Origin of the sequence: Heyndrickxia camelliae (assembly GCF_002844575.1) — a bacterium.
Taxonomy (GTDB): Bacteria; Bacillota; Bacilli; order Bacillales; family Bacillaceae_C; genus Margalitia; species Margalitia camelliae.
The window spans coordinates 115,343-173,013 of the sequence record NZ_PIQO01000008.1 but is presented as its reverse complement, the minus strand read 5'-3'; the positions used below and the strand labels follow the sequence as shown (position 1 = coordinate 173,013).

48 protein-coding genes and 2 pseudogenes (1 of these 50 cut by a window edge) are annotated in these 57,671 nt (G+C 37.5%); 20 read left to right on the top strand and 30 right to left on the bottom strand.

All coding sequences use genetic code 11. The annotated features are described in order from the left end of the window. The 5 genes from CWO92_RS12535 to fni form a co-directional block, all read right to left on the bottom strand. Positions 1-1,136 carry the 5' portion of an ABC transporter permease gene (locus CWO92_RS12535; RefSeq protein WP_101354553.1) on the bottom strand. Its footprint begins 802 nt before the window's first position, so 1,136 of the gene's 1,938 nt are visible here — the first part of the coding sequence; it begins with the start codon at positions 1,134-1,136; its stop codon lies beyond the left edge, outside the window. After that, entirely contained in the window at positions 1,126-1,887 is a 762-nt protein-coding gene (locus tag CWO92_RS12530) for an ABC transporter ATP-binding protein (RefSeq protein WP_101354552.1), read from the bottom strand. The genes CWO92_RS12535 and CWO92_RS12530 overlap by 11 nt, the downstream gene beginning before the upstream one ends. Before the next feature lie 99 nt (positions 1,888-1,986). Beyond that, positions 1,987-2,991: a sensor histidine kinase gene (locus CWO92_RS12525; RefSeq protein WP_101354551.1), complete on the bottom strand. Its 1,005-nt coding sequence runs from the start codon at positions 2,989-2,991 to the stop codon at positions 1,987-1,989. A gap of 1 nt (position 2,992) precedes the next feature. Then, positions 2,993-3,679 carry a response regulator transcription factor gene (locus CWO92_RS12520; RefSeq protein WP_101354550.1) on the bottom strand — a complete coding sequence of 229 codons (687 nt, stop codon included), beginning with the start codon at positions 3,677-3,679 and terminating at the stop codon, positions 2,993-2,995. Positions 3,680-3,793: 114 nt separating this feature from the next. After that, on the bottom strand, positions 3,794-4,870 hold the full coding sequence (fni, locus tag CWO92_RS12515; RefSeq protein WP_101354549.1) for a type 2 isopentenyl-diphosphate Delta-isomerase: 1,077 nt from the start codon (positions 4,868-4,870) through the stop codon (positions 3,794-3,796). A gap of 159 nt (positions 4,871-5,029) precedes the next feature. Here fni and CWO92_RS12510 point away from each other — a divergent pair, with 159 nt between their 5' ends. Then, positions 5,030-6,724: an aryl-sulfate sulfotransferase gene (locus CWO92_RS12510; RefSeq protein ID WP_101354548.1), complete on the top strand. Its 1,695-nt coding sequence runs from the start codon at positions 5,030-5,032 to the stop codon at positions 6,722-6,724. A gap of 73 nt (positions 6,725-6,797) precedes the next feature. On the opposite strand, the gene CWO92_RS12505 is transcribed toward CWO92_RS12510, so the two are convergent. The 10 genes from CWO92_RS12505 to CWO92_RS12460 form a co-directional block, all read right to left on the bottom strand. Then, complete coding sequence (locus CWO92_RS12505; protein WP_101354547.1) at positions 6,798-8,117, bottom strand: MFS transporter; 1,320 nt, start codon at positions 8,115-8,117, stop codon at positions 6,798-6,800. 274 nt (positions 8,118-8,391) lie between these two features. After that, positions 8,392-9,366, bottom strand: coding sequence for a TAXI family TRAP transporter solute-binding subunit (locus CWO92_RS12500; RefSeq protein WP_101354546.1), 975 nt, complete (start codon positions 9,364-9,366; stop codon positions 8,392-8,394). Next, the gene (locus CWO92_RS12495) at positions 9,363-10,727 is read right to left on the bottom strand and encodes a sigma-54-dependent transcriptional regulator (RefSeq protein WP_101354545.1); all 1,365 of its coding nucleotides are present in this window, start codon (positions 10,725-10,727) and stop codon (positions 9,363-9,365) included. The genes CWO92_RS12500 and CWO92_RS12495 overlap by 4 nt, the downstream gene beginning before the upstream one ends. After that, complete coding sequence (locus CWO92_RS12490; protein WP_233270063.1) at positions 10,724-12,649, bottom strand: transporter substrate-binding domain-containing protein; 1,926 nt, start codon at positions 12,647-12,649, stop codon at positions 10,724-10,726. Before CWO92_RS12490 ends, CWO92_RS12495 begins: the two co-directional genes overlap by 4 nt. Before the next feature lie 216 nt (positions 12,650-12,865). Continuing rightward, positions 12,866-14,191: a GntT/GntP/DsdX family permease gene (locus CWO92_RS12485; RefSeq protein WP_101354543.1), complete on the bottom strand. Its 1,326-nt coding sequence runs from the start codon at positions 14,189-14,191 to the stop codon at positions 12,866-12,868. A gap of 51 nt (positions 14,192-14,242) precedes the next feature. Continuing rightward, a complete protein-coding gene (locus CWO92_RS12480; RefSeq protein WP_101354542.1) occupies positions 14,243-14,962 on the bottom strand; it encodes a GntR family transcriptional regulator in 720 nt (239 codons plus the stop codon). A 16-nt stretch (positions 14,963-14,978) separates the two neighbouring features. Beyond that, on the bottom strand, positions 14,979-15,992 hold the full coding sequence (locus tag CWO92_RS12475) for a sugar kinase (RefSeq protein ID WP_101354541.1): 1,014 nt from the start codon (positions 15,990-15,992) through the stop codon (positions 14,979-14,981). Beyond that, complete coding sequence (gene dagF / locus CWO92_RS12470; RefSeq protein ID WP_101354540.1) at positions 15,985-16,740, bottom strand: 2-dehydro-3-deoxy-phosphogluconate aldolase; 756 nt, start codon at positions 16,738-16,740, stop codon at positions 15,985-15,987. The genes CWO92_RS12475 and dagF overlap by 8 nt, the downstream gene beginning before the upstream one ends. Beyond that, positions 16,737-17,843: a DgaE family pyridoxal phosphate-dependent ammonia lyase gene (locus tag CWO92_RS12465; protein WP_101354539.1), complete on the bottom strand. Its 1,107-nt coding sequence runs from the start codon at positions 17,841-17,843 to the stop codon at positions 16,737-16,739. The genes dagF and CWO92_RS12465 overlap by 4 nt, the downstream gene beginning before the upstream one ends. Continuing rightward, positions 17,821-18,924 (bottom strand): amidohydrolase/deacetylase family metallohydrolase, encoded by a 1,104-nt coding sequence (locus CWO92_RS12460; protein WP_101354538.1) that lies wholly within the window; start codon positions 18,922-18,924, stop codon positions 17,821-17,823. The genes CWO92_RS12465 and CWO92_RS12460 overlap by 23 nt, the downstream gene beginning before the upstream one ends. Positions 18,925-19,135: 211 nt before the next feature. Between CWO92_RS12460 and CWO92_RS12455 the strand changes: the two genes are divergently transcribed. The 8 genes from CWO92_RS12455 to CWO92_RS12420 all read left to right on the top strand — a co-directional run bounded on the left by CWO92_RS12455 (position 19,136) and on the right by CWO92_RS12420 (position 29,946). Further along, positions 19,136-20,656, top strand: a complete 1,521-nt coding sequence (locus CWO92_RS12455) for a multicopper oxidase family protein (RefSeq protein WP_101354537.1) — start codon at positions 19,136-19,138, stop codon at positions 20,654-20,656. A 378-nt stretch (positions 20,657-21,034) separates the two neighbouring features. Continuing rightward, positions 21,035-22,030, top strand: coding sequence for a hypothetical protein (locus tag CWO92_RS12450; RefSeq protein WP_101354536.1), 996 nt, complete (start codon positions 21,035-21,037; stop codon positions 22,028-22,030). A gap of 15 nt (positions 22,031-22,045) precedes the next feature. Beyond that, complete coding sequence (locus CWO92_RS12445; protein ID WP_101354535.1) at positions 22,046-22,312, top strand: helix-turn-helix domain-containing protein; 267 nt, start codon at positions 22,046-22,048, stop codon at positions 22,310-22,312. 601 nt (positions 22,313-22,913) lie between these two features. Further along, on the top strand, positions 22,914-23,762 hold the full coding sequence (gene licT / locus CWO92_RS12440) for a BglG family transcription antiterminator LicT (protein WP_101354534.1): 849 nt from the start codon (positions 22,914-22,916) through the stop codon (positions 23,760-23,762). 333 nt (positions 23,763-24,095) lie between these two features. After that, positions 24,096-26,033 carry a beta-glucoside-specific PTS transporter subunit IIABC gene (locus CWO92_RS12435; RefSeq protein WP_101354533.1) on the top strand — a complete coding sequence of 646 codons (1,938 nt, stop codon included), beginning with the start codon at positions 24,096-24,098 and terminating at the stop codon, positions 26,031-26,033. A 71-nt stretch (positions 26,034-26,104) separates the two neighbouring features. Then, positions 26,105-27,541, top strand: coding sequence for a 6-phospho-beta-glucosidase (ascB, locus tag CWO92_RS12430; protein ID WP_101354532.1), 1,437 nt, complete (start codon positions 26,105-26,107; stop codon positions 27,539-27,541). 147 nt (positions 27,542-27,688) lie between these two features. Continuing rightward, complete coding sequence (locus tag CWO92_RS12425; protein ID WP_437177546.1) at positions 27,689-28,387, top strand: histidine phosphatase family protein; 699 nt, start codon at positions 27,689-27,691, stop codon at positions 28,385-28,387. A gap of 116 nt (positions 28,388-28,503) precedes the next feature. Beyond that, positions 28,504-29,946: a glycoside hydrolase family 1 protein gene (locus CWO92_RS12420; protein ID WP_101354530.1), complete on the top strand. Its 1,443-nt coding sequence runs from the start codon at positions 28,504-28,506 to the stop codon at positions 29,944-29,946. A 63-nt stretch (positions 29,947-30,009) separates the two neighbouring features. On the opposite strand, the gene guaC is transcribed toward CWO92_RS12420, so the two are convergent. Both guaC and CWO92_RS12410 read right to left on the bottom strand, forming a co-directional pair. Further along, positions 30,010-30,993, bottom strand: a complete 984-nt coding sequence (gene guaC, locus CWO92_RS12415; RefSeq protein WP_101354529.1) for a GMP reductase — start codon at positions 30,991-30,993, stop codon at positions 30,010-30,012. Between the two features lie 147 nt (positions 30,994-31,140). Beyond that, positions 31,141-31,767, bottom strand: coding sequence for a TetR/AcrR family transcriptional regulator (locus CWO92_RS12410; RefSeq protein ID WP_101354528.1), 627 nt, complete (start codon positions 31,765-31,767; stop codon positions 31,141-31,143). 135 nt (positions 31,768-31,902) lie between these two features. On the opposite strand from CWO92_RS12410, the gene CWO92_RS12405 reads away from it, so the two are divergent. After that, on the top strand, positions 31,903-34,128 hold the full coding sequence (locus tag CWO92_RS12405) for an MMPL family transporter (protein WP_101354527.1): 2,226 nt from the start codon (positions 31,903-31,905) through the stop codon (positions 34,126-34,128). 362 nt (positions 34,129-34,490) lie between these two features. Here CWO92_RS12405 and CWO92_RS12400 read toward each other — a convergent pair whose 3' ends face one another. Further along, entirely contained in the window at positions 34,491-35,561 is a 1,071-nt protein-coding gene (locus CWO92_RS12400; protein ID WP_101354526.1) for a sulfite oxidase, read from the bottom strand. Between the two features lie 152 nt (positions 35,562-35,713). Here CWO92_RS12400 and CWO92_RS12395 point away from each other — a divergent pair, with 152 nt between their 5' ends. The 4 genes from CWO92_RS12395 (at position 35,714) to CWO92_RS12380 (ending at position 39,293) form a co-directional block, all read left to right on the top strand. Then, complete coding sequence (locus CWO92_RS12395) at positions 35,714-36,880, top strand: M20 family metallopeptidase (protein WP_101354525.1); 1,167 nt, start codon at positions 35,714-35,716, stop codon at positions 36,878-36,880. Positions 36,881-37,106: 226 nt separating this feature from the next. Further along, entirely contained in the window at positions 37,107-37,880 is a 774-nt protein-coding gene (locus CWO92_RS12390; protein WP_101354524.1) for a transporter substrate-binding domain-containing protein, read from the top strand. Positions 37,881-37,918: 38 nt separating this feature from the next. Then, complete coding sequence (locus CWO92_RS12385; RefSeq protein ID WP_101354523.1) at positions 37,919-38,578, top strand: amino acid ABC transporter permease; 660 nt, start codon at positions 37,919-37,921, stop codon at positions 38,576-38,578. Beyond that, positions 38,571-39,293, top strand: a complete 723-nt coding sequence (locus CWO92_RS12380; RefSeq protein ID WP_101354522.1) for an amino acid ABC transporter ATP-binding protein — start codon at positions 38,571-38,573, stop codon at positions 39,291-39,293. Before CWO92_RS12385 ends, CWO92_RS12380 begins: the two co-directional genes overlap by 8 nt. A gap of 119 nt (positions 39,294-39,412) precedes the next feature. On the opposite strand, the gene CWO92_RS12375 is transcribed toward CWO92_RS12380, so the two are convergent. Continuing rightward, complete coding sequence (locus tag CWO92_RS12375; RefSeq protein ID WP_101354521.1) at positions 39,413-41,017, bottom strand: FMN-binding glutamate synthase family protein; 1,605 nt, start codon at positions 41,015-41,017, stop codon at positions 39,413-39,415. A gap of 305 nt (positions 41,018-41,322) precedes the next feature. Between CWO92_RS12375 and CWO92_RS12370 the strand changes: the two genes are divergently transcribed. The 6 genes from CWO92_RS12370 to CWO92_RS12345 all read left to right on the top strand — a co-directional run bounded on the left by CWO92_RS12370 (position 41,323) and on the right by CWO92_RS12345 (position 47,580). Continuing rightward, a complete protein-coding gene (locus tag CWO92_RS12370) occupies positions 41,323-41,751 on the top strand; it encodes a DUF4064 domain-containing protein (RefSeq protein WP_165786680.1) in 429 nt (142 codons plus the stop codon). A gap of 372 nt (positions 41,752-42,123) precedes the next feature. After that, the gene (locus CWO92_RS12365; protein WP_101354519.1) at positions 42,124-43,365 is read left to right on the top strand and encodes an MFS transporter; all 1,242 of its coding nucleotides are present in this window, start codon (positions 42,124-42,126) and stop codon (positions 43,363-43,365) included. A 436-nt stretch (positions 43,366-43,801) separates the two neighbouring features. Beyond that, complete coding sequence (locus CWO92_RS12360) at positions 43,802-44,287, top strand: PaaI family thioesterase (protein ID WP_101354518.1); 486 nt, start codon at positions 43,802-43,804, stop codon at positions 44,285-44,287. Positions 44,288-44,551: 264 nt separating this feature from the next. Further along, the gene (locus CWO92_RS12355; RefSeq protein WP_101354517.1) at positions 44,552-45,487 is read left to right on the top strand and encodes an aldo/keto reductase; all 936 of its coding nucleotides are present in this window, start codon (positions 44,552-44,554) and stop codon (positions 45,485-45,487) included. Positions 45,488-45,816: 329 nt separating this feature from the next. Beyond that, positions 45,817-46,998, top strand: coding sequence for a ParM/StbA family protein (locus CWO92_RS12350; protein ID WP_101354516.1), 1,182 nt, complete (start codon positions 45,817-45,819; stop codon positions 46,996-46,998). A 9-nt stretch (positions 46,999-47,007) separates the two neighbouring features. Then, on the top strand, positions 47,008-47,580 hold the full coding sequence (locus CWO92_RS12345; protein WP_101354515.1) for a hypothetical protein: 573 nt from the start codon (positions 47,008-47,010) through the stop codon (positions 47,578-47,580). Positions 47,581-47,625: 45 nt separating this feature from the next. On the opposite strand, the pseudogene CWO92_RS12340 reads toward CWO92_RS12345, so the two are convergent. From CWO92_RS12340 to CWO92_RS12285, 11 genes and pseudogenes are all read right to left on the bottom strand, one after another. After that, positions 47,626-47,997 (bottom strand): annotated as a pseudogene (locus tag CWO92_RS12340) (VOC family protein). A gap of 130 nt (positions 47,998-48,127) precedes the next feature. Continuing rightward, positions 48,128-48,250, bottom strand: a complete 123-nt coding sequence (locus tag CWO92_RS12335; protein ID WP_101354514.1) for a DUF4023 family protein — start codon at positions 48,248-48,250, stop codon at positions 48,128-48,130. Between the two features lie 90 nt (positions 48,251-48,340). Beyond that, positions 48,341-49,615 carry an MFS transporter gene (locus tag CWO92_RS12330; RefSeq protein ID WP_101354513.1) on the bottom strand — a complete coding sequence of 425 codons (1,275 nt, stop codon included), beginning with the start codon at positions 49,613-49,615 and terminating at the stop codon, positions 48,341-48,343. Positions 49,616-49,641: 26 nt separating this feature from the next. Further along, a pseudogene (locus tag CWO92_RS12325) lies at positions 49,642-50,948 on the bottom strand (alkaline phosphatase family protein). A 132-nt stretch (positions 50,949-51,080) separates the two neighbouring features. Beyond that, on the bottom strand, positions 51,081-52,100 hold the full coding sequence (gene desA / locus CWO92_RS12320) for a Delta(5) desaturase DesA (RefSeq protein ID WP_101354512.1): 1,020 nt from the start codon (positions 52,098-52,100) through the stop codon (positions 51,081-51,083). Between the two features lie 678 nt (positions 52,101-52,778). After that, on the bottom strand, positions 52,779-53,189 hold the full coding sequence (locus CWO92_RS12310) for a permease prefix domain 1-containing protein (RefSeq protein WP_101354510.1): 411 nt from the start codon (positions 53,187-53,189) through the stop codon (positions 52,779-52,781). Then, positions 53,186-53,515 (bottom strand): PadR family transcriptional regulator, encoded by a 330-nt coding sequence (locus tag CWO92_RS12305; protein WP_101354509.1) that lies wholly within the window; start codon positions 53,513-53,515, stop codon positions 53,186-53,188. Before CWO92_RS12305 ends, CWO92_RS12310 begins: the two co-directional genes overlap by 4 nt. 271 nt (positions 53,516-53,786) lie before the next feature. Next, positions 53,787-55,019 (bottom strand): peptidase T, encoded by a 1,233-nt coding sequence (gene pepT, locus CWO92_RS12300; protein ID WP_101354508.1) that lies wholly within the window; start codon positions 55,017-55,019, stop codon positions 53,787-53,789. Between the two features lie 186 nt (positions 55,020-55,205). Next, entirely contained in the window at positions 55,206-56,561 is a 1,356-nt protein-coding gene (locus tag CWO92_RS12295; RefSeq protein ID WP_101354507.1) for an MATE family efflux transporter, read from the bottom strand. A gap of 161 nt (positions 56,562-56,722) precedes the next feature. Next, a complete protein-coding gene (locus tag CWO92_RS12290) occupies positions 56,723-57,124 on the bottom strand; it encodes a DoxX family protein (RefSeq protein WP_101354506.1) in 402 nt (133 codons plus the stop codon). Positions 57,125-57,281: 157 nt separating this feature from the next. Next, entirely contained in the window at positions 57,282-57,644 is a 363-nt protein-coding gene (locus CWO92_RS12285; RefSeq protein WP_101354505.1) for a hypothetical protein, read from the bottom strand. Positions 57,645-57,671 lie beyond the last annotated feature (27 nt).

The window sequence follows — 57,671 nt, the reverse complement described above, 5'->3', positions numbered from 1 at the left end:
TCAGCGTTAATTTCTTTTAAACTTGTTTCCATGATATTTTTAACATTAACATCCGCATAAAGGACAGGGATCCTTTTTTCTGAAAAGGAAATGTTCTTGGCCATTAAAGCCTGCTCAAACTGTTTTGCTTCCTTAGTGGTTATTAAAGAGAAATTGGATGGAACGTTGTCTTTAGCGTTTTTATCTGCTGAATAGTAAGATATATAGCATAAAGATAATAAACCGATAGCAAGCGCAGATACGGTTGTAATAATCGTTAGTAGCAGTGCATTCGATTTCATTCGAAACATGATGGATGCTAACGATAGTACCTCATTAATACTCAAGTAACCGCCTTTGCTTTTCCTAATCATATTTGCGATAAATGTGACAGACCCTTTATAAAATAGATAGGTCCCAATAATAACGGTTCCGAGAATAAAAGTCATGGCAATAAATAACTCGTTTATTGTTGTAAAATCGCCGTCAAATAATTTCGATGAAACATAATAGCCTGAAACGATGAACAGAATGCCCACTACCCCGATTATCATCTGTAAAACACTTATCTTTTTCACTTTTCCCTCGGTGGAAGAGATTACCCTAAATAAGGATAAGATAGTTTGTCTTTTAATATATATATAATTTATAAATAAGATTACGAGGTAGATAACACTGAAGACCAAAAGGGTTTGAATCAGCGCCTCAATAGAAAATTGAAGAGTTGCGTTTGTCTTTACTCCTGTAATTTTAAATAATATCATCATTACTAATTTGGAACAGGAAAATCCGATAAAAGTTCCGATTAGTAAGGACCCATAATAGAGAAGAAAGTTTTCTGTACTTAAAAGGCGGAATATCGCAGTTTTTGTCATACCAATCAATTGAAATAGTCCAATTTCTTTACTGCGGCGCTTCATAAACAGCTTATTCGCATAAAGAAGGAAGATGGCGACGATCGCTATGAGAAGAATAGATGCTGCTTTTAATGCTGCAGCTCCTTTTATGGAACTTTTTACTTCATTCATAGATGGATCATACTGCAGTGTAACAAATGCGAAATAAAGAGCGACACTAAAAATTAATGCAAACACATAGAGGTAATAATTTTTCACATTCTTTTTTAGATTGCGAAACATGAGCTGGTTAATACTCATTTTGTACACCACCTAAAACAGCTTGCGTTTTCATGATGTCATTGAAGAATTCTTGTCTAGTTTCTTCTCCTTTATTTAACTGAGTAAAAATTTTCCCATCTTTGATGAAAATAACTCTGCTGCAATAGCTTGCTGCAACAGGGTCATGTGTAACCATGATAATTGTTGCTTTATGGTTTTCATTTAAGGTGCTAAGCTTATTTAATAAATCGGAAGCGGATTTTGAATCGAGTGCTCCTGTTGGTTCATCCGCAAAAATAATACTTGGTTGATGGATAACGGATCGCGCGGCAGAGGTGCGCTGTTTCTGGCCGCCGGAAATTTCATTCGGATATTTATCTTTTATTTCATATATACCTAGCTCCGTCGCTATTTCTTGAAATTTTTTCTCCGCTTCTTTTTTGGGTACTTTTGTAATGGAAAGAGGAAGTAATATATTTTCCTTGACCGTTAAAGTATCTAACAAATTATATTCCTGAAAGATAAAACCTAAGTGGTTTTTTCGAAATTCAGCTAATTGTTTTTCCTTCATCCTTGTCATATCTTTTCCATCAATCTTGATGGTTCCATTACTCACCCGATCGATAGAGGAAAGGACATTAAGCAAGGTGGTTTTTCCAGAGCCAGATGGCCCCATTATGCTGACAAATTCCCCACGGTAGACAGCAATATCAATACCTCTTAGCACTTCCTGTTTATTGAATTTATTTCCATAGATTTTATAAATATTAGTTGCATCTAATATTTTCATATGACTCGCTCCTTCAAATTGATAGTTTTATTATAACGAGCCTTTATTTTGTTATCCTTCGATTGAACGAACAAACGCTAAAAGCATGTGACATTTTTGTCACATGCTCATAACTTGGTGAAATGCATTTTGTCTTGGAAAACACAGCATAAATGTTGTACCCGCTCCAAGCTTCGAGTCCACATTGATAGAAATATGTAAGGAATTTGCTGCGTTTTTTGCTAAATAAAGCCCCATACCTGTGGCTGCATGATTTTGATGATCAGATGTCGAGGTAAATCCTTTATCAAATATGCGCGGTAAATCTTTCGGGTCGATGCCCCTTCCAAAATCTTGGATTTCTAAAAATGTTTGTTCGTTGTTTTCATAAGTTTTGATGATAATATCTGATGCATCACTGTATTTCACGGCATTTGTTAGTAGCTGTCTAATGATAAAAGCCAGCCATTTGCCATCACTAATGACTTCAGAGACTTTTAAATCCATTTCAAACCCGATACCCTTGTGCATACACCATGATTGTAAGGTTTTTATTTCGTTAACAATTAATGTGTGCAGATCAATTTTATCGATATATAAATCATTCTCCATAAAAGGGATCCTTTTTTGATGAAGGTGTGTGTCAAGCAGCAAATGGATTCGCAGCCACTCATGAAGTAATTGCGCCTTTAATTTTTCATTCTCTATTCTATCGATAATTAAATGCATTGCTGTTAATGGTGTTTTTACTTCGTGAATCCAAGATAATAATTCGTCTTTTTCCTTTTCCAGTGACAATAGATGGAGGGAGGCATCCTTTTTTAAATGTTGGGCTTGGTTTATAATACTGTCTTCCGCTATTTTTTCAAATGGACTTTCTGCAGTCACCACGGTCTTCATGTCGAAACCTGTCTCCCATTCTTCCAAACTTTTAAAGAATTTAGTTTCCTTCTGATAGCGGATGGAAACAAAAATGAAAAAGATGATACAAGATAAGAAGACGATATAAAGCGCGGACGTTAGCGGGATTGTTGAATCAATAAAAGCGATAAAGATAATCAATAATTGTAATATAAGAAAGAGTACAATCCAACTCCATCTTTCCATTAAATATTTTCGAATCATATTAAAATCCCTCTTCTATAGCCATATAACCTTGTCCAACCTTTGTTTCAATATAGCTGCCTAAGCCAATCTCATCTAACTTTTTCCGTAATCGATTTACATTCACTGTTAAAGTATTGTCGCTGACAAAACGCTCGTCCTCCCATAAGCTTTTTATAAGTGTCTCTCTGCTAACTATTTTATTTTTTTGTTCCATTAATTGCTTCAAAATGAAGATTTCATTTTTTGTTAGCTCTATAGCTCCAATTTCATTAGTAACTATACTCTTTTCATAATCAACCGTAGCCCCACACCAGGTTTTAAGTGAAACCTCTTCGGTATTGTAATTGTATACTCGACGGAGGATCGCCTGGATTTTCGCAATGAGTACATCAAAATGGAAAGGTTTTTGAATAAAATCATCGGCACCAAGCTGCATAGACATCACCATGTCAGCAGAATGGTCGCGTGAAGATAAAAACACGATGGGAACCTTCGAATGAGTACGGATCATTCGGCACCAATGAAAGCCATCAAATTTAGGTAGTTGAATGTCAATAATGACTAAATCCGGTCTTATGGCTGTAAATTCCCGCATAACATTACTAAAATCGGTAATCCCATATACTTCATAAGACCAACTAGTTAATCGTTCTTTTATTTCTTGAAAAAGGGTTGCATCATCTTCAATCAGCAGGAGTTTAAACACAATATCACCACACGATTTGTCATTCTATAAAAATATTGTATAGTAAATCCTAATTTGGTGCTATTAGGGAATTATGAATTTCCGATGAGGTTGAAATACTCAGTGCTTTAAACTTTACCATTCTCCTCTCCTTCCAATAGCTGCAACATCTATCCCCCTGACTTCACACCACTCCCGTACTTCTCCTGTAATAATAAGGGGACATGTACATAAATCCTCTATATTTCGGGCACCTAACATAGTGAAAATCGTTTTAAGCTGATCATGCCAATGATTTAATTCCTCAATTGCTTCCTCTAGTCCTTCCCTTTCCAGAACTCGTAAGATTGGACTTGCCAATCCAATTGCTTTTGCACCAAGGGATAGGCATTTGACCGCATCTAAAGGATTTCGGATTCCTCCCGAAGCGAAAATCTCCATATTGTTAATGTATGTTTGAGCTTCTAATAAAGAAATGGGAGTAGTTTGTCCCCAACCGCTTAAATAGTCGTATTCCTGTTTCTCTCTGCGACGATTTTCAATTCCTATAAAATTGGTTCCGCCCCGTCCGCTAACATCCACATATTGAACACCGATTTCCTTTAACATACGAAGGGTAGTTCTGCTCATTCCAAATCCAACTTCCTTTACAATAACGGGGATATTAACTTTTTTTATTATTTTTTCAAGTTGAGGCAGCCAATCTGTAAAGTCGCGTTCGCCTTCTGGCATAATCAATTCCTGTGGGGCATTTAGATGAATTTGTAGGGCATTTGCTTCCAGCATATCTATCGCTCTTAAGGCCAAATCGAGAGGAATATCTGCCCCAACATTAGCAAAAATGATTCCATCCGGATTATTTCTTCTTACAATTCGGTAAGTGTCTGCAAGTGATTGGTTTCGTAAGCCTGAATGTTGGGAACCCACAGCCATGGCCATTCCTGTTGCTTTCGCTATTTTCGCAAGATTCCCATTAATCTTTCCTGTTCTTTCACTTCCGCCTGTCATCGCATTAATATATAACGGGCTTTTCAACACTAAGTTTGGCATTATTACTTGAAGGTTAACATCCTTCCATCCTATATTGGGAAGGGATTGATGAACAAAGGTAAGATCATCAAAGTGAGAATGTAAGTTTGGTCCCTCTATTAGAGCAAGGCGAACATGCTCATCCTTTCTTTTTTCGCGAATTTTATTCTCGTCATTTTTCATTAATAGCGGCTCCTTCCCTTTTTTCTTAGTATGTAAAAAAAATATCCCTTTACCCACTTTCATAGAAGAGTTTTCACAGATACAAGCGGATACTTTTTAAGGGAAATTTAAGTAACGTAGTCAATAATAGTCACTGTTAAAAAACTAGAGGAGGCTGACATGAAAAAGGTAATTTTAAGTATGATAGGTGTAGTAGTAATAGTTCTAGCAGTCAACCAAATTTTTGTATCAAAGATAAGTATAGAGCAAGTAAAGTCCAAATTAAAAGCAACTGTATATACGTCATCAGATAATAATAAAAAAACAAATATTCAAACGGGTATTGATACCAGCATTTTAAATACCCAAAAGAAAGTAGAATCGGATATTTTGAGCGAAAGCAAAGGTAGTACATTAGAAAAACCTTATATAAAATTAGATCCTTTCGGTAATTCTCCACTGTCAGCAATAGTCATTTTTGATACACCAAGTGATTCGAAAGTGAGTTTTAAAGTAAAGGGAAAAGACAGTAGTGTGGATATAAAGGATACCATTGATAAATATGAAACACATCATGAAATTCCAATACTCGGTTTATACCCCGATTATAAAAATACAGTAGAAATCACCTCCACATCAAAATCTGGTGAAGTAACTTCTAACACCATTACTATCCAGACTGGAAAACTGCCAAAATATATTCCCGCTGTTACAATAAAGAAAGCAGATAAGGAAAATATGGAGATTGTGAAAAATGGTTTAACGTTTACAGTTCCGAGTACAAAGTATCCAATTGGCTTCGACGCCAACGGAGATATTCGTTGGTATAGTTCTAGATATAATAGCCATGTATTTAAATTATTGAAAAATGGCCATTTATTATTTTTAAGTAAAGATTCCAACAGTGGAAATGCCTATAATCGTTTATTCGAAATCGATTTTACGGGAAAGGCATATAATGTATATAAACTTAGCCAAACCAATTCTATGTCCGAGACTTCAGATATCGAAAAAACACTTGTACATCATGATGCCATTGAACTCCCATCAGGAAATCTATTGTTAACCGTAAGTGATGGTGGAGGGAGATATGTGGAGGATACGATGATAGAAATGGATAGAAGAACCGGAAGCATTGTTAAAACGATTGATTTGAAGGATATCCTACCCAAATCATTTTATGAAAACTATGATAATACAAAGCGAGATGATGGTCTAATTGATTGGTTCCATCAAAATGCGCTTGTATATGATGATAGAGATAATAGCATTATTATCTCAGGGCGAAACCAGGATATGGTTATGAAATTAGATTATAAGACGAATAAAATTGTATGGATCTTAGCTGATCCAACAGGTTGGCCAAAGGAATATCAAAAATATCTAATAAAAGGTGTAGGGGATAATTTCAAATATACAGGTGGACAGCATGCGCCAATTATTCTGCCTGAAACAGCTGCTGACAATAATAAAGATACAGTGGATTTATTGCTTTTCGATAATAATGTGGCAGTTTCCCGTGGAAACCAGTCCCTTTCTGAAAAATATAGTGCGGGCTCTCAATATCGAATTAATGAGAAAACAAAAACTGCTGAACTTGTTTGGACTTATGGTTCGGAACGTGGTACATCGTTGTTTTCTAATATTATTGGAAGTAACCGATTTATGCCAAATACCGGAAATCGTTTAATTGACTTTGGCTGGATTGATTCTGGAACGAAGAGTGACATTGTTGAAGTTACGGATGAAGCACAGCCAAGGGTAGTCTTTGAAGCAATTTTATCCGATTTCCCGACTGGCTCATGGGCATACCGTGCTGAAAGATTTTCCCTATACCCTGATAACTGGGTATTTAAAGTATCAGATGAGGAATAGGGGACAGGTCCCTCATCCCACAAAATGGGACAAGGGACCTGTCCCTCTTGTTCCTGTGGCAGCTTTATTCGATTCAAGCTGATTTATTTTTAGAAAGAAGCTCAGCTTCAATAAGAGAAGTCTTGGACGATTCACCCATACGCCAATATGCGATTAGGCTTATAAAGATACATGCAGCAACATAGTAGAAGAAGACAGATTCCACTCCAGCATTCTTTAACCACAATGCAACAAATTCGGCAGTTCCACCAAAGATTGCAACGGTTAGGGAATAAGGAAAACCTACACCAAGCGCACGTATTTCAGTAGGGAATAACTCCGCCTTTACAATGGCATTTATTGAAGTATATCCGGTTACAATAGCAAGACCAATCATCATTAGAATAAAAGCTAGTATTGGATCTTGTGTTTGTTTCATTAGTAAAAATAACGGAACGGTAAGTAGGGTACCCAGGATACCAAAGCCGAGTAATAGCGGTTTGCGGCCAATCTTGTCTGATAATTTTCCTGCTAGCGGCTGAAGTATAACAAATATAAGCAATGCAACAAAGTTAATCAAGCTGACTGATTCTTTATTGATTCCAACTGTATTAATCATGAATTTTTGCAAATAAGTTGTATAGGTATAAAATGCAACGGTTCCTCCAAGTGTTAAACCAACAACGGTAAGAACTGCTTTTGGATGCTTCATTAAGACTTTAATTGTTCCGGCATTTTTACGAGTTTCTTTACCCATATCTGAAAATTGCTCAGATTCATCCATTGTACGACGCAGCCATAATACGACTAAAGCTCCAACTGCTCCTATGACGAAAGGAATTCTCCAGCCCCAGGAAGTCATTTCATTTTCATTTAATATTTGTTGTAGAAAAATTTGAACTCCAAGAGCTAGTAATTGTCCGGCTACAAGCGTAACATATTGAAAACTAGAGTAAAATCCTCGTTTTCCGCTGCTTGCCATTTCAGATAGGTAAGTAGCGGAGGTTCCATACTCTCCACCTAACGAGATTCCTTGAATCAGTCGGGCGACAATTAGAATAATAGGTGAAATCGCGCCAATGCTATTGTACCCAGGAGTACAGGCAATCACTAATGAGCCTAAAGCCATAATAGTGACAGAAAGTGTTAATGCGGCGCGGCGGCCATATCTGTCTGCATAACGTCCCATAATAAGACTTCCTATTGGGCGCATAAGAAACCCGATGGCGAAAACGCCTGCGGTGTTTAACAATTGAATAGTAGGATTTCCTTTTGGAAAAAACTCTGCTGAGAAATAAACCGCAAAGGCAGAATAAACGTACCAATCATACCATTCGATAAGGTTTCCAAGCGATCCTTTAAAAATGTTGGTCGTAATGCGTTTTGTAGCAGCACGATCATTTGCTTGCTTCATTTTTAATTCCCCCTTTTGTTAATGTACTTTGTGGTTACCCGACCCCTTAAAGATTGTAAACGTATTCAATTGTAGCGATAGTAAGTGCTTTTCACTTACATAATTCTAATGCAAGTTTCATGCCAATTCGTATTTAAACATTAGATTTTTATTTTAATAAGGGTTTTGTAGGGTGTCTAAAATATCTCAGTATTTTTCTGAATAAATAATAACCGGCAAAAAAATCTGAATAGAACGGATTTTTTTGCCGGTTTACCTTAATTGTTTCTTCATATTATTTATCATTTATTTCTTTAAAGTATTTTTTTGCTCCAGAATGGAGAGGGATAACAAGTCCTTTTCCTGCATCTTCTCGATTAATGCTATTGGCAGCCTGATGAGCATTTTGTAAGACGTTTAAATTATCAAAGAAAGTTTTCGTCATTTTATAGACTTGGTCCTCTGATAAATCGGATCGAACTAACAGTATATTACGGATGGCAACTGTTGGAATGGGGTGTGTATTTTGATAAATGCCGGCAGGGATCTCTGATCTCTCAAAAAAAGGAAACTTTTTTGTTAGATGATTAATATCAGAAGTCTGCATAGGCACAATCATGACCTTTTCTGATTTTTGTAGCCTTAGCACAGCATTATTGGGAAGACCCGATGTAACAAAGGCTGCATCGATATGATTATCTTTTAATTGTTCCATTGCTTCTTCATAAGATAAATACTCAGGTTCTATATCATTATAGGTAATACCATATTCCTTTAAAATGATTCGTGCGTTTGCTTCTACTCCACTATTAGGGGCCCCCACTCCGATTCTCTTTCCCTTTAAATCAGATACGGATTTTATCTTGTTTTTGCCTAGTGTAACTATTTGCACATAGTTAGGATATAGTCCTGCTATAGCTTTAAAACCATGAGGGGCTCCATCCTGTTCCTTATTATTTTTAAGAAGAGCAAAAGAGGCTGCATCTGACATAACAAATGCCAAATCAACCTGGTGATTTTCCAATAGCTTCATATTCTCAACGGATCCATCTGTTGACTGAATAGCAGTTTTGTATTGAAGCTTCTTTTTATATACCTTCGCCAGTGCTTCTCCGATAGTGAAATATGGGCCAGAGGTATCACCCGTTGCAATAGTAATATATTCTTGTTGGTCATTTGAGGTTTTTGCACCCTTATTCACATTTTTTGAACAACTGATTGTTCCCAACAAAACGAGGAATATTATGACAAATGAAAGAATCTTTCTCATTTTGGATCCCTCAAATATTGTTTAAGTTTTTCACGTAATCCTCGTTCACTAATGGCCAATTGTTTAGCTGTATTTGTTCGATGCCCGTTGTTTTTTTCTAAAGTATAGAGGATATACTCCCTATTCACTTCAGCAAGGGTTTTCCCTTCCGATATGAAAAGGCCGTTCTCTTTAGTATTTGAAGAAGAAGCCTCTTTCTGAAATACATCTTTCGGAAGATCTGATGTTTCTATGACATCCCCATCTGAAAGGGCCATGGCATATTCTAATATGTTTGATAGTTCCCGAACATTCCCAGGGTAGGAGTATTGAAATAAAGCCTTTTTCGCCTCCATACTGCATTTTTTCTGAGGGATGTCCATACTGGCTGAATAAAGATCTAAAAAATGCTGGATTAACAGCGGAATATCTTCCTCCCGTTCCCGTAAAGGAGGGACGTGAATGGGAATTACATTCAAGCGATAATAAAGGTCTTCGCGGAAGTTTCCTCTTGCCACTTCTTCTAAAAGATTTCGATGGGTAGCGGAAATGATTCGAACATCCACTTCCTTTGATTGCTCGGAACCAAGCGGTGTAACTATTTTTTCTTGAATGACTCTTAATATCTTTGCTTGTAGGGTTAACGGCATTTCACCGATTTCATCGAGAAAGATTGTTCCCCCACTAGAACGTTCGAAAAGACCCTGCTTTCGCTCAAAGGCCCCTGTAAAGGCACCTTTTTCGTGCCCGAACAGCTCGCTTTCAAGTAATGTTTCAGGAATCGCAGCACAATTGATGACGGAAAAGGCACCTTTTTGGCGCTTTCCCTGAAAATGAATGGCACGGGCTACCAGTTCCTTTCCGGTTCCACTTTCTCCCGTAATCAGAATATTAGAGGGGATATCCTTCACCTTTTCAATCAACTGGAATACCTTCTGCATGCTCTCGCATTTACCAATTAAACCGGCATAGCTTTCTTGCTGACGAACTGCTTTACTTAACACTTGGACCTGATGGTGCAAGTGTTGATAAGTAAGAGCTTTCGATAAAAGCAGTTTCACCTCCTCCAGATTCAACGGTTTGGTTAAATAATGATAAGCACCTGCTTTGACTGCCTCAACAGTAGATTCAATCGTTCCATAAGCGGTCATAATAATCACAACTGTTTCTGGATTCTTCTCTTTTATGGTTTTGAGGATGTCTAATCCATTTGTCTTACCTAGATTAAGATCTAGCAAAATACCATCTATATTCTCTGTTTCTAGTAATTTTAATCCCTTTTCTGCATCCGTTTCAGTCCAAATCCTGTATTCATCCTCAAGAGCGAATGAAAGAGAGGAACAAATAGCAATTTCATCATCAATAATCAATATATTCTTCATGGTGCATCTCCTCCGTTAGTGAATAATAAGGTAACAGTGGTTCCTTTATATGCGGAACTTTTTACCTCTATATGTCCGCCATGCTCTTGCATAATTTTTTGACATATATACAAACCTAAACCAATTCCTTGATTCTTTGTCGTATAAAAAGGCTGAAACAGATGGGGCATGTCTTGTGCTTTTATTCCGATGCCAAAATCAGTTATATCTAGCCGGATGGTTTGCCCATCTATAGCTCCATGAAAGTACAATTGTTTTTTCTTTGAATCATTCATAGCTTGAATCGCATTGAGTATTAGATTAATGAGAACTTGTTTGATGCGATTCTGATCGATTAGCACGGTTAAGGCTGGAGGAATATCAATCTCTAATTCTATTCCTTCGTTTCGGAACTGTTTTTTTAAAAGCCCCGTTACAGATTGAACTAACTCGTTAAGATTTTTCATTTCCAGATGCATCGATTTTTCCCTGGAGTAATCCAATAAATCCTCAATTATTCGGTTCATCCTCTCTACTTCCTCCGGTACATGCCGGAGAAGCTCAGATTGGAATCGAGGGTCATGAATTTTTTTAGGAAGCATTTCTGTAAAAGTTTTAATAGCAGTAAGCGGATTACGGATTTCATGTGCGATTCCGGCGATAAGCTGGCCAAGGGCCCGCATTTTTTCCTGTGCAATTAAGCGTGCTTGCAGATGGTTCTGTTCAGTTCTGTCTTGAAGGCAAAGGATACCTCCTATTATTTCTCCCATCCCATTTTGCAATGATGCAATATAGTATTGAAGGATACGGTCTGTCCCATCATCAAGGCAAATTTCTCCGTGGATCATCCGTTGTCCCTTTATTTCCAGTACCTTTTGCAGGGGGAGTTGAGATAGAAAATCAAAAATATTTGTACCTAAAGGGTTTCCCTTCATTCCAAGCAAATTACGGGCAATATGATTAATGAGAGTGACATTACCTTCGAGATTAAAGGAAATAATTCCATTATCTACACTATCCAACACCTTTGACTGAAAAGCATAGCTATCTGCTAATGCAGCAGTTTGTCTATTAACTTCTTTTTTTAAACGGTTATTCCAAAAAAAGATACCTACAAGAATAGTAAAGATAATTCCAGTTAAGATAAGAAGAATGTAGACAAGCTTTCGCCACCAATCAATTGCCAATGCACCATATGGTTCAAGATATTGGGAATATAATCGTTCATAGGTACCGTTGTGATGAAGCGCTGTCAATCCAGTGTTTATATCCTTTAATAATTTATAGTTTCCCTCTCGCACGGCAAAGGCATAGTCAGAGGGAGGAATTAGTCCTGTGCGAATTCTATATTTCAATTGTTTTTTTGCGTGCTGAAGGATATATTCAGCTGTCGGACGATTTCCTATAAATACATCTGCTCTACCTAAAAAAAGCATGTCCATCGCGTCCAATTGGTTAAAGGATTCGAGTATTTCACTTCCTCTAATATTTTCGAGTTGAGAGATAATAGTATCTTCTCGTTGAACTGCCACAACTTTACCCTTTAAATCATTCAAACTTGAAATATCCTTAATAGAGGATGGGATGACCACCGTTTTAGGTAATGTTAGGAAGGAGTCGCTGAAATCTAAAAAAGTATCCCGTATGCTTGTATATTCCAACCCTGCAATAATATCAAGTTTCCCTTCCTTTAACATTTCCAATGCATCATCCAACTCAAGCGGAATCAATTTAAGCCGATATCCTTGCCTTGTGGCAATATTCTGAATAAGTTCTATATTGAATCCCAATGCTTCACCTTTTGGTCCTGTATAGGAAAGGGGAGGGGCGTTCTTGTCAAAACCGACTCGAATAACATGAACTTCCTTTGCTTTAGCAGCAAAAGATGAGCTTGGAAAAAGAAGCAATGCAATAAAAAGCAAAAATATGTTTAAGTAACGCAAAATGGGGACCTCCCATGGAAAAGGAACCTAATAAATAGTTTTTTGAAGTATATTTTATAAATGAGTTATTTCATATATTTTATCATTCTTCATAAGAAGCAAACAGAGTTTGAGGGAGCAATGATGAAAGACAATTAGAATTTAGATAGTTTGGTACTAAAAAATAGTGCCTCAAAATAAACACCTAGAGGCACTATTTTTATAGAATTATAGTTTTTAAATGAATGCATTTAAAATGAGGGTAAATGCGAATGCGACAAATGATAGGATGGTTTCCATCACTGTCCACGTTTTGAATGTTTCCTTTACAGTTAGCCCCATATATTCTTTTACTAACCAGAAACCAGCATCATTCACATGTGAAAACATAAGGGACCCAGCTCCAGTAGCAATAACAAGTAATTCTAAATTCACACCTGTCATATGTGCTACGACTGGCGATACAATACCGGCTGCTGTTGTTAACGCAACTGTTGCTGACCCGGTTGCAATTCGGATAAGCCCTGCAACTAAGAAAGCAAGGACAATTGGAGATAAGGACATTTGTTCAGACATATTGGCAATAGCATCCCCAACGCCGCTGTCAATAAGAATTTGCTTAAAGCCCCCACCTGCACCAATAATAAGAATAATAGATGCAAGCGGTAATAAACACTCATCTGTTAGCTTCTTCAATAAGTTTTTGTCCATTCCTTGGCGATAACCTAAGAAGAAATAGGCTGCAAAACAAGAGATTAATAGAGCAATGACAGGGCTTCCAATAAACAAGAAGAACTTTTGAAGGACGTCTGGCATTGATAAATATGGTGCAATTAAAGATATAAGCATTAATATAATAGGCAGCAATATGACGAAAAAGGATATCCCAGTACCCGGTAATTTATTAGACTTTGTTTCTACTCGAATTAATTCTGGTTCTCCAACTGGTACCACCCGCTTATGCACCCATTTTGCAAAAATTGGTCCTGCAATTAATGCAGTAGGAAAAGCAATGATTAGGGAATAGAGTAGAACATGTCCCATGTTAGCATGATAAATTCCAATCGCAGTCATCGCACCTGGATGCGGAGGAACTAATCCATGTACGATGGAAAGTCCGGCTAGAACAGGAATACCAATTAGTAAAATGTTTTGCTTGGTTGACTTTCGAATTGAAATGACTAAAGGTAGCAGAATAACTAAACCTACTTCGAAAAATACGGGTATTCCGATAATAAATCCTGATAGGAGCATGGCCCAAGGAAGATATTTCACACCAAATTTTTTAATAAAGAAATCAGCTACTTGCATTCCGGCTCCTGAATCGGACATCATCTTCCCTAAGATCGTACCAAGAGCTAATATACCAATTAGATGCCCAAGAACACCACCAACGCCCGTTTCATAAGCGCTTACAATTTTGTCCATCGGCATACCTGAGAAAATAGCTAAAAATAAGCTTGCTACCACTAAACTAATGAAGGCGTGCCATTTCCACCAAGATACACCTAATATAACAATTATGATTGCAACTACTGTTATGCCCAGCAAATATAGATTCATAATTTCCCTCCTATAGGAAATCGCTTTCATTTTCTGCGATAATATTAATTATTATATGGAATCATTATAAGTAACAATATAGTTTTGTTTTGCCGTATTATAGTATCCTTCACTATATTCCAATATTTTCCCATCTATATCACTAGAACGTCGTATCCTTTTTAATACGGCTGTGTTTTTCTCTAGATTTAATGTTTCACAAATATGGGCTGGTGCATTGGATACGGTAAACTCATCGCGAAATGCTTCAAGACGGATGTTATGATCCTCCAAAAAGCGATATAAAGAATTAATCTGAAGGTCCCTTAAATCCTCCTCCATTAAATCCAGTAGGACATAGTGGGTAAAGTAAATATAAGGTTCATCGTCCAATAAGTACACGCGCTCTATTTGAATACAATGATCCCCAAATATAGAATAAAGAAAGGACTCCGAAGACAATTCCACTCTCTTTATTTTCAATACTCTTTTAGTAATATGGTGACCTTCCTCTACCAATACTTCCGTAAAGCGCTTTCCCTTTGAAAGTCTTGCAGTAGTAACATTGGCAATTACCTTTGTTCCTTTACCGCTTTTCTTTTCAAGATACCCTTCCTGAACAAGTTCTTTAATAGCATTTCGAACTGTAATTTTGCTCACGTTAAATTCATCTTCTAATTGAGGCTCGGAGGGAATGTTTGTGTTTATTGCATATTCACCGTGTAAAATACGATCCTTTAATATTTCTTTAATTTGTAAATACAGTGGCCCTTTTTTTCTATTCACATTCATTCCCTAACTCCTGCCTTTATCTTTTTATATCTTCAATATTTCCTGCCATGGTTGACAGGATTTCCGTTTCTGTTGACATTGGGGTATCCCCGACTATGGTACATGCTAACATACCTGCAGCTGCAGCAAACTGCACCGTTTTCTCCGCAGGAAAACCTGACAATTCACCATGTAAAATTCCGCTAGTATAAGCATCGCCAGCACCAATTCTATCATATACAGAAAAAGAAATGTTCTTTGAAAATACAAATGCATCGTTTTTATACATATATCCTTTTAATGAATGGGTATTATCGCTGTTAATCGCCCGATGTGTCCCGGCAATTGTTTGAATATTAAACTTCTTTGCCACTCTCGGTATAAGTTCCTTCAGTTGGTCTTCTTTTGATGTTGCCTTTGTCTCCATGCCTAAAATGTATATGGCATCCTTTTCATTCATTAAGACAATATCCGCTAATTGAAGCATATCCTCGTAATGTGGCCTTGCTTTCGTATAACCCCCATCCCATAAGGATGGGCGGTAATTGCAATCAAAACAAATAAGTCCGCCTTTTTCCTTTACTTTTTTCGCTAGCATTTTCATATTCTCACGGACTTGTTCCGTCATTGCGAGTGTGATGCCACAAAAATGAATAATATCGGCATTTTCTGCAATCAGATCCATGTCAAAATCAGAAATCACAGCTGTATTAAAACTGCTTTCCAAGCGATTTGTATAGGTAACACGGCTTGCACGCTGTCCAAAGCCATTTTCCAAAAAGTACATTCCAACATATTTTCCGCCTTTGGAAATAAAATCTCTTGCAATTCCTAAACGCTGCAAGAAAGATATGGCTGCATCCCCTATAGGGTTATCCGGTAATTTTGTAACAAGGTATCCGTTATAACCAAGCTTTGTCATTGCAGAAGCAACATTTACACCTGTACCTGAAAAAGAGTATTGTAAAGTATTGGATTGTGTCAGCAGTTCATAGCCCGGCACCTGAAGACGCATCATTACTTCTCCGAAAGCCACAATTTTTTTAGGCATATTGATCAACTAGTTTCTTTGTCATCGCTAATAATTTTTTTACATCTTTCACGTTTGTTTTTCCCGTATCTTTATCAATGATGGATGAATACACATGCGGAATAATTTTTGGCACTTTTGCTTCTAATGTGATTTCTAAAATCTTCTCAAAGTTATCTAAATCAATACCCCCAGTTGGCTCTAAGGCAAAGCCTTCTTCGCCGCAGGCTTGTGCTACTGCACGAAATTCATCTTCATGTTTTAATCCCTTCATTGGGAAATACTTCAATGCGTTTCCTCCCATATCACGAACAAGCGCAATGGCAGCCTTGATTGGAACAATGGCAGTTTCTTTAACACCAGCACTGATTGGGCCAGTAGAAATATTGACATATCCTACTCTTCCAGTTGGTGAAACAAGGGAGTTAATCCAGCTATTTTTTTCTCCAAGATTGGCACGGGTTGCACCTACTGCAGGGAAGACTTGATTAATATGACTTCCAGCATAATGTTTAGCAATTTCTGCAACAACAGCCGCTTGCTTATTATCCCCTGCGCCAAGCCCGATGGAAACTGCATCATCTATAGCTGTTCCATATTCTTTCATAGCAGTAACTGCAGCCTCTACAGTTGGATAATCCTTAGAAAGCACCCCAACTAAAACATGACCCTCTGCCGCTTCAAAAACTTCCTTCGCATTTTCAATACTATTAGCTAATACATTTAAAGCTACTCGATTTTGATAAAACCGTTTTTCCATATTCATCATTCATTGCCTCCTAAAATTGCCTTTAGTCTTGCTTCAATAACATAGATGTCATCATCTTTTAGCGGTCGTGGATCAATATCGAAAAATCCTTGGCGAATTCCGTAATCTCGAGTGTAGATGGCAACCTCTCCGTTTCTCAACTTGTCATTTACTTCCTTCGCCGTAGTGTTGGAAATTGCAGAATCAATATGAATTCGCGCTCTAAAAATAGCTCTACCCGCTTCATCTTGTACAATCGTTACTTTTATACCTTCTATAGCATTTAACGATTTAAGAACTTCAAGGCTTGCTTTTTCCTTTTCGCTATTGTCTGTTTTGACGAAATATTCATCTAGTGCTTGTAAAAGGCCGAAGGTGGTTTCCTTTCCAACCTTCATGCTTCTTCCTATACAATGAAGCTGAACTTTTAACCACTCAATATATTTTCGCTTACCAGCTACAATACCGGATGTCGGGCCTTCAATGGCTTTCGAGCCGCTATAAATGGCTAGGTCTGAAATTTGTACGTATTTTTTTAAATCTTCTTCTGCTGCAGCATCTACTATAAGTGGAATATGGTTTGCTTGTGCTACTTCCCATGCCTCTTCAACAGAAATCATATTCTTTTGAACCGCGTGATGAGATTTTACGAATAATATCGCAGCGGTATTCTCATTTATTGCATCAGAGATATGCTCCACTTTCCCCTCATTTGCATAACCGACTTCCACAAGTTTTCCCCCACCGAGGAAAACCATCGTTTCAACGGGTGCACCGTATTGAACGTTATGGCCTTTTAGCATAATGATCTCATTTTTTTGAATTGGTTCTTGATGAAGACGTTCACTTTTACGACGGTTTCCTTGAGTGACGATTGCAGCCACAGAAAGAGCAATTCCACTTGAGGCAGAGTTTACAACAACAGCCGCTTCGGATTGCAACAGGCCGGCAATATGGTTCCCAGCCTTATCGACTAAATCCGAAATCTCTACATAATTTTGTCCGCCGATTTTCATTGCATCCATTACCGTATCGGATGGGGCGGAAACACCTAAAATACTCATCCTTCCGCTTGCATTAATTACACGTTTCAAACCATATTTAGCATTCAATGTATTCTCCATTTATTACCACTCCTTTTACAACAATCTTTTGATCCGCTCTGCGTTCCTCTCCTTCAGAATCCGATAATACAGTAGGTTCATTTTCAATCGAAAATAATGTAAGGTTTGCAATATCTCCTGTCGAAATTCGGCCAAGAGCAGGTTTTTTTAACCACTTCGCTGGATTTATTGTTACCGCATCAATAATCTCTTTAAGGGAATAACCCAAATGCAAAAACTTTGTTAAAACATTTGCCATACTATAGACCGGACCATTCAGGCGATTTTTTCGGTAGATATCTGTACTAATCGTATGAAAGTGGATATCATGCTCTTTCGCTTGCTCAGCTACTTGAAAGGAGAAACTTGCATTTCCATGGCCAACGTCTAATCGGACCCCTCTTTCTATTGCTTTTAGAAGCTTTGGAAGAGGTTTTCCGGAAGTATCAAATAAATTATTGGCTTTTCCATTTAAGAAATGGGTAATCACATCATTTTCTTCGAGTAGGTCAAGGACGTCATTTATATCCGGGGGCCCGGATCCAATATGAACCATAAGCGGTAATTCGGTATCCTTTGAAAAACTTCGAGCTATTTTTAATGGCTCAACCCCATTTGGTCCGACCACACTTTTGCTTATTCTAGCTTTAAGCCCCACAATAAAATCTCTATTATCTGCTACTGCCTTTATTAATTCCTCTTTATTTAACAAAGAGAGATCAGATAATTCATCAATCCTCTTCAAGCCAATGCGTGAAATATTTAAGAAAGCGAATACATTTGTTTTTGCCTTTTTCGAATTACTAACTAAGTCGTGTATTCGATCCGCTCCCGTACTTCCAGCATCTATGATCGTTGTTACACCTAATTTATAACCAATCTCGTCAATATCGTCTCCATATGGATCAAATTCCGGGAAGGCGTGAACATGCATATCAATCCATCCACTGGAAATGTAGACCTTGTTTTTAAAATCTATTACTTTTTGACCGTCCCCCGTTCCCGGTGGAACAATATCTACAATTCTCCTATTCTCCACTACAATATCTGCAGCGTTTCCATCTGTCGTTTTTACATTTCGTAAAACGAACGTGGCTGTCATGTCTATCATCCCTTTTGGTTATTAATGTAAACGGTTAAATAAATTTGTTTACGTATAATTTTTCTTTGCAAAATTAGATTAACACTTATTTTTATGTTGGTCAATATAACGTTATAATGTTTAAAAATGTAAACTAGAAAATTTGCCCATCTACAAATGGGTTTGTGTGTCATCTAATAGTAATAAGGTTAATGAAGTGGAGATGAAGATGATGACTCAAAAGCTTGAAAAATTTGTTGATAGCCTTCCTATTCTTAACACAATCAAACCGATAAGGAAGCGGAATAATAAGGCTTATTTTGAAGTAAGGATGGAGGAGTTTACACAGAAGATGCATAGGGACTTAGAACCAACCCGGTTATGGGGGTATAACAGTCAATACCCAGGCCCGATGTTTGATGTTCAAAAAGGAGAACCGATAGAAGTTAAATGGATCAATAACCTTCCAAATAAACATTTGCTTCCGCTCGATGAATCTATTGTCCACCATGAGCCGGAAGTGAGAACGGTTACGCATTTACATGGCAGTGAAACAAGGCCGGAAAGTGATGGATATCCGGAGGCTTGGTTTACAAAGGATTTTAAGCAGGTAGGTCCTTTTTTCAAAAGGGAGGTGTACCAATACCCAAATCGGCAGCGCGCCGCAACTTTATGGTACCACGATCATGCCATGGGAATTACACGTCTCAATGTATATGCGGGTCTTGTCGGGATGTATATTATTCGGGATCAAGAGGAGAGGAGACTGAAGCTTCCATCTGGGGATTATGAAGTTCCTCTCATCCTTTCCGATCGTTCTTTTAATGAGGATGGTTCCTTATTTTATCCGAGTCAGCCAAATAACCCTTCAAGAAATCTGCCAAATCCGACGATTGTTCCCTTTTTTCTTGGCGATACAATCTTAGTAAATGGAAAAGTATGGCCATATATAGAAGTAGAACCTAGAAAATATCGGTTTCGTGTCTTGAACACATCAAATACAAGAGGATATCAACTATATCTTGATTCTGGCCAATCCTTTTATCAGATTGGAACAGACGGTGGGTTATTGCCTAGTACGGTAAAGCTAGACAAATTGGCGATGGAACCGGCGGAACGAGCGGATTTAATAATAGACTTTTCCAAACATGAAGGAAAATCCATTATATTAAAAAATGACCTGGGGCCGAATGCAGATTCAAATGATGAAACATTTGATGTTATGCAATTTCGAGTAACTAAACCACTTTCCGCGGAGGATAACAGCAAAATTCCTAATAGATTGAGTATCATTCCTTCATTAAAAACGAACATGGTAGCGGGGTACCGGAATTTAAAGTTGGTTGAATCCAAGGATCCATTAGGGCGTCCCATGCCATTATTAAATAATAAAAAATGGGAAGATCCTGTTACGGAAAAGCCTAGATTAGGTACCACGGAAATTTGGTCTTTCATTAACACTATGCCAGTTACCCATCCCATTCATATTCATTTAATTCAGTTTCAAATATTAGATAGACGACCTTTCGATTTGGATTTGTATAATAAAACAAGACAGATACGATATTTAGGGCCTGCAAAACAACCGGCACCAAATGAAAGAGGTCTAAAAGATACAGTGGCAGCGCCTGCCGGGGAAGTGACCCGTGTAATAGTCCGTTTCGGTCCTTATACAGGCCAATATGTTTGGCATTGTCACATTTTAGAGCATGAGGATCACGATATGATGCGGCCGTATGTTGTAAGGGAATAGGGGTTGTGACCCCTAATCTCGTATTGGGGAAATTTAGAATTGCAAGCGGGCGCATACTTTTTTTGAAAGGTTGTCTACATCTCTTCAGCGCCTATCGGCTAGCGAATTTATAGTCATCTCCCTATGATAACTAGGTATTAAGTGAAATTTGGAGTGCCAATTTCACTCGGAAAATTAGTACTTCAAATCTCACTCATCCGTTCCCCAATGGGCAAGGTACTTACGCATTTGTTCTTAAAATGGAAGGAAGAGGCCAAATCTTTCGTGAGTTTTTTTAAAATGGTCTTACACTTTATATCCGATTTTTGGTATTATTAAATTATAAGTAGTAAGTAATAAGTGGTAAGTGGATGGTATTTGATTTAGGGGGGACAATGTATGAAGGAACTTAGTTTTGCTCAACACTTTACCTTAATAGCTCTTAATGCACAGGAAAGTACCCGTTTAACTAATTCGAAGAAAGTGTCCTTGCGATGTATGGCTGCTGCAGTAATTTTAGAATTATATTTAGACAATGGTTTTTCACAGGTAGGGGATGTCCTTACATGTGAAAGAGGGATTTTGGAAAATCCTTCGATATCTTTATACCAAAAAGCTGTTTTAAATATATTTTTCAGTAAAAATGAAACTATAAGTGGAACACTTCCACAATATTTAACGAGAGTTGTTAAAATGTCCAAAAAACAATTAAAAATAGTGGAAGATGCTTTTGTGGCTAATTTAAAAGAAGAAAATGCCTTAGAGGAAATTCATGCACTTTTAAGCAGTGATTTGGAGTTTGTCACAGCAGGAATCGAGATGAAAGAATATCGCAGTAATTCGGAAAGCTTCACGCGGGTGACAGAAAGTATACGGGCTGAAATATTAGAAGAAGGGCCGGTGACGGATGAAGCAATCCTTATGCTATGGTTATTGAGGGAAAGTGGCAGTATATATGACCTTTTCTCAAAAGAGGAGTTAAAGCATGTAGCTGAACGCATTTATAAATTATATAATGATAGCTCTTTAGGTAAAACAGTATTCCCAATTAGTATTCATAATACAGTGGAATACGCAGTGAAGAATTTCCTAAAAATGAAAAAGGAAATTATGACTACGCCCTCAGGCTCGGGAGTTGCTTTTGTTTTTCCAATTATCGAAAGGTCCCAATCCATTTTTATCGATACAGAAGCATATTTCGCTAACAAGGAAGATCGTTTAAATGATGTAAAGGACAGATTGGAAAGGAATGGTCACCATATTAAAGTGATTCGTGAGGGAGATATTCCGCTTATTAAAATTGATAATATGTTATATGAAGCGGTACCTCATGCGAAGGTATATAAATTTCCTGTTCATGGTGTACGTTTGTTAAAATATCCATTATCTTTATAGTGAGGAGGAAAGGAATTGTCCCGTCAACGTTCTATGGATAAAATACTTGCATCTGATTTCGTATCGATCGGGGAATTGGTACGTTTAACCGGATCTCGTTATAGTACTCTAAAATTTTATACAGAAGAAGGGATGCTTCCTTTTGAGCAAGAAGAAGAAAAAAGAACAAGAAGATTTCCTAGAGAAAATGCGGTTTCCAGAATAAATGAAATAAAGGAACTAAAGGAACAAGGACTTAGTATTCCGGAAATAAAAGAAAGATTATCTAGCAAAGCATATTAAGGGCCGGGGTTCTTTTCATTCGGAAAGTACCCAGTCACCGTACTATCTTTAAAAGCTGTAATTAATAATTTTTGCACGTTGTGCTGTATCCTGAATGTAAGCAGCAATAGAAGGATTATCTACAATCATACTTTTAATTGAATGCTGGCAGTCGTTTCTTCGTAATTATATTTTGAAGGTAGTCCATTGTCTCGCTTTGCCTTTCCCTGCAAGAAAACTAGACTTTATGGAATCCTCTATTATCCTTCGTTATTTTATTCATCTCATTTATTATAAATAAATTTCTTTGTGCATTCTCATATCTAATACTTTAAAAATAATTTTTGAAAATCTATTATTTTTGCCAATATAAATACTAAAAGCCAATGACTATAGGAGGACCCCATTCCTAGTTATTTATATCTAGTAAACTAGCAGCTTGACAGGTCTATGAACCTATGGTAAAAAGAAAGTAATCGTTTACATAAATGGATTGTTACTGCTCGGCAGGCAAAACCTAAATTTGTAAAGGGAGTATCTTATGGTATTCTATGTACAAATTTAGGTTTTTTATTTGGTTTTAGGTAGATTTAAAAAATACTTCAATCAAGGGCGAGTGGAAATGGAGATTAAAAAGATACTAAACAATAATGTCGTCGTATCAACAAATGAATTAAATCAGGAAATAGTTGTAATGGGGAGAGGGCTTGCTTTTCAAAAGAAGGTCGGTGGGTTTATTGATGAATCTAAAGTCGAGAAAACCTTTGTGTTAGAGACCCGTGGTATTTCGGAAAAACTTGCAAAATTATTAAGGGATACTTCTGAAGTATATTTGAACATTTCTGCCAAGATTTTGGATTGTGCACAATCCCACCTGCCATTTAAATTGGATGAATATCTTTATGTTGCATTAACGGACCACATAAGTTTTGCGATAAGCAGGTATAAACAGGGGATTCATTTGAAAAATCCATTATTATGGGAGATTAGGAAATATTATAAGCAAGAGTTTCAAGTTGCTCTGAAGGCAATAGATATTATTGAAAAAGAAACGGAAATCGCCCTTGGCGAGGATGAAGCCGCATCCATTGCATTGCATTTAGTAAATAGCCAGATCTCCGGTGAGAATATGGCAACCGCTGTGCAAATCACTGAGATGGTTGATACTATTTTAAATATTGTAAAATACTATTTTAAGATGGAGTTGGATGAGAACTCGGTTAATTACGAAAGGTTTTTAACGCATCTTCGTTTTTTTGCTATCCGCTTTGTTCGTAAGGAAAAACTAGAGGAAACAGTGGATCAGTTCTTTATTGAACAGATTCAGCTTAAGTATTCCGAGGCCTATTTATGTACCCAAAAGATTGCAACTTATTTAGAAAATCAATTTAATTGGGGGCTAACAAAGGACGAGGAGATATATTTAACGGTCCATATCCATCGTGTTACAAATCGCCATAAAATGAAGTAATTTTTACAAAAAATCCCTTTAAGGAAAGCGTTGACAACTCATGAAAGCGCATGCTAAAGTGAAAATACAAAATTTAATAATCAATTCATTAGGATTGTTACTGATTACGCAGGCAAAACCTAAATTGTATTGTCATTCTTCTTGGCATGCAGTTTAGGTTTTTTGTTTTATAAGGAAGTGATTTTCTGTTGAAAGAATTAGATAGTATTGTGAAGGAATGTTACCTTTTTGGGCATAACCTGAACTGATCTGTACTAGACACTATTTTTACGTGTACAGATTGGCTCAGGTTTTTTTATTACAAAAATAAAAAAGGAAAGAAGGGTTAAGGGTATGAAGTACGAAAAGCTCGCAAAAGACATTATTGAAAATGTTGGCGGCAAGGAAAATGTTACTAGTGTTGTGCATTGTATTACTCGCTTACGCTTTAAGCTAAAAGACGAGAGCAGAGCTAATACTGATGTATTAAAAAATATGGATGGTGTCGTAACCGTTATGAAAAGCGGGGGGCAATATCAAGTAGTTATCGGTAACCATGTGCCTGATGTCTATAAAGATGTTGTGACAATTGGTGGATTTCAATCCGAATCTCCTGTAGAAGAAGAGGACGGAAAAAAACAAAATTTATTTAATAGATTCATTGATATGATTTCCGGTATTTTTGCTCCGACACTTGGCGTATTAGCCGCAACAGGTATGATTAAAGGCTTTAACGCCTTATTTATGGCATTAGGCTGGTATTCAGATAAATCCGGGACTTATCAAATCTTAAATGCCATAGGGGATTGCTTGTTCTATTTCTTCCCTATCTTCCTAGGGTTCACAGCTGCTAAGAAATTTAAAGGAAATCAATTTATAGGAATGGCTATTGGTGCTGCATTAGTGTATCCAACACTATCCGGTTTAACGGCAGGTAAGCCGCTATTTACCTTATTTACAGGAACAATGTTTGAATCACCGATTCATATTACATTTTTGGGGATTCCAGTTATTTTAATGACCTATTCTTCATCAGTTATTCCAATTGTGATCGCTGCATGGGTTGGTGCGAAATTAGAAAAATGGTTTACAAAAGTAATTCCAGATGTAGTGAAGACATTTTTAGTTCCATTCTTTACATTGCTTGTTACTGTGCCACTTACATTTATTGTAATTGGACCAATTGCCACATGGGCAGGACAGCTTTTAGGACAACTAACTCTTTGGTTAATTAGTTTAAGTCCAATCGTTGCTGGTATCTTCCTTGGCGCGTTATGGCAAGTTTTTGTTATCTTCGGGCTGCACTGGGGGCTTATTCCGATTGCGATTAATAATATGGTCGTCATGCATTCAGACCCAATTCTAGCACTGATTTTTGCCGCATCTTTTGCCCAAACAGGTGCCGTGCTTGGTGTTTGGCTTAAAACAAAGGACAAAAAGTTAAAATCATTAAGTATTCCAGCGTTTATATCCGGTATTTTCGGGGTTACCGAGCCGGCCATTTACGGGATTACCCTTCCGAAGAAAAAGCCGTTTATTATCAGCTGTATTGCAGCTGCAATTGGCGGAGGCCTTCTTGGTATATTCGGTTCAAAGGTTTATATGATGGGCGGACTTGGCATTTTTGGTTTCCCAAGCATGATTGATCCAAAGGCCGGAATAAATATGGGGTTCTGGGGCGCTATCATCGCTGTTGCCGTAGCTTTCATTCTTGGCTTTATCTTGACTTATTTATTTGGCGGAGCAGGAAAAGAGAATAAGCATGCAGATGCTTCTGAGACTAAAAATCCGGAGCAAAAGCAAACAGATGTGAATGTAAAAAGCGAAGTTATTTCAAGCCCATTTACAGGGGATGTAAAGTCTTTATCCGAATTGAAAGATGCTGCGTTTGCCTCCGGTGCACTTGGCAAGGGTGTAGCGATTGAGCCATCAGAAGGAAAGCTTTATTCTCCGGTATCAGGGATAGTTTCCGTATTATTCCCAACACATCATGCTATTGGAATTACATCTGACCAAGGTGCAGAGATATTAATTCATATTGGTATGGACACAGTTCAGTTAGAGGGAAAATACTTCTCGGCGCATACGACACAAGGAGCACGAATAGAAAAAGGCCAGCTATTAATAGAATTTGATATGGAAAGTATTAAATCAGCTGGTTATGTAGTGACAACACCAGTCGTGGTAACTAATCAAGAGCAATACAAACTTGTTCCAACAGAAGAACAGAGTATTCAAACTGGTAAACCATTAATCGATTTACAAAGTAAAGCAGATTCAGTTGCTGTTTAAATGGATGTTATTGAGTAGAAGGGAGTCCTGTGAATTCCCTTCTTCATCTACATAGAAAGGGAGAGGTTAATATGAAGACAGTTTCATTTCCAAAAGGATTTTTATGGGGAGGGGCAATTGCAGCCAACCAATCAGAAGGAGCTTATTTAGAAGATGGAAAGGGATTAACAACCGTTGATTTAATGCCAACTGGTAAAAATAGATGGAACATAGCAAAAGGGAAAGTAGATTCCTTCAAACCAATGGAAGGGGAATTTTACCCGTCCCACGAAGCTATTGATTTCTATCACCGTTATAAAGAAGATATCGCATTATTTGCGGAGATGGGATTTAAAGCATTGCGTGTTTCCATTTCGTGGGCGCGGATTTTCCCAAATGGGGACGATGAGCAACCAAATGAAGCAGGGTTAAGGTTTTACGACAATTTATTTGATGAGCTTTTATCACATGGAATTCAGCCTGTGGTGACCATTGCTCATTTTGATGTTCCTGTTCACTTAGTGGAGGCATATGGAAGCTGGAGAAACCGCAAACTTGTACATTTTTTTGAAACCTATGCAAAAACCATCTTCAAACGTTATAAAGATAAAGTGAAATATTGGATGACGTTTAACGAAATCAATATGCTTTTACACCTGCCATTTGTAGGTGCAGGTCTTGTTTTTAAAGAAGGAGAAAACAAGCTGCAAATTCAGTATCAAGCCGCTCATCATCAACTTGTTGCTAGTGCATTAGCAGTTCAAGCATGCCATGAGATTATCCCTGATGCAAAAATCGGCTGTATGTTGGCCGCTGGTATGACCTATCCTTATACCTGCAATCCAGATGATGTATATAAAGCAATGGAAAAAGATCGTGAATCGTTCTTCTTTATCGATGTACAGTCACGTGGAAAATATCCGGGTTATGCTATGCGCTTCTTTAAAGACAATCAGTTATCCATCGACATGGAAGACGGCGATGAGGATCTTTTGAAAATTGGTACCGTTGATTATATCGGCTTCAGCTATTATGGCAGCCGGGCAACAAGTACAGACCCTGAAATATTAAAACAAATTGGAAGTGGGAATGTATTTGCTTCTGTTGAGAATCCGTATTTAGAGAAATCTGAATGGGGCTGGCCAATTGATGCCAAGGGCTTTCGGATTACTGCTAACCAGTTGTATGACCGGTATCAAAAACCTTTGTTTGTTGTGGAAAATGGGCTTGGCGCAATGGACAAGGTTACTCCTGATGGGGAAATTAAGGATGACTACCGAATTGATTACCTAAGAAAACATATCGCTGCAATGGGCGAAGCGATTCAAGATGGTGTAGAAATTCTTGGCTATACGAGCTGGGGGCCAATCGATATTATTAGCGCCTCCACAGGTGAGATGAAAAAAAGATATGGCTATATTTATGTTGATAAAGATAATGAAGGTAACGGAACACTGAACAGAATGAAAAAGAAAAGTTTTTATTGGTATAAAGAAGTAATTGCGTCTAATGGGGAAAATCTTGACTAGTAGAGCAATGCTCTCCAAAACTGATCATATGGTAATAGTTAATAGATGGAGTTGGATGATATGAAAAAGCTTCTGGCAGTATGTGTATCTTTAATCGTTGTCCTATCATTGGCAGCTTGTAATCAATCAAAAACTACTAGTGAAACAATCAGGAACAAGGGTAAGGATAAAACAGTTACATTTTATATAACACGACACGGAAAAACGATTTTTAATACCAATGATCGAGTTCAAGGATGGTCTGATACACCATTGACAGAGGATGGAGTTAAGGTAGCCGAGAATTTAGGTAAAGGTCTAAAAAAAGACAAGATAAAATTTAATGCTGCATATAGCAGTGATAGTGGAAGAGCAATTGAAACGGCAAATCTAGTATTAAAGAATAGTGGTCAACAGAACCTAGTGCTAAATCAAGATAAAAATTTGCGGGAAGTGTACTTTGGTAAATTTGAAGGCGATTTAAATGAAAATATGTGGGGCCAAGTAATGAAAACATTGAACATGGATTCAATGGATAATCTAATGAAATTAGGCATGCCGAAATTAATTAATACCATTTCCAGCATTGATGATACTAAGCAAGCCGAAAATTGGAACCAGGTTGCCGACCGAGTAAAAGCTGCAATGGATAAAATTGCAAAAAAGCATACAAAACAAGGGGGCAATGTTCTCGTTGTCAGTCATGGCATGACAATTGATGCATTTCTTTCCATCATTGCTCCAGATCAGCCACTTGTTCAATTAGATAATGCAAGTGTCACTAAAGTACAGTACCTTGATGGGAAATACAAAGTGAAATCAGTGAATGACTTGAGCTATGTAAAAAAGGGGGAAAAAGAAGAGTAAGCTCTTTTCAAATGTCTTATCTGCACAAATAGCAATTTAAAAAAATGAAAAGTTCTTGGCGGTTATTTTTATAACTGCCATTTACGTTAAATAAATTTTTCACGGAGGTAATCTGAATGGCAACTACAAGTAAAAGATTCCCAGAAGGATTTTTGTGGGGAGGGGCTACTGCTGCGAACCAGTTAGAAGGCGGCTTTCATGAAGGAAATAAAGGATTAAATATTGCCGATGTTCTGCCCGGCGGAAAAGAACGTCTGAAAATTTTACAATCACCAGGCTTTGATTTTGAAATTCACGAAGATAAATATATTTATCCTAATCATGAAGCAATTGATTTTTATCATCGCTATAAGGAAGATATCGCCTTATTTGCTGAAATGGGTTTCAAATGCTACCGTATGTCCATCGCTTGGACAAGGATTTTCCCTAATGGAGATGAGTTGGAACCAAATGAAGAAGGTTTAGCATTTTATGATAGAGTGTTCGATGAATTGCATAAGCATGGAATTGAACCGGTAGTTACGATTTCTCACTATGAAATGCCCGTATACCTTGTAAAAAATTATGACGGTTGGAAAAGTCGCGAAGTAGTTACCTTCTTTGAAAGATATGTAAAGGCGATTCTTTCACGCTATAAGGATAAAGTGAAATATTGGTTAACTTTCAATGAAATTAATTCTGGTCTTGCCATGCCAATTATGGGTCTTGGTTTTTCCATTCATAATGAGGAAGACAAATACCAAGGGACATTCCAGGCATACCATCATCAATTTATTGCGAGCAGTTTAGCGGTCAAAGCTTGTCACGAAATCATTCCTGATGCAAAAATCGGCTGTATGATTCTTTATGCACCAACCTATTCCTATGATTGTAACCCTGAAAATGTCATGTATGCCCTTCAAGCGGGACGGATTTTTAATAATTTCTGCGCGGATGTTCAAGTAAGAGGGGAATATCCTACATTCATTAAGCGTTATTTTAAAGAACATAAAATTAAGCTCGATATTCAACCTGGTGATTTAGAATTGATTAAACAGTATCCGGTGGATTTTATTAGCTTTAGCTACTACATGTCCCGTACGGAAAAGAAACATAAAACAGAAGCAGAGCAAGGAGAAGGAAATATTATTGGAGGAATAAAAAATCCATTCCTTAAAGCAAGTGAATGGGGATGGGAAATTGATCCGATTGGTTTAAGGATTGCATTAAACGAAATCTATGATCGCTACCGTAAACCACTTTTTATTGTAGAGAATGGTCTAGGAGCGAAGGATAGGGTAGAAGCAGATGGCTCTATTAACGATGATTATCGAATTGAATATTTGCGTGAACATATGGTACAAATGCGAGAAGCTATTGAAGATGGCGTTGAATTAATGGGCTATACACCTTGGGGATGCATCGATTTAGTTAGTGCTTCCACAGGGGAGATGTCAAAGCGTTACGGATTCATTTATGTTGATAAACATGACGATGGCAGTGGAACGTTAGAAAGAAAGAAGAAAAAATCCTTCCATTGGTATAAAGAAGTAATTGCTACAAATGGAGAAAAATTATAAATGAAATGAGGGGACAGGTTCCTTTTCCCACTTGAGTGGGAAAAGGAACCTGTCCCTCTGTTCTTAATATACTTTATCACCATTAAAAATGGAGTTTTTCACAATGACATAATCTACATTGCGGATAGCGTCTAATTTTTTGCCGCCTGCATAGGAAATGGAGGATTGAAGGTCTTGTTCCATTTCGATTAAGGTGTCAATTAAATGGCCTTTATGTTCCACAAGCATTTTTTTTCCTTCTACATTTTTTCTTTCACCTTTTTGGAATTCTGAAGCAGAACCAAAGTATTCTTTATAGAGCTTTCCGTCCTTTTCTATCGTTTCCCCAGGTGATTCTTCGTGTCCAGCGAATAAGGATCCAATCATAACCATTGAGGCACCGAAGCGAATGGATTTTGCAATATCACCGTGGGTACGAATGCCGCCATCGGCAATGATTGGCTTGCTTGCAGCCTTAGCACACCAGCGAAGAGCAGCTAATTGCCAACCGCCTGTCCCAAATCCGGTCTTAATTTTCGTGATGCATACTTTACCTGGTCCAATACCAACCTTTGTCGCATCTGCACCGGCATTTTCTAATTCTCTTACTGCCTCGGGTGTCCCAACGTTTCCTGCAATAACAAAGCTTTTAGGTAAATGCTTTTTAATATGCTGAATCATGTTGATTACTGCATTAGAATGTCCATGAGCAATATCAATAGTTATAAACTCAGGTACTAGATTTTGCTCAGCTAGTTCCTCCACAAATCGGTATTCCTCTTCTTTCACTCCAACACTGATAGATGCGATTAGCCCACGGGACTTCATATCCTTCACAAAAGCAATGCGTTTCTCTGGTTGAAAGCGATGCATGATATAAAAATAACCGTTCTCAGCTAGAAATATAGCAATACTTTCATCTATAATCGTTTGCATATTTGCGGGTACAACTGGCAATTTAAATGTATGGCCACCAAGTGTTACCGTAGTATCGCATTCTGAGCGACTATTAACAATACATTTATTAGGAATCAACTGAATATCTTCGTAATCAAATACATTTTCCATGAATTTCACCTCTAAATACGAATGTTATTCGTAGGTTAGTTTTTAAATGTTCGTATATTGTTAATTTACCTTATTTTGTTCCATATGTCAAAGTTTTAAAAATAATTATGGAACTTGTATATGGAAAATTTGAAATTCATGCTTTGATTATTTACCAAAAAAGCCTCTCCAGAAGACATCCATGATATTTTTTGCCGTTTCCTCTACGGATTGAAAGAAGGTTGTTCCATCCGATTGTTTATAATTGCCCACCTTAACTAAGGCAATATAGGAATGGGCAGCAAATTTTGCATTTATAGCTGGAATTTCTCCTGCCTCTATAGCGGTCAAGAATGCTTCCTCAATACTTTTGTACATTTCTTCTTCTGCCATTCTCATTTCCTGTATTTGTTCTTCCGATAATGAACTTCTTGATTCCCTCATGAATCCTTCTAAGTCTATGGAGGTGGTTGCTTGTAAATGGGCGATAGTAACGTCAAAAAGTCTATCATATAGTGGTTTGTCTGGACTTAGTATTTGCACAATTCGTTCTCGTATCCTTCTCATTAAAGAGACAATTGTTTCCGTGAAAAGTATAGCTTTTGTATCAAAATAATAGTAAACAGTTGCTTTGGTCATGCCTGCTGCTTTGGCAATATCATCGACCGATACTTTTTGAAACCCATTCTCAAAAAATAAACGAGTTGCTGCTTGCAAGATAACCTCATTAGTAGGTGCAGTTTTATCTTTGCTCTTTGGTCTTCCAAGTACACGTCCTTTTGTCTGCTTTATCATTACTTTCTCTCTCCTTGTTATCTCATTCAAATTATTTTCTTTGATAATTAACTGACCAGTATATATAATTAATTCTGATGTATATATATTATATGATAAAACAAAATACTCATGGTTTTTCAAGGGGGGATCACAATGAAGTTTCTAATCCATTTTGTAGAGGCCGTCTCAAGCAAAAAAGGAAGATGGGTAACACTTCTTATTTGGATTGTATTGGTCGGGCTCCTTTCAGCAATATTTCCAAATGTAAATAAAATGGCCGATAATGGAGCGGAAGATTTGCCTAAGACTTCTATGTCTGTACAAGCAGAAAAAATAGCAAAGGAGCAGTTTCCGAATAATTCTGGAACTCCTTTGCTCATAGTCTGGTATAGGGATGGTGGTTTGAAGGACCAGGACTTCCAGCAGGTGACGAAGCTGTATAAGCATTTAAAAATGAATCCACTATCTGAACAAAATTTTATTCCGCCGTTAGGGGATATTCCGTCACAAGCATTAAAAACTTCTGCTTCCGAGGACAGCACATCTCTTGTCACACCCATCTTTATGGATGAAAAGGCCAGTTCGGACGATTTAACAGATAACTTATCGTCGCTCAAAAAGTATATGGAAAGTAATCTTTCGAGGGACATTGTAGACAAAGAAATTTCTGAATCAGGTTTGCATGTTCGTTTTACAGGGCCAGTTGGAATTGCAACCGATGCAGTAGCGCTCTTTAGCAAGGCTGATATTACCTTATTAATATCCACAGTTTTATTGGTTTTAATTTTATTAATTGTGTTATATCGTTCCCCAATTCTAGCGATTGTACCGCTCATAGGAGTTGGATTTGCATACGGATTAACAGGTCCAATTCTGGGGTTTTTAGCGAAGCAAGGCATTATCACGGTAGATTCACAGGGAATATCCATCATGACCGTATTACTATTTGGTGCAGGCACGGATTATTGTTTATTTTTAGTTTCTAAATATCGTGAGTATTTATTAGAGGAATCCGATAAATTTATCGCATTAAAGAAAGCAGTAAAGCATTCAGGCGGTGCAATTTTTGTCAGTGCCATTACCGTTGTTTTAAGCTTAAGTACGCTGTTATTAGCTCATTATGGTTCTTTCCATAGATTCGCAATCCCCTTTAGTTTAGTTATTTTAATAATGGGAATTGCAGCTTTAACCTTGCTCCCGGCATTATTAGCGATTTTCGGTAGAATTTCCTTCTTTCCATTTATCCCTAGAACGGAAGAAATAGTGAAGGAATTAGAGGAGAAAAAAGGGAAGAAACTTCGTCGGCCATCTAAAAATATGAGTAAAAAGTTTGGCAGTTTTGTTGTGAAAAAGCCTTGGACCGTCATCATTCTAAGTGTTGTTCTATTAGGCGGTCTTGCAGTCTTTTCACCTAAAGTACAATATACCCAGAATCTAATTGAATCGTTTCCAAAGGATATGCCATCACGTGAAGGATTTACGATAATGGGGGATCATTTTTCAGAAGGGGAACTTGCTCCTATGAAAGTGATTGTTCAGTCGGAGGGCAAGGATTTGCCAATCAAAGAGAAATTAAGCAAGCTTGCCTTTGTGGAAAGTGTTTCAGAACCTATAAAAAGCAGTAAAGATGAAAACTATGTATCTTATAATGTGATTTTAAAAGGGAATCCGTATAGTCCCGAATCAGTAGAATCCATTCCAATAGTGAATAAAGAGGTTTCTGGTATGTTACATGATGCTGGTATTAAAGGAAAAGGACATTATTGGATTGGGGGAGAAACGTCGAAGCTATACGATACGGAAAATACAACCAATCGTGACACAAAGGTAATCGTACCAGTGGTGATTGCAATTATCGCAGCGCTCTTGCTATTATACTTACGATCCATTATTGCCACCATTTATCTTATTATTACAGTACTGCTATCTTATCTATCTGCTTTAGGAGCAAGTTGGCTGCTTATCCATTATGGTATGGATATACCTGCGATTTCTGGATTAATTCCCTTATATTCATTTGTTTTCCTTGTAGCTCTTGGGGAAGATTATAATATCTTTATGATTTCAAGCATTTGGAAAAACAGGCGAACACAGCAGCACCGCCAAGCGATAGCAAATGGAGTTAGTGAAACCAGCAGTGTGATTACCTCGGCTGGGTTAATTCTAGCCGGTACGTTTGCGGTATTAGCGACCCTGCCGATTCAAGTATTATTACAGTTTGGTATTGTAACCGCAATAGGAGTTTTACTGGATACATTTATCGTTCGACCATTATTGGTTCCGGCCATTACGACGGTACTTGGCCGTTATGCTTTCTGGCCAGGGAAGCTGTGGAGGGCTGATAAGTTGGAAAAGGAGAAGATTGATTCAGAGATTTAATCAGAAGAGGCTGGGACATAAATAAAAAAATCATTGAAATTGGTTAAATCTACGAAAGCAAAAACGCATGAAATCAAGGTTTTTAAATTTGATTTCATGCGTTTTTTTGATTTGTCCCAGCCTCATTAATATTTTAAATCGTAGGGCGGACACCAGATCTTTTATTTAAGACAAAATGGTTTTTCCCCTGTATGAGGACTGAAGCCCCCCTATTTTCCTATAAACAGTTATTTCACGCGTTTTTCCCTGCTTAATCGGATTTATGTCCTCCTAAATGGTCTCGGCTAGGTGATTGCTTTGTTATAAACTGGTATCAGATCGTGAATCTATTTCATTGAAATTCAAACTCAAAGACAATGAATCTATTCAACCTTTACACGTATACAATCCACTCCATTATATCCATACCCCTTTTGATTCCAAACAGGGCTCATTGGTTGTGATCGGTTATAGGAATCGGTTGCTTTTGATAGGATGGTATACTCCCCTTTTTTAAAGGCAGACCATTCATAGAACCATGATACCCAGCCATAACCTTTGTGGTGATCCTTCTTGATTGCTGCCTTTGACCATGTTTGCCCATTATCTGTACTAACCTCGAGCATTTGAATGGTGCCCATTCCAGTCCAAGCTATTCCTTTAATCATATGCTTTCCGGAATCGAGAATTTGCCCATTGTGTGGCTTTTGAATGGTTGAGTTAACATTCATAATGGTGACGGGAGCAGAATCATGATTGCTATCTTTGTATGGGTAATAAACGTATTCCATAGATTGAAACGGCCCATCAAACTTAGAATCAGTGACGATTATCTGTTGTATCCATTTCACGGAGGCCATGGCATACCATCCGGGAACAATTAATCTTAAAGGATAACCATGCTTAAAAGGAATTGGCTTCTGATTATATTCATAAGCAATAATCGTATCGGGATGGAGTGCTTTTTCAAGCGGGAGACTTCTAGCAAAATGATGAATTCCATCGATTCCGGGATTTTTGCCAAAGTCGTAGCCTACTACTATTACTTCCTTTGCATCGTCCTTTAACTCCGTTTTTTCTATAAGGATTCTTAAAGGTACCCCCTTCCAATATCCTTGGCTTATTGCCCCATTTCCCCATTGTTCTCCGAATACCGGTGGCTTAAAAAATTTGCGCTTATTACCGGAGCATTCAAGGACAACCTTTATTGTTTTTGCAGGTAGCTGTTGAATCTCCTTTAGTGAAAAAATCTTTGGTTTTTTTATCGCACCATTGATAGGGAGCCAATAGTTGTGATGAGAGAGACGTGGATAGGAAAAATGATTTCGTCTATAAAATAATGGATGATCAACGGAATCTCTTTCTATAAAGGAAATAGGTGTCTCTTGATTTTCTGGAAATAGACTTTTGGTTTTTAAATAGGGCTTACTAATGGGAAATTCATTATTAGTCATGTATATTCCTCCAATGGAAAAAATGTCAGTAATAATAAATATGTCCCTTAAAGTTCGAATAGAAATATTGTTGAGACAGTGATTTTGATGTATATTTATAAAATAGAATAAATATTTACTTGTTTGTATTAAAATACAGGAGGAATATGCAGATGAAGAATCTATTAAAAACATATGTGCAATCTTTACAAAGTAAACTTTGGGAGATGAGCGATTATTTATATCATCATCCAGAATTAGGAGATCAAGAATATAACTCTATGAAACTACTAGTGGAGTTTTTGGAAGAACATGATTTTACCGTAGAAACCGGGACTGTGGGCAGACCTACTGCATTTAAAGCCGTATATGATAGTAAAAAACCTGGTCCAACTATTGCATATTTATCCGAATATGATGCGTTGCCGGGAATCGGCCATGGCTGCGGACATAATATGATTGGGACGATGGGTGCAGGCGCAGGTGTTCTTTTAAGTAAAATAATAGATGATATTGGCGGGCGAGTAGTAGTGCTGGGAACACCAGCAGAAGAAACGAACGGTGCAAAGGTTCCAATGGCGGAGCAAGGAGCTTTTAATGATATTGACGTGGCGATGATCCTACATCCATCAGATGAGTCCTATGAAAGTGGGGAGTCATTGGCAATGGATGCGATTCAATTTGACTTTAGAGGGAAATCAAGTCATGCGGCAGCAGCTCCGGAACAAGGAATTAATGCGTTGGATGCCGCCATTCAACTTTTTAATGGGATTAATGCCCTTCGCCAGCATGTAACTTCTGATGTGCGTATTCATGGGATTATTAAGGAAGGCGGGCTAGCTGCAAATGTTGTGCCGGATAAAGCGGTCGCGCAGTTTTATGTTCGTGCAAAGGACCGCAAGAATTTAAATGAGGTAGTGGAAAAGGTAAAAAATATTGCCCAAGGTGCGGCACTAATGACTGGTGCACAACTGTACATTGATAATTATGAACTAAGCTATGATAACATGATTACGAATCTAACATTGTCGCAATTATTCACAGAGAATCTCTTATCGACAGGTATCGCGGAGGTTAAAAAATCAAGAGATTCGTATGGTTCTATTGATATGGGGAATGTGAGCCACGTGGTTCCGGCGATTCACCCATATATAGGCCTTGATTCTCCTGGTTTAAGTGCCCATACACAGGAATTTGCTGACTTAACGATTACAGATAATTCCCATAAAGTTCTCGCCCAAGGTGCACTGGCACTTGCTCAAACGGGCTATGATTTAATAACCAATGAAGAGTTACTTAAGAAAGTGAAGGACGAATTTTACGAGAAGGTAAAGAGCTAATTCAAACTACTACGAGCATCTCCCTTGATAAGAGATGCTCTTTTTCTAGGAATCTTTGGGATGTATAAAAAAACATCTAATATAAATAATTTGAAAATTAAAATATAGAATATCCACTTCTCAATTAAATAAATGTGTGTTAAAATGCATTATGTTGTATAAAAATACAAAACTATTAATAAAAATAAACACAAAGATTTTGAAAATACACAGAGGGGGAAAGACAATGAAAAAGATCATATTATTGCTAACACTTGTTTTTGCAGTTGCCTTTATGGGAGCGTGTGGCCAGAGCAAAGCAAATGGAAGTAATGGGGATAGCGGGAAGAAGGAAAAAGTTTTAATTATGGGGACCTCAGCAGATTTTCCGCCATTTGAAACAAGAGATACATCAGGAAACGTTGTAGGATTTGATGTTGATTTAGGCAATTATATCGCTAAAAAACTAGGGTATAAGCTAGAGGTAAAGGACATGAAGTTTGATGGTTTAATAGGAGCTTTGCAATCGAAACGTGTAGATATGGTGTTATCAGGTATGTCTGCTACAGAGGATAGAAAGAAAAATGTAGACTTTTCAACGCCGTATCATCATTCAGGTGAGATGTTTGTTACAAAGAAAGATTCTTCTATAAAAGCAGTAGATGATTTAAAAGGGAAAACAATAGGAGTTCAATTAGGTTCCATTCAAGAAGAAGGCGCCAAGAACCTTCAAAAAACAGTTAAGTTTAATACAAAGGCCATGGATGATTCCACAACCTTAATCCAAGAACTATTATCTAATCGTATTCAAGCTGCATATTTAGATAAATCAGTAGCAGAAGGATATATTAAAAATCAAGGGTTAATAGGCTTTGATGATCCAACTTCCAGTTCTCCAGGAATGGGAATTGCATTTCCTAAAGGAAGTAATTTAGTAGATGATGTTAATAAAATTATAAAGGAATTGCAAGATAGTGGAAAAATGGATGAGATGAAAGCAAAGTGGATTAAAAATAATTAAAAAATGTTCAAGATCGATATAGAAAAGAGGTGTAAGGCATGAATTTGGACTTCAGTCAAATCGTGCCTTATATTCCTTTTATACTAGAAGGAATATGGGCTACGTTAAAATTTGTTATCGTTTCTATTATATTTGGCTTTGTGTTAGGTACTTGTTTAGCATTATGTAAAATTTCTAGAGTAAAGGTTTTAAAATGGTTCGCAGATTTTTATACTTCTATCTTCCGCGGGACTCCATTGATTTTGCAATTAATGATTATTTATTTTGCAGTCCCACAGTTAACTGGGTATGATATCTCCACATTTTTATCAGCAATACTCGCTTTTGGTTTAAATTCTTCTGCATATGTTTCCGAAATTATCAGGGCAGGTATTCAGGCGGTAGATAAAGGGCAAACGGAAGCTGCTCAAGCACTTGGTATACCATACCGCCTGATGATGAAGGACCTTATTATGCCTCAGGCTCTAAAAAATATCTTGCCAGCATTAATGAATGAATTTATTTCTTTAACGAAAGAATCGGCGATTGTTTCCACCATTGGATACTTAGATTTAATGCGAAGAGCTACTGTAGTCGGCTCAAAAATCTATCGAAATTTTGAACCATTAATCTTTGTGGGATTAATCTATTGGGCTATGGTTTTAGTTTTAACATTGCTAGGCAAGTTGGTAGAAAGGAGAATGAAATATAGTGATTAAAATAGAAAACCTTTCTAAAACATTTGGGAAAAATGAAGTATTAAAAAATATCTCAACCACTATTAATAGTGGTGAAGTAGTTTCTATCATCGGGCCATCCGGATCAGGGAAGTCCACATTACTTCGTTGTATTAATTTGTTAGAAACACCGACAACGGGCAAAGTGCTCGTTAATGATCAAGATATAACAGATTCAAAAACAAATATAAATAAAGTTCGTGAACAAATCGGCATGGTTTTTCAACATTTTCATTTATTCCCCCATATGACGGTTTTGGATAACTTGACGTATGCACCAATAAAGGTGAAAGGTGAATCTCGTCAGGTCGCAGAAAAGAAAGCTAGAGAATTATTGTCTCGAGTAGGCTTAACGGAAAAAGAGGGAGCTTACCCTAATAATCTCTCTGGCGGACAGAAGCAACGGGTTGCCATCGCTCGAGCTCTCGCCATGGAACCACAATTAATGCTTTTTGACGAACCAACGTCGGCACTTGACCCGGAAATGGTAAAGGAAGTATTGAATGTTATGAAGGACCTGGCAGGGTCTGGAATGACCATGGTGATTGTGACGCATGAAATGGGATTTGCAAAGGAAGTAGCCGATCGCGTATTGTTTTTAGATGATGGTGTGCTATTAGAAGAAGGCAAACCGGAGGAGTTTTTTCATTCTCCACGTACAAACAGAGCAAAGGACTTTTTGGAGAAAGTTTTATAAAAGGAAACTAGAGTGTGGAAGCACAATGAGTGTACACATTCGCGACATTAAACTCAATTTTTGCGAGACTATCAAAACACAAGATGAAAAACAGTGGTTGCATTGCCAACCACTGTTTTTCATCCTATTTCTACCTGCTTGTGGATATCATTTAAAATACTTTCTAATGAATAAACAACACCCTTGTCATCTTTATACATAATATTTTTTGGTGAAAAATGAACTGGTGAATCAAGCCCGGCTGCTGCTGAAATTCGGAATAACCCTTTTCTTAATGTGATAAGATAGTTTGCAACACGATGCTTTTTCTCATCAATTACTAGTGCCTTTTGTAGGGAGGAATCAGTCGTTGCAACCCCCACAGGACATGTATTGGATTGACATTTTAATGTTTGGATGCATCCTACCGATATCATGAATCCGCGTGCGATATTGATAAGATCCGCACCCATTGCCAGTGCGATTGCAGCTCTGTCTGGAGTGAATAGTTTCCCTGAGGCAATGATTTTCACCCGATCACGTACACCATATTTTTTTAGAGTAGACACAAGAATTGGAAGTCCGGACCTAATCGGCAGACCGACACTATCCATTAATTCCTGATAGGATGCTCCTGTTCCGCCTTCGCCGCCATCTACAGTAATAAAGTCCGGACCCTTTCCGGTTTCTTTCATATATTTTGCTAATTCCTCCGCGCTGTCATTACCCCCAATTACCATTTTTAATCCAACTGGTTTGCCCGTAGTTTCACGGATCTTTTCTATAAACTCACACATAGTAGGAACATCGCTAAACTGTCTAAAGCGATTTGGACTATCTACTGATTTATATGGTTCCACCTTCCGGATTTCTGCAATTTCCGGATTTACTTTTTCGGCATCAATATGTCCGCCGCGAGCTTTTGCACCTTGGGCAAGCTTGATTTCAAAGGCCTTTATTTGCGGGATTTCACTTTTCCTTTTTAGCTCGTCCCAATCGACATCCCCTTCTTTATTCCGAATTCCAAATAAAGCGGGACCAATTTGCATAATAATATCCACTCCACCCTCTAAATGGTAAGGAGAAAGTCCGCCTTCTCCAGTATTCATCCATGTTCCCTTAGCAATCCCCAAGCCTTTCGATAGGGCCGTAATCGCATTTTTTCCTAAGGCGCCGTAACTCATGGCAGACATACCAATTAATCCTTTTAATATGAAGGGATGTTTCGTGTTGGGACCAATCACAACTGCATCATCGTCATGAAGTAAATAGGCCGAAGATGCATCATCTTCCACTTTCTCTTCTCGTTGGGAAAAGAGCGGATCCTTTATGAGTAAATATCTTTGGGTTAATGCCATCGTGTCCATATCCACCTTCAACTCTTCCGTTAACTTCGGAAACATATCATTCCGGACATAAAAACCCTCACCCTCAAAGTCACGCTTCGAGCCAAAACCAATTACATCACGCTTGTACTTGGCGCTTCTGACAATATGCTCATAATCATCCCTTGAAAAAGGTTTTCCTTCTGTATCGCTATTAAACCAATATTGGCGCATCTCCGGACCGATTTTTTCAAAGAAATAACGGACCCTTCCAAGAGCAGGATAATTTCGCAAAATTGAATGCATCTTTTGATTACGGTCAAAAATTAATAGATACATGATGAAAATGGATACTGCGATGACAACTAATACAATGAAGATAAACCCGATAATGATGAAAAGATTTGCAGCAAAATTCATGGTTTTCCTCCTAAGATAAGGTCCTTATGGATAATATAGGCTCGTATAAAATTTTTATACACAAAGAGGTGTGACTACAGGAAGGATGGAACATTATAATCGGAAATTTCTACTGTGGGTAAAAAGACTGGATTTGTAGTGTTCGACCATTGCCGTGATGGGGAGATTTTTCTCGCTTCCGTTCTATTTAATCTAATATTTGTGCGGTTCCTTTTCTCTAAAAAGGTAATCTCTTTTCATTTAACATGAAACTTCCAGCAAATCCTGTCGTAAGTATAGGTATAAGATATAAAGGGGGAGAATCGATGAAAAGAACTGCTGAGATAACCTTAACTATTATTGGAGTTATTATTAATGTACTTGTTAGCGGCGGCATTGCATTGATAGCTGCTTTATTTAAGAACGAGTCCTTTCAAGAACAAGTCAAAAATGAACTTGAAAACGATCCGAGTGTGAGTGTAAATGAAACTGACCTTTCAATGGTTCTTGATACTATTGGAAATGGGAGCTGGTGGGTATTCATCGCATCCCTGATAGGTATAGTGCTTGGAATTATCGCAACAGTATTTCTTATAGGAAATAAAAAGCCGAAACCAGCAGGTATCTTGTTAATTATTGCAGCAGTTGTTTCTGTTATTTTATCTGTTGGAATAGATTGGCTGTCCGGCATTTTATTTTTGATTGCAGGTATTTTGAGCCTAGTCAGGAAGCCTAAAACGATTATAGAACAATAGAACGGAGACTTGCCCTTTTCGGCAAGTTTTTTTATTGCTACTTGATAGTCTTATGTATCACATCTATTCTTGATTAACTCTTCACCTTGTTAAAGATATAAATGGAAAATACCTGAGGGTGTATTGACATCTGAAAAAATCATTGTATGATACAATCATAAGGTTGTATTATGCAATTAATTTCAAAGAGGAAATAATAATCAACTTTTTAAATAAAGAAATAGTTGATTTTATAATCCGTGGAGATGTAGCCGTATTAATTTTGTATCGTTTTTTATATACTTCTTTGAAACTGCCATTATATTTGATTCTTATTCTCCATCGGATATCCTCAATGAGAAATCAAAACACAGAATAGGAGTTTTGCAAAACATGTCATCTGTATCACAAAAAGCGGCAATGGTTAGCAGTTCGTCACTTCAACAGGAACCATCTCTTCTAAAACAGCCAAAAGCAGTGTGGGCTGTCTTTTTTGCTTGTATTATTGCCTTCATGGGGCTTGGGCTTGTTGATCCGATCTTACCGGCTATTGCCCAAAATATGCATGCCACACCAAGTCAAGTTACATTGCTATTCACAAGCTATAATGCGGTTATGGCTGTAGCTATGCTTATTACCGGTTCCATTTCATCCAGACTTGGAATCAAGTGGACATTATTAGTAGGAATAATTGTCATTGCGGCATTCTCTGCACTAGGCGGGGCTTCCAATAATATTTGGGCACTTGTCGGCTTGCGGGGAGGCTGGGGTCTTGGAAATGCATTGTTTGTTGCCACTGCTTTAGCTGCTATTGTATCCCTTTCAAATAGCGGGACAGCGAAAGCAATTATTTTATATGAAGCTGCTATTGGACTCGGAATTTCAGTAGGGCCATTACTTGGTGGTTGGTTAGGTGGTATGTCATGGAGAGGACCATTTTTGGGCGTTGCTGTCTTAATGGTGATTGCGTTTATCGGATTAATCTCGATGATGCCCAAACAAACTTCAAGCGGTCAAACCCAAGCGAAGAAAAAGACATCCTTATTAGATCCATTTCGTGCGTTAAAACATTATTCTCTTTTAGTTTTCGGTATTGCAGCTGCTTTATATAACTTTGGATTTTTTACCTTATTGGCATATGCACCGTTTGTTATGGGATTAGATGAGCATGGATTAGGATTTGTCTTCTTAGGCTGGGGGATTCTTCTTGCCATTACTTCTGTTTTTATGGCTCCAAAGCTTCAGAAATCCTTTGGTACGGTTAAATCAATGTGCCTGATGTTATTTTTGTTTGCTGTTGTACTTTTAGCAATGGGTATCTGGACATCCACACAGTGGGTTATAATTGCAGCCGTTATTTTTGCAGGTGCTTTGCTTGGTAATAACAATACATTGATCACGACAGCAGTAATGAATGCAACAAATGTTGAACGATCAACTGCTTCTGCTGCCTACAGCTTTTTACGCTTTTTAGGCGGAGCGATTGCACCATATATGGCAGGTAAATTGGCAGAGGTTTATAATCCGCATGTACCGTTTATAGTAGGTGCCGCATTTGTATTAGTTTCCGTATTATTCATTTTAGTGAATGCTAAGCATGTTAAACATGTGGATGATGTTGAAGCGGGACATTAATTGAAATTAAAGATGGCTGGACTAACTTATTCGTAATGAGTCAGTTCAGTCATTTTTTATTGACCATTCTGATACTTTACGTAATAAAGCACTCTAAACTTCTTATATTCCTTCACTTCTTCCAGCATTTTAATATGAAGGTCGTTTATTTTAAATAAAAGGGCTTAGTTCCAGCCTTGGATAAAACTATTTAATGGTTCAATGTTCTCCATGTCTACCTCTCCATCTGCTAATTTCTTGCCCCATCCGGTGATTCCTAGAGATATCGCTTTTTGCTGAACGAAAAAAGCGGGACGACTGCCTGGACTCTCCCAATAGTAATGATATGCACAATCATTTTATAGCCACTATTTGCATAAATACAATAATAAGATTTGTTGTTCCATCATACAACCTATCTATATGTTATACTATTCTGAAAAGGGGAGGGGATAGAATGGATGAATGGAAAGTAAAGGCAATTCAGGATGATTATCCAGATGATTTTGCGTGGTGTTATGGCTGTGGTCGTCTTAACGAGGAGGGGCATCATTTTCGAACAGGATGGCAAGGGGAACAGACAATAACGATTTATACACCACGACCGGAGCATACAGCGTTACCAGGTTTCGTGTACGGCGGTTTAATCGCATCCTTAATTGATTGCCATGGAACTGGGTCTGCTGCATTAGCGCTGCATCGAAAAAATGGACATGAGCCAGGTGATGGAGTTGAGCCTCCGCGTTTTGTTACAGGTTCATTAAAAGTAGACTTTGTAAAACCTACTCCACAGGATGTTCCGTTAAAAGCAATTGGAAAGGTCGAAGAAATACATCCAAAAAAGTGGAAAGTAGATGCAGAGGTGTATGCAGGAGATACACTTTGTGCACGTGGCGAAGTAGTGGCTGTTATAATGCCAAGTACATTCTTGAATAGAGAATAGAGGTGGCGTATCTACAGCAAGCTTAAAAGTGTGCCTGTTTGGTTATTATTTACTGAATTTCCAAAGGTAGATAGCGAAGATTTAATTCTGTAGTGCAATTCTTTATTAAATTTTGCGACTGAAACAGGGATTATGTTTAACGGGAAAAATCGGTTTCAAGGGGCAAATTGCCATTAATCAATACAATTTAAAGTTAATTAGTTTTAAATTATGAGATCCGTTTGATATGATGTAGCTGTTCAGAAAAAAGGAGTTGAATGGTAAATGGCAAAGCAAGTTCGTATTGGAAGGACAGAATTATATGTGAATCCGATTGGCCTAGGAACTAATGCTGTTGGTGGTCATAATTTGTTTGGACAACTTGATGAAAACGCTGGCAGGGAGTTGGTGCGGACCGGGCTGCAAAACGGTGTGAATTTCTTAGATACTGCATTCATTTACGGACCGAAGCGTTCCGAAGAACTTATTGGTGAAGTCGTAAAAGAAAGTGGAAATCGCTCAGAACTCGTGATTGCCACAAAAGCGGCACATAAGTTTGTCGGCGACGATGTTGTATTAGATAATTCACCGGCCTTTTTAAAGCAATCAGTGGAAGAGGCTCTACTACGGCTGCAGACAGATTACATAGATTTATTTTATATTCATTATCCAGACAAGGATACCCCAAAATATGAAGCAATCGGTGCATTAAAGCAATTAAAAGATGAAGGAAAAATCAGGTCGATCGGCGTATCCAATTTTTCACTTGAACAGTTAAAAGAGGCCAATCAGGATGGCTATGTGGATGTTATTCAAGGGGAATACAATCTATTGAACCGGAAAGCTGAGAAGGAATTTTTCCCATATGCTGCGGAGCATCAAATTTCATTTGTACCGTATTTTCCGCTTGCATCCGGTTTGTTAACTGGAAAGTATAATATTGATACTGTCTTAAGTGAAAATATGCGAAAAAGGCCGAATTTCCAAGAAGGGGTCTATGAACAAAATTTAGCTAAGATAGACCAGGTCCGAAAAATCGCTGACGAAAAGGGAGTTGAGGTTGCCCACATCGTTCTTGCCTGGTATTTAACACGTGATGAAATTGATGTTATTATTCCAGGTGCTAAAAATAGCAATCAGGTCTTAAATAATCAAAAAACGCTTGAGGTTGTATTAACGGATGAAGAAGTTCAAAAGATTGACCGGATTTTTCAAGCTTAGTTTTGTTGAAGTAATTTATTTTAAAGGCAATTTACTGTGAATAGGTAAATTGCCTTTTTATTTGGACATTAAAGGTTAGTAGCACTTGTACACAAGCTGTATACAAAAGTAAACAAAAACGTATGCATGTTTACAAAAGTGTATACATGTATACAAAATAGTGTACTTCTTTATTTTACGCGGTTTCGAGCTATTGTTTACGAATCTGTATACATAATTACAAATGTATGTCTATTGATAAGTATTTATGAAAGATACCTGATCACCATTGACCATGCTTCGCAGTTTCTATAACCTTTTACACATCAACAGTGAAAGGGATGATTCATTTGGCAAACTCACGTATTGCAGCAATTGATGTAGGTAATGATTCCCTAAAAGGAATCTTTGGAGAAATGGAATATGATATGAATATTCCTAATGTCATCGCTAGAGATATAGAAGACCGTCCAATCATAGGCTTAGAGGAATTAGATCAACAAAATCCCATTGACGGCATACATATCCGGGTTCATTCTCCTATCCTAAAAGATAATAACACTATTTATCGTGTAGGTAATTTAGCGACTAAAAGCAGTAACTCTACCGAATTAGATCCAGGAAGCAGCAAGTCGGAAGAGGATCAGACTCTTATCATGCTATTTGCAAGCCTTGCATTAGATGCAGTAAGGGACGAGAATAAGCAGCTGTTTAAACGTTCAAATAATGTCATAGAAGCAACCTATATGTTAGGGACAGGCCTACCTTTAAGAGAAGTAAAGGAAGGGAAGGATGTCGGGTTTCGCTCTAGACTGCTAGGTTCCGTTCATCAAGTAGAATTTTTAGTAACACCAAAATATCAAGGTCAAAAGGTAAATATACGATTTGAAGATGTGAAAGTTTATCCAGAGGGTTTTGCTGCGTTTATTAACTTAGTCATGGATAACAACTTAAATATCATCAATAAAGAGTTAATCGATAAACGTATTATTATTCAAGATATTGGCGGTTTATCCACAGATATTGCAGTTATCAAAAATCGAAAGGTAGATGATGATAAAGCACAAGGATTTAACCTGGGTGTTTCTGAATCACTTGAAAATATAAGAGAAGAAATTCGCTCCAAGCATGGGGTAGAGCTTGATAGTAGACGCGATGTGGTCGAAATTATTACGAAGAAAAATGACCGAAATCATATTATGGTAAAAGGCAGCAGAACTAGCGTTCATGATATAGTGGATAGAACTTTATTTGAATTAGCCAAAAAACAATATCGTATCCTTCGTAATATTTGGCAGAAGAACTCACAAACGGAAATTTGTTATTTTATTGGCGGAGGTTCTATCATTTTAAAAGATTATCTAAAGACAATGAACAATAACCTTGATGGGTTCAATATTGATTTCTTTGAGGATGAGAAAGAAAGCATCTGGATGATGGTTAATGCTTACTATAAATTGATAAATGATTTTAACAGAAGAAATAAGAGGGATAAGCAGGCAGAAGAGCAAAAAGTGGTGAAAACCAAATAAGGTGATTAGATGGAAAAATCAGAGATAAAAAGAGGAAAGCCTATTACGTTTCGAATTCCTTCGGATACCCCTGACCATATTCTGCAATATTTAGCGAAGCTGAAGGAGACAGAAAGGCGGAATTTTTCCAGTAAAATTGCCGAATATGTTATCAATGGTGTTGGGCAATCAATATCGAAGCAACGTGAAACTTTAACGATTCCCCTTCCAAAAGGATTGGACAAAACACAGCGAAATTGGCTGAAACATGAGCAATCATTAGCATTATTAGGGAGCATTGTCTATCAATTATTGACAGACCCGGTGAAAACCGCATCCCTTATAGCCTCTTTGAATACCAGCATGGTAGACGTAGAAGATTATCCATATCCTTTGGAAGAACCACCTAAGGACGATAATGAAGACATAATAACGACTAATCCAATGATAGAACAGGAAAGTCAAGATACTAGAGTGGATCAGGTAGATGATTTGGATGACTTTGATTGGGAGTTATCGATTTCCGATGAAAATCATGATAATGAAAAGGAAGAAAGTATGGATGATCTTTTAGGAGATTTTCTAGCACAGATGAATAAGTGATTAATAAGGATACCTTTGCATGCAATGGTATCCTTTCCGATTCTATCAAACTACCACTTCACTCATTAAACAGAGCGTATTACCCTCTGTATCTTGGAAAAATACCATCCATGTTTCAATTTGTCCAATTTTTGCTACTGCATGGGGCTCGTCGATAAAGTGTATGCCTTTTTGTTTCAGCAGGTTTTAATGTTCTTTTATATCCGCCACTTGATAATATATGACAGAACTTGCATTGGTGAACTCTTCCTTTTCAGGTAAGCTCACAAGAAGTCTAACTCCATTACAGTCGAAAAATGCCATGGAATCTGTATGGAATAAAAGTGGTAATTCAAGCACATCCTTATAAAATTGAAGTGCTCTTTCGATATTTTTTGCCGGTACCCCGATTTGTGCAATTTTTTGGAATCCCAATATAAATTACTCCTTCCGGCGTTGAATCATTGCAGTGGCTCAGATATTACCATTATACATTTATTTCAAAAAATTTTGTTATTTTTGCGTAAAAAGAGCCATGATTTATCAAAATCATGACCGGAGTAACTTATTAGTTGTGCTGATTATTTGGAAGCTGTTTGTCAGGATGTCCCTTTCCTTGTTTCTTCTTATTTTTTTCCTGCTTTTTTTGTGTATCTTGGAACTTTTCGATAAATTCATGTGTGTTTTCCATTCTAGTTCCTCCTTTATATAGGACTTCGGTTGTTACTTTTTCCATTCAAGGAAGAAATCATACATAAAAAACATGTCTCCACGCCAAGTCTTATACAATTTTCCTGTTTGCAGCAAGGCTCTCCTTTTCGTTTGGAACTTTCATCAGAATAATCGCACCGATAATAAATAAGACGATAAGACTAAAAACTCCGCTATTGGTTTTCCCAGTAATTTGTGCAGTAACTCCAACTAAAAGCGGTCCCATTATGGAGGCAAAATTACCGAAGATATTGTAAAATCCAAAAAATTCGTTGGCATTTTTCTTTGGAACCAGCTTTGCAAAATAGGACCGACTTAATGCCTGAATTCCTCCTTGGGATGATGCCACAAGCATGGCCAATATCCAGAAATCTAAGGTTGTTTTTAAAAAGAATGCATACGTACAAACAATCATATAAACAATGATCCCGACAAATAGCATTGTTTTTCCCGAAAATTTCTCTGCTAATTTACCATATAAAATGGCAAAAGGTGCAGCAACCACTTGCGTAACGAACAAAATGATTAATAGACTGGTAGAGCCGATGCCTAAATCGGTTCCATATGCAGTGGACATTGTTATGACGGTTCCAACTCCGTCAATATAGAAAAAATAAGCAAGCAGAAATAGAAATAAAGCGCGGTATTTTCGGATTTCTTTTATCGTCTTTCCCAGCCGCTTAAAGCTATTGACAACAGGATTTGGTTCACGTTCTATATAATAGCGTTGAAAAACATTGCGGAACAATGGGATGGAAAAGGATGCCCACCAAATTGCTGTAATAAGGAAGGCTATTTTGCTGGCCAACGTATCTGAAATAGGCAAGGTTTGGGTTTTTGCTAAAATAATGATTGCAATACTGACGATGAAGGGGATCGTACTGCCGATGTATCCAAATCCAAAACCGCGGGCAGAGACCCTATTCATCCGTTCTTCTGTTGTGACATCTACAATAAATGCATCATAAAATACATTTGCTCCCGATGCTCCAATAGCTGCAATCGTATAGGCTATTAGCAATAGTAGCCACTGATCACTGGGAATGAATGCAAGAAGTGCGGTAAACGAGACACCAATCGTAAAAAAGAAGGTAAAAAAACGTTTTTTAAATCCTTGGTAATCGGCGATGGTTCCTAAGATTGGCCCCAGCATGGCTAAAATAAAGGTGGCAATTGCAACGGTATACCCCAAATAGGCAGTAGAATCTGCTGCACTTATTCCTGACTTTGTAGCAGCTGCTTTATAAAAAAGTGGAAAAACTGCAGTTGAGATAATAATAGAATAAGCGGAATTTGCCCAATCATAGAAAACCCAGCTATTTTCTTCTTTTGTAAAACGTTTCATCTCCCAGTAGCCCCCTTTGGGTAAGTTTATATTTCTAATAATTCTTGTATCACTTTGCCGTCTGTATCGCCAAGATCGAGCCCAAGCAATTTTGCCAACGTAGGCCCTTCATCAACTAGTTGCATAGATGGAATAATGGCATTGGAGCGAATTCCCTTTCCGGATGCGAGCAAAACGGTGGTGTAGTTATGTTTATTGGGCGAGTAGCCGTGTGATGCAACCGTATATTTTTTTGAATTCACATCCTCAGTTATAATGGAATCAATGAAATCTCCATTTAACCCCTCGGTAAAATAATAGCCTTGGAGAGCCTCAACCATTAAGTAGGCGTTACTATCTGCACCCATTGTGCGCAGCTCTTTCTTTGTTAGCACTTGTTCAATTCCGTTGCTTTTATCCCTGGATAAATCATGTATGATCTTTTGTAGAATGGATTTTGTTTCCTCGTCATTAATATTTTTCACATAAAGATAAGCAGAACCATCACAGCTCTTGCAATATGCCTTCCAATCCGTTATCTTACCGCGTTTATTTACATCGATTAGTCCTTTTCTTCTAAGTATTACATTTATCTTGATGGCCATGGATTCATCTAATGCACTATGATCGCCTAATGCGATTATCGTAGAGTTTTCATATATACCACTTTGCTTCAAAGCATGAATGATTCGCCCAAGACGATTATCATGTCTTCGAAGCGCTGCTTGTGCTTGTTTTGACGAGAAACCGTAGTGATGGCGCTGTGTATCTAAATCCGTGAAATGGACAAGCATAAGGTTAGGCTTTTTCGATTGGATAGTTTGAACAGTTGATTCCAATACAAAATCATCTAATTCAGGTTGGCTCAATCCTTTTCGGATATGGCCAAAGCGGCGATTCATATCTAATTGGTAAAGTGGGCTGCCGCTTAAGAGAGAGATGGTAACTTGATTTTGCCAAGGTCGATTTGCGAAAATTTCTGGCATGTTGTAATCAATATTTGCCTTTGCAGTCACGGGCCATAACAATGAAGCTGTAGTCAGCTTAGCATTTTTGGCTTCATCATAAAGGGTTGTTCCTTTAACATAACGTCGATACCAATACCAATCAGGTGACTCGTTCCGGGTTGCAGCAGCGTATTATTAATCACACCATGCCTGTTAGGGAATTTCCCTGTTACAATTGTTGCATGACATGGGTATGTTACAGAAGGATAAATCGTTTCGACATTTTTGCAATAAGATCTATGTTTCAGGAGTTCTTGAAAATGCGGGAGCTCCTGAATGATGGGGAAATCTAGAGAAGATAGGCAGTCAAATGAGATGACGATTAAATGGTCCGTCAGTCGTTTCATATAGACCTCCTTAGAATAAGCTATACATTAAATATAATGGAAAATTTAGAATTTAGAAACATTTATTTGGGACTGTCGCTTAGATACAAAAAAGACAGGTATATTCAATCGAGAAATATACCTGTCTTTTACCTATTGTTGTTGGCTTCGTAGAAAAATCTGTATCTCGCGGTTTCCGATAAATTTCTTAGACTGTTCATCCCAAAGCTTAAAGGTTAAGGATTTCAGACTTGTCCAGAGTGTTAAGGTTGGGACCTCCTGAAGTCGTTTATCACTTTTATGTGCCTTCTCAAGCTGATAATTTGGAACACGTGAATTTAGATGATGGACATGGTGGTAGCCGATATTTCCGGAAAACCATTGCAATATTTTCGGTAGTTTATAGAAAGAGCTCCCTTTTAATGCTGCCTCTACATAGTTCCAGTTGTCGCCATTTTCAAAGTACCCATCTTCGAATTGATGTTGAACATAAAATAACCAAACTCCTGAAAATGCAGCAATATAGAATAGGGGCAATTCAACCAAAAGAAATGCCTTCCAGCCAAGGGTGAATCCTAATAATAAAACAATGGAAGTTAGAATAATATTCGTCATCCAAACATGTCTTTTTTCTTTCTTTGTTGCATTTCTCCTATTAAAACGATAAGAAATTAAGAAAATATATAACGGTCCAAATATAAACATGATAATCGGATTTCGATATGTCCGATATAATAATCGCTTGATCCAAGAGGCTTGAGCATATTCTTGCAAAGTTAGCGTCCAAATATCGCCATCACCACGTTTTTCTAAATTTCCGTTTGTTGCATGGTGAAGATTATGGCTATTCTTCCACTGTTCATATGAGCAAAATGTAAGGATTCCAGTAATCGTACCGACAATTTTATTTGCTTTCCTGTTTTTAAAAAAGGAATGATGGGTACAATCATGGAAAATAATAAAGGTCCTTACTAAAAATCCTGCAGCAGGTATGGCGCATAATAATGTTAACCAGAAGGAAACTTGAAGACTAAAATAAGCTAAAACCCATAGTAGTAAAAATGGTCCTACGGAATTAATAAGCTGTCTGACACTAGCTGAAATACGTGGTTTTTCAAACGTTTTTAATTTTTCTTTCCACTCGCGAATACTACTCTTGGACTGTTTTTCCATTATACCTTCACCTCATTTTTGTTTTTAACGGATTGATTCTTTTCTTTTAAAATAGTAATAATACATACTTAATGGCCACCATAAAACCATGAATATGGGATACACTGCCCAAATCTCGTTTGGTGAAGACACCATGTTGACAAGGATAAAAAATATACTTATATACAGGCTTGCTAAGATTGAAAATTGGAAAAATTTATTAGACCTTACATGATATAAAACTAAAGGCCACCACAATACTATAAATGAAGGGTATATTGCCCAAGGATAGCCGGGTGAAATTGCCATATTCAAAATCGAATAGTACATAATGGTGATGAAACTCCCTATGAGGCCTAAGGATACTGTTTTTCTGGCATTCTCAAATATCAGCATAATCGGCCACCAAATGAATGGGTAAAATGCATACAAAGCCCAGGGATGACTAGGGGAATATAGAAAATTTGTTATAAATAGGTACAAGATTATGATGATACTGATACAGAGAGAATGAATTTTATACTCCCTTTTTTTTATAAAGTAAACGCTAACTGGCCATAAGAGGAGAAAAAAAACAGGGTAGATGAACCAAATATGACTGGGACTAGTTAGGTAATTTACAAGAATAAAGAATAGTATGCTCATCAGGCTACCTACGGAGGCAAAAATCAGATCATATTTATGCATAGAAATCCTCCTTTATTTTTGACGTAGACGCAGCCATCTGTAGAACATACTAAGTGGCCACCATAATACAGCAAATGTAGGATACACAAACCAGATAATATGTGGGGTATAGTAAAAATTAATAAAGACAAATAATGCAATGATGAGAACAGTACCCCAGATGGAAAAGCCTAAATCTATTTTAGACATGTTTTTCTTAGCGGGTGAAGGCAGCTTGACTCCAAGTTCGTTTTCTATTTCATCAATATCGCCAAAATCTACAATTGCCTTATTAATTGCATCCTCTTCTTCTTTCCCTTGTGCCATTAGATCAAAGACCTTTTCTTCAAGATTCTCTACAATTTCCTGCTTGATCTGTTCCTTTTGTTCACTATCTGGAACATTTTTAAATAAGTCATCTACATGGTTTTTAATCTTCTTCATTCTAATTCCTCCATAAATAGATCAATTATTTCCTTTGTTTCTTTCCATTCTTTTACCGTTTCCTTTAAATAAGCCTTCCCTAAGGTAGTGATTCTGTAGTATTTTCTTTTCCCGCCGTGGGATATTTCACCAAAATACGATTCAATCAATTCCTTTTTTTCCAGTCGTTGAAAGACTGCATAGAGGGTAGCTTCTTTTATTTGGAACCGATTATCTGTACGGATGCTAATTTGCTTCGAAATTTCATATCCATATTGATCCTTTTCCAGTATCAATCGCAGAATAATCGAATCTAAATGCCCGCGGATAATATCACTTCTAATCATGGATTCACCTTCCATAAACGATTATTCTATCTGATAGAGTAATATTAACGTAAATTACTCTATCTGTCAAAGTAATTTTTTGAATTTGGCTGAAATATTGCATGATTTGGCTGAATTATCATAAATTATGGCTGATTTTACCTTGATTTCGGCTGAATTATCGTGAATTTTGGCTGAATTATTTTTGGAGAGGGGAAAATTAGAGGATGGAGCTTTAAATCAAGAAAAAAACGAACCCGCAAATAACTCGGATTCGTTCCTTTCTTGACAATTATGCTCTTTCTTCAAATAATTTTGCTATTTCAATGATAACATTGGTTGCTTTCACCATATTATCCACGGAAATGTACTCATATTTTCCATGAAAGTTCTCTCCGCCAGTAAAGATGTTTGGAGTTGGTAGTCCCATATATGATAGTTGTGAACCATCTGTTCCTCCACGGATTGGTGAGATTTTTGGCTCAATGTCCAGGTTTTTCATTGCATCATAGGCGATGTCAACAATTTCCTTCACTGGTTCTATTTTCTCTTTCATGTTGTAATATTGATCATTTAATTCAAGAGTAATGTTGTCTTTACCGTATTTTTCTTGTAAGTCCTGAACAATCTTCTCAAGATTAGCTTTTTTAGCATTGAACTTTTCTCTGTCATGATCTCGAATGATATAGGCAAGCTTTGTTAGCTCCACATCTCCATTCATGGAAAGAAGGTGGTAGAATCCCTCGTAGCCTTCCGTATATTCAGGAGCTTCATCGGCTGGAATTTTGCCTTGTAATTCCATAGCAATTTTCAGGGAGTTAACCATTTTGCCCTTTGCAGATCCAGGGTGAATATTGTTTCCTTTGATAGTGATTTTGGCCCCAGCAGCATTAAAGCTTTCATATTCTAATTCGCCAAGTGGACCGCCATCTACTGTATACGCAAATTTTGCATTAAATGCGGGAACATCAAATTTGTGAGGTCCTCTGCCAATCTCTTCATCTGGAGTAAAGGCAACTCTTATTTTTCCATGTTTTATTTCCGGATGTTGGAGTAAATATGCCATTGCAGTCATGATTTCTGCAATGCCGGCCTTGTTATCTGCACCAAGAAGAGTGGTACCATCTGTTGTTACTAAAGTATGTCCTTTATATTGCTCAAGGCTAGGGAAATCTTTAGGTGATAAAACAATATGTAAGGCTTCATTTAAGACAATATCGCTGCCATTATAGTTTTCTACAATTTGTGGTTTTACGTCTTTGCCTGTAAAATCAGTAGCTGTGTCGACATGAGCAAGAAAACCAATTGTTGGAACTTCCTTATCCGTATTGGATGGAAGAGTGGCCATCACATATCCATTATCGTCTATAGTTACTTCCTCCATGCCGATTGATTTTAGTTCATCCACAATCATGTTAAGAAGTGTCCACTGTCCAGGTGTTGAAGGACATGTGTTACTATCTTCATTCGATTGAGTGTCCACTTTTACATAGGAAGTAAATCTTTCGATGATTTCATTTTTCATGAATCCCATCTCCTTTTTTAAAATGATAAGAAAAGTATAAGTTTTTCCATTTCCGACAGTTGACTAATTTTATCTATGTCTAGCTCCAGCGCCTATTGGTCAGCCGATAGGCGCTTATGCTTTTCTTACTTTATCATACCACTAAAAAAAGACTCCCACACGTTTTATGCTGAGGAGTCTAAAAATTCATGCACTTATTCTTACTTTTGCTAATCGTTCCCATGGCTTGGTCGTCCAGCGTTTAAGTGCGAAACAGCCGCGTAGCCACTCATCAGCCCCTTGGGCAATCCAGACACCTAATAAGCCCAGATCAAAATGTACTCCAAGCAAATAGCTGAGCGAGACGGCAACGCCCCACATTGAAATAATGCCAATAATGACAGGGAAACGAACATCACCAGCAGATTTCAGGGAGCTCATCAATACTATATTCATCGCTCTTCCAGGTTCAATAAAGACAATGGCCCATAATACCGGCAACCCGACTGCTAATATACTTGCGTCATTTGTAAATATCTTTAAAATCGGAGAGCCGATTAAAGCAATAATTAAGGATGTGATAAAGGAAGCAAACATTGAGATTTTTAATGTTCGCAGACCGCGATGAAGTGCCTTGTCATACTGTTTACCACCAATGTAACGGGCAACAAGCAACTGAGTGCCTTGTGCAATAGCAAGCGTAAATAAATAACAAATCATATTAATATTTAAAATGTATACTCTTGCGGCTAAGGCAGAAGCTCCAATGGTTGCAATAAAACCAGTAATAATTAATTGTGAAAATTGATAGGATAGGTTTTCACCTGCAGATGGAATCCCAATGGATAACAGTCCGCGAATATCGGCCTTTTTGAGTCTGAAAATATCACTTATTTTCATTTTCAATGAAAGTCTTAAGTAGACTAATAGCAATAGTGCGGAGACACTGAAAATACGAGCAGCTACCATTGCCCAAGAAACTCCAGTAACACCTGTAATAGGCAATCCGAAGATGCCTGAAATCGCAATCACATTTCCGCCCACACTAATAATATCCATGATTATCGTTACAACCATGGATTCTTTTGTATATCCATGACTGCGAAGAACAGCGCCCAAAGCAAGTGCAATAGACTCAAGGAATAACGACACTCCGCAAATATGAACAAAGGTGAGACCGTAACGATATACATCCCCGTGGATGTCAAATAATCCTAAAAGGTATCTTCCAAAAAGAGCAAGAAAAAGAGCAATTCCAACCCCAAACCAAAAATTTAATCCGAAAGCCGATCGGGCAAGCTGTCTTGCGTGTTTAAAATTGCCGGCGCCAAGATTTTGACCAATTAAAATAGTTGCTCCAACGGAAGTGACATTAAAAATTAAAATAAACATGTTTAACAATTGGTTGGCGACGCCAACTCCTGCTGCCGCATCATCGGAATAATGACTTAGCATAAGAGTGGCGATAATGCCCATTCCCATATGGAGTGCAAGCTCAATAAAAAGCGGCCACGATATATTAAAGAGCGTTTGCTCCTGATATTTATTAGTTTTAGTATCCACGAAAATTCCCCTTCATAAATGAAATACAAATTCCATTTTAAACCTATGCTGGCGAGAAGGAAATTAGAAATTTCTTCAGAACACGAAATATTTTTAGAAAAGAATTGTTAAAAGGAATCATAAAAAAATCGGGCAAGCTGAACTTGCCCGAAAAACAGGTATCATGGCTGATAAAAAAGGACATACTTTCCTGGCCCAATCATTGCCACGCCAATCGTTACCACGATTAATACAAAACAATATTCAAATCCATTTCGATCAATCCAATATCCATTTTTAATATGTACAGAGAATATGGCGTCAATCATTATGATGGAGATTAAACCTGCCCCAATTGGGGTGAAAACTCCGGCCCCAAATAGCAGCCCTCCAACCAATTCAAATAATCCTGCACAAATTGCCCATATTTTACCGCCAGGACGGATTCCGATGGATTCTAGCCATTCGCCTGTATTACTTGGACCAGCACCGCCAAACCATCCAAATAATTTTTGGGCCCCATGCCCTATAAAAGTAAGACCAATGACAACTCGGATAATTAAAAGACCAAGATCTGCTAACATATGTATCCCTACTCTCGAAAAAGTAAATAATAATTTTACACATAGATATGGTTAGTATGCGCCTATGTACATATTTTATACCTCTTACCAATTGGTACCTATAGTAAGATTGGCTTAAATTAGGGCAGTAAAAAACACCCAAAGGGGTGCTTTTGAATTACATACTTGCAGTTTTTGGAATTTTAGTAACGGAAGGTCTTCCAGTTACGGCAATAAAAACTTCTATTATAAACAGAGATATCACAATATAAGGCGCAGTATAGAGAACAAAATCGTTTACATTACGTAATGGAGTTAGGGTTCCCTGTAAGGGAAGATGCATGGAAAAGGCAAGAAACATGCCGAATGTAAAGTTTCGAGCCCATTGACTAGTATGATAAATCCACAATCCTTTTTTCCAACCGTACCGTTTAATTCGTTGGATAGATCTCGCAATTTCGATACCTTCCACTATGATAAAAGCTATCATGGGCCAAACCCAGACCCCAACAAGGATGATAGGAGAAACAACACCTGACATTTCTCCAACGAGACCACTAATGGACAT

What these genes read in the sequence shown, in the direction of transcription:
- CWO92_RS12530 (WP_101354552.1), bottom strand. Translation starts at nt 1,887, where the DNA reads ATGAAAATATTAGATGCAACTAATATTTATAAAATCTATGGAAATAAA.
- CWO92_RS12525 (WP_101354551.1), bottom strand. Translation starts at nt 2,991, where the DNA reads ATGATTCGAAAATATTTAATGGAAAGATGGAGTTGGATTGTACTCTTT.
- fni (WP_101354549.1), bottom strand. Translation starts at nt 4,870, where the DNA reads ATGAAAAATGACGAGAATAAAATTCGCGAAAAAAGAAAGGATGAGCAT.
- CWO92_RS12510 (WP_101354548.1), top strand. Translation starts at nt 5,030, where the DNA reads ATGAAAAAGGTAATTTTAAGTATGATAGGTGTAGTAGTAATAGTTCTA.
- CWO92_RS12505 (WP_101354547.1), bottom strand. Translation starts at nt 8,117, where the DNA reads ATGAAGCAAGCAAATGATCGTGCTGCTACAAAACGCATTACGACCAAC.
- CWO92_RS12500 (WP_101354546.1), bottom strand. Translation starts at nt 9,366, where the DNA reads ATGAGAAAGATTCTTTCATTTGTCATAATATTCCTCGTTTTGTTGGGA.
- CWO92_RS12495 (WP_101354545.1), bottom strand. Translation starts at nt 10,727, where the DNA reads ATGAAGAATATATTGATTATTGATGATGAAATTGCTATTTGTTCCTCT.
- CWO92_RS12485 (WP_101354543.1), bottom strand. Translation starts at nt 14,191, where the DNA reads ATGAATCTATATTTGCTGGGCATAACAGTAGTTGCAATCATAATTGTT.
- CWO92_RS12480 (WP_101354542.1), bottom strand. Translation starts at nt 14,962, where the DNA reads ATGAATGTGAATAGAAAAAAAGGGCCACTGTATTTACAAATTAAAGAA.
- CWO92_RS12475 (WP_101354541.1), bottom strand. Translation starts at nt 15,992, where the DNA reads ATGCCTAAAAAAATTGTGGCTTTCGGAGAAGTAATGATGCGTCTTCAG.
- dagF (WP_101354540.1), bottom strand. Translation starts at nt 16,740, where the DNA reads ATGATGAATATGGAAAAACGGTTTTATCAAAATCGAGTAGCTTTAAAT.
- CWO92_RS12465 (WP_101354539.1), bottom strand. Translation starts at nt 17,843, where the DNA reads ATGGAGAATACATTGAATGCTAAATATGGTTTGAAACGTGTAATTAAT.
- CWO92_RS12460 (WP_101354538.1), bottom strand. Translation starts at nt 18,924, where the DNA reads ATGACAGCCACGTTCGTTTTACGAAATGTAAAAACGACAGATGGAAAC.
- CWO92_RS12455 (WP_101354537.1), top strand. Translation starts at nt 19,136, where the DNA reads ATGACTCAAAAGCTTGAAAAATTTGTTGATAGCCTTCCTATTCTTAAC.
- CWO92_RS12450 (WP_101354536.1), top strand. Translation starts at nt 21,035, where the DNA reads ATGAAGGAACTTAGTTTTGCTCAACACTTTACCTTAATAGCTCTTAAT.
- licT (WP_101354534.1), top strand. Translation starts at nt 22,914, where the DNA reads ATGGAGATTAAAAAGATACTAAACAATAATGTCGTCGTATCAACAAAT.
- CWO92_RS12435 (WP_101354533.1), top strand. Translation starts at nt 24,096, where the DNA reads ATGAAGTACGAAAAGCTCGCAAAAGACATTATTGAAAATGTTGGCGGC.
- ascB (WP_101354532.1), top strand. Translation starts at nt 26,105, where the DNA reads ATGAAGACAGTTTCATTTCCAAAAGGATTTTTATGGGGAGGGGCAATT.
- CWO92_RS12420 (WP_101354530.1), top strand. Translation starts at nt 28,504, where the DNA reads ATGGCAACTACAAGTAAAAGATTCCCAGAAGGATTTTTGTGGGGAGGG.
- guaC (WP_101354529.1), bottom strand. Translation starts at nt 30,993, where the DNA reads ATGGAAAATGTATTTGATTACGAAGATATTCAGTTGATTCCTAATAAA.
- CWO92_RS12410 (WP_101354528.1), bottom strand. Translation starts at nt 31,767, where the DNA reads ATGATAAAGCAGACAAAAGGACGTGTACTTGGAAGACCAAAGAGCAAA.
- CWO92_RS12405 (WP_101354527.1), top strand. Translation starts at nt 31,903, where the DNA reads ATGAAGTTTCTAATCCATTTTGTAGAGGCCGTCTCAAGCAAAAAAGGA.
- CWO92_RS12400 (WP_101354526.1), bottom strand. Translation starts at nt 35,561, where the DNA reads ATGACTAATAATGAATTTCCCATTAGTAAGCCCTATTTAAAAACCAAA.
- CWO92_RS12395 (WP_101354525.1), top strand. Translation starts at nt 35,714, where the DNA reads ATGAAGAATCTATTAAAAACATATGTGCAATCTTTACAAAGTAAACTT.
- CWO92_RS12390 (WP_101354524.1), top strand. Translation starts at nt 37,107, where the DNA reads ATGAAAAAGATCATATTATTGCTAACACTTGTTTTTGCAGTTGCCTTT.
- CWO92_RS12385 (WP_101354523.1), top strand. Translation starts at nt 37,919, where the DNA reads ATGAATTTGGACTTCAGTCAAATCGTGCCTTATATTCCTTTTATACTA.
- CWO92_RS12375 (WP_101354521.1), bottom strand. Translation starts at nt 41,017, where the DNA reads ATGAATTTTGCTGCAAATCTTTTCATCATTATCGGGTTTATCTTCATT.
- CWO92_RS12370 (WP_165786680.1), top strand. Translation starts at nt 41,323, where the DNA reads ATGAAAAGAACTGCTGAGATAACCTTAACTATTATTGGAGTTATTATT.
- CWO92_RS12365 (WP_101354519.1), top strand. Translation starts at nt 42,124, where the DNA reads ATGTCATCTGTATCACAAAAAGCGGCAATGGTTAGCAGTTCGTCACTT.
- CWO92_RS12360 (WP_101354518.1), top strand. Translation starts at nt 43,802, where the DNA reads ATGGATGAATGGAAAGTAAAGGCAATTCAGGATGATTATCCAGATGAT.
- CWO92_RS12355 (WP_101354517.1), top strand. Translation starts at nt 44,552, where the DNA reads ATGGCAAAGCAAGTTCGTATTGGAAGGACAGAATTATATGTGAATCCG.
- CWO92_RS12345 (WP_101354515.1), top strand. Translation starts at nt 47,008, where the DNA reads ATGGAAAAATCAGAGATAAAAAGAGGAAAGCCTATTACGTTTCGAATT.
- CWO92_RS12335 (WP_101354514.1), bottom strand. Translation starts at nt 48,250, where the DNA reads ATGGAAAACACACATGAATTTATCGAAAAGTTCCAAGATACACAAAAA.
- CWO92_RS12330 (WP_101354513.1), bottom strand. Translation starts at nt 49,615, where the DNA reads ATGAAACGTTTTACAAAAGAAGAAAATAGCTGGGTTTTCTATGATTGG.
- desA (WP_101354512.1), bottom strand. Translation starts at nt 52,100, where the DNA reads ATGGAAAAACAGTCCAAGAGTAGTATTCGCGAGTGGAAAGAAAAATTA.
- CWO92_RS12310 (WP_101354510.1), bottom strand. Translation starts at nt 53,189, where the DNA reads ATGAAGAAGATTAAAAACCATGTAGATGACTTATTTAAAAATGTTCCA.
- CWO92_RS12305 (WP_101354509.1), bottom strand. Translation starts at nt 53,515, where the DNA reads ATGATTAGAAGTGATATTATCCGCGGGCATTTAGATTCGATTATTCTG.
- pepT (WP_101354508.1), bottom strand. Translation starts at nt 55,019, where the DNA reads ATGAAAAATGAAATCATCGAAAGATTTACTTCCTATGTAAAAGTGGAC.
- CWO92_RS12290 (WP_101354506.1), bottom strand. Translation starts at nt 57,124, where the DNA reads ATGTTAGCAGATCTTGGTCTTTTAATTATCCGAGTTGTCATTGGTCTT.
- CWO92_RS12285 (WP_101354505.1), bottom strand. Translation starts at nt 57,644, where the DNA reads ATGTCAGGTGTTGTTTCTCCTATCATCCTTGTTGGGGTCTGGGTTTGG.